This window comes from Nonomuraea sp. NPDC049695 (assembly GCF_040674955.1).
In the GTDB taxonomy this organism is placed as follows: domain Bacteria; phylum Actinomycetota; class Actinomycetes; order Streptosporangiales; family Streptosporangiaceae; genus Nonomuraea; species Nonomuraea helvata.
Genome location: NZ_JBFANV010000055.1, coordinates 1 through 56265, shown reverse-complemented (window position 1 = coordinate 56265; position 56265 = coordinate 1). Strand labels below are relative to the sequence as shown.

General features: G+C 68.3%; 53 protein-coding genes and 5 pseudogenes (1 of these 58 only partly in view). 26 read left to right on the top strand and 32 right to left on the bottom strand.

The window, feature by feature from the left end:
- A protein-coding gene (locus tag AB0J64_RS36330) for an acyl-CoA carboxylase subunit beta (protein WP_364037529.1) crosses the window boundary here: on the bottom strand, nucleotides 1-1612 show its 5' portion. Its footprint begins 23 nt before the window's first position; the window shows 1612 of its 1635 coding nt (coding positions 1-1612); it begins with the start codon at nucleotides 1610-1612; the stop codon falls past the left edge of the window.
- 513 nt (nucleotides 1613-2125) lie between these two features.
- Here AB0J64_RS36330 and AB0J64_RS36325 point away from each other — a divergent pair.
- The 4 genes and pseudogenes from AB0J64_RS36325 to AB0J64_RS36310 all read left to right on the top strand — a co-directional run.
- A complete protein-coding gene (locus tag AB0J64_RS36325) occupies nucleotides 2126-2284 on the top strand; it encodes a hypothetical protein (RefSeq protein WP_364037526.1) in 159 nt (52 codons plus the stop codon).
- Complete coding sequence (locus AB0J64_RS36320) at nucleotides 2284-3138, top strand: metallophosphoesterase (RefSeq protein ID WP_364037523.1); 855 nt, start codon at nucleotides 2284-2286, stop codon at nucleotides 3136-3138. The genes AB0J64_RS36325 and AB0J64_RS36320 overlap by 1 nt, the downstream gene beginning before the upstream one ends.
- A complete protein-coding gene (locus AB0J64_RS36315; protein WP_364037520.1) occupies nucleotides 3135-3782 on the top strand; it encodes a 4'-phosphopantetheinyl transferase superfamily protein in 648 nt (215 codons plus the stop codon). The genes AB0J64_RS36320 and AB0J64_RS36315 overlap by 4 nt, the downstream gene beginning before the upstream one ends.
- Before the next feature lie 319 nt (nucleotides 3783-4101).
- Nucleotides 4102-4576: pseudogene (locus AB0J64_RS36310) on the top strand (transposase family protein); the annotation flags it as partial.
- Nucleotides 4577-4864: 288 nt separating this feature from the next.
- Here AB0J64_RS36310 and AB0J64_RS36305 read toward each other — a convergent pair.
- From AB0J64_RS36305 to AB0J64_RS36265, 9 genes and pseudogenes are all read right to left on the bottom strand, one after another.
- Nucleotides 4865-5053, bottom strand: coding sequence for a group II intron maturase-specific domain-containing protein (locus AB0J64_RS36305; protein ID WP_364037580.1), 189 nt, complete (start codon nucleotides 5051-5053; stop codon nucleotides 4865-4867).
- A gap of 138 nt (nucleotides 5054-5191) precedes the next feature.
- Nucleotides 5192-5431 (bottom strand): annotated as a pseudogene (locus AB0J64_RS36300) (reverse transcriptase domain-containing protein); the annotation flags it as partial.
- A 50-nt stretch (nucleotides 5432-5481) separates the two neighbouring features.
- Nucleotides 5482-5781 carry a reverse transcriptase domain-containing protein gene (locus AB0J64_RS36295; protein ID WP_364037517.1) on the bottom strand — a complete coding sequence of 100 codons (300 nt, stop codon included), beginning with the start codon at nucleotides 5779-5781 and terminating at the stop codon, nucleotides 5482-5484.
- 34 nt (nucleotides 5782-5815) lie between these two features.
- Nucleotides 5816-6253: a hypothetical protein gene (locus tag AB0J64_RS36290; protein ID WP_364037514.1), complete on the bottom strand. Its 438-nt coding sequence runs from the start codon at nucleotides 6251-6253 to the stop codon at nucleotides 5816-5818.
- An 84-nt stretch (nucleotides 6254-6337) separates the two neighbouring features.
- A complete protein-coding gene (locus tag AB0J64_RS36285) occupies nucleotides 6338-10213 on the bottom strand; it encodes an SGNH/GDSL hydrolase family protein (RefSeq protein WP_364037511.1) in 3876 nt (1291 codons plus the stop codon).
- Nucleotides 10214-10690: 477 nt separating this feature from the next.
- Nucleotides 10691-11632 carry a hypothetical protein gene (locus AB0J64_RS36280; protein WP_364037508.1) on the bottom strand — a complete coding sequence of 314 codons (942 nt, stop codon included), beginning with the start codon at nucleotides 11630-11632 and terminating at the stop codon, nucleotides 10691-10693.
- Between the two features lie 51 nt (nucleotides 11633-11683).
- On the bottom strand, nucleotides 11684-12076 hold the full coding sequence (locus tag AB0J64_RS36275) for a hypothetical protein (RefSeq protein ID WP_364037505.1): 393 nt from the start codon (nucleotides 12074-12076) through the stop codon (nucleotides 11684-11686).
- Nucleotides 12077-12148: 72 nt separating this feature from the next.
- Nucleotides 12149-12592, bottom strand: a complete 444-nt coding sequence (locus AB0J64_RS36270; protein WP_364037502.1) for a peptidase inhibitor family I36 protein — start codon at nucleotides 12590-12592, stop codon at nucleotides 12149-12151.
- Between the two features lie 377 nt (nucleotides 12593-12969).
- Nucleotides 12970-13656, bottom strand: a complete 687-nt coding sequence (locus tag AB0J64_RS36265; RefSeq protein WP_364037499.1) for an LmbU family transcriptional regulator — start codon at nucleotides 13654-13656, stop codon at nucleotides 12970-12972.
- Between the two features lie 163 nt (nucleotides 13657-13819).
- Between AB0J64_RS36265 and AB0J64_RS36260 the strand changes: the two genes are divergently transcribed.
- Together AB0J64_RS36260 and AB0J64_RS36255 are read left to right on the top strand one after the other, a co-directional pair.
- Entirely contained in the window at nucleotides 13820-14239 is a 420-nt protein-coding gene (locus AB0J64_RS36260; RefSeq protein ID WP_364037496.1) for a helix-turn-helix domain-containing protein, read from the top strand.
- Nucleotides 14240-14640: 401 nt separating this feature from the next.
- Complete coding sequence (locus AB0J64_RS36255; RefSeq protein ID WP_364037493.1) at nucleotides 14641-15900, top strand: hypothetical protein; 1260 nt, start codon at nucleotides 14641-14643, stop codon at nucleotides 15898-15900.
- A 491-nt stretch (nucleotides 15901-16391) separates the two neighbouring features.
- Here the strand turns inward: AB0J64_RS36255 and AB0J64_RS36250 are convergent, their stop codons facing one another.
- The 3 genes and pseudogenes from AB0J64_RS36250 to AB0J64_RS36240 all read right to left on the bottom strand — a co-directional run.
- On the bottom strand, nucleotides 16392-16829 hold the full coding sequence (locus AB0J64_RS36250) for a VOC family protein (protein WP_364037490.1): 438 nt from the start codon (nucleotides 16827-16829) through the stop codon (nucleotides 16392-16394).
- Nucleotides 16830-16908: 79 nt separating this feature from the next.
- Entirely contained in the window at nucleotides 16909-18087 is a 1179-nt protein-coding gene (locus AB0J64_RS36245) for a DUF4158 domain-containing protein (RefSeq protein WP_364037488.1), read from the bottom strand.
- Between the two features lie 189 nt (nucleotides 18088-18276).
- Nucleotides 18277-18687 (bottom strand): annotated as a pseudogene (locus AB0J64_RS36240) (transposase); the annotation flags it as partial.
- 146 nt (nucleotides 18688-18833) lie between these two features.
- On the opposite strand from AB0J64_RS36240, the gene AB0J64_RS36235 reads away from it, so the two are divergent.
- A complete protein-coding gene (locus tag AB0J64_RS36235; protein ID WP_364037485.1) occupies nucleotides 18834-19112 on the top strand; it encodes a hypothetical protein in 279 nt (92 codons plus the stop codon).
- A gap of 921 nt (nucleotides 19113-20033) precedes the next feature.
- On the opposite strand, the gene AB0J64_RS36230 is transcribed toward AB0J64_RS36235, so the two are convergent.
- Nucleotides 20034-20327: an aldehyde dehydrogenase family protein gene (locus AB0J64_RS36230; RefSeq protein WP_364037482.1), complete on the bottom strand. Its 294-nt coding sequence runs from the start codon at nucleotides 20325-20327 to the stop codon at nucleotides 20034-20036.
- A 168-nt stretch (nucleotides 20328-20495) separates the two neighbouring features.
- Nucleotides 20496-20657: pseudogene (locus tag AB0J64_RS36225) on the bottom strand (transposase); the annotation flags it as partial.
- 341 nt (nucleotides 20658-20998) lie between these two features.
- Here AB0J64_RS36225 and AB0J64_RS36220 point away from each other — a divergent pair.
- On the top strand, nucleotides 20999-21142 hold the full coding sequence (locus tag AB0J64_RS36220; RefSeq protein ID WP_364037479.1) for a hypothetical protein: 144 nt from the start codon (nucleotides 20999-21001) through the stop codon (nucleotides 21140-21142).
- Between the two features lie 74 nt (nucleotides 21143-21216).
- On the opposite strand, the gene rph is transcribed toward AB0J64_RS36220, so the two are convergent.
- Nucleotides 21217-23799 (bottom strand): rifamycin-inactivating phosphotransferase, encoded by a 2583-nt coding sequence (gene rph / locus AB0J64_RS36215; RefSeq protein WP_364037577.1) that lies wholly within the window; start codon nucleotides 23797-23799, stop codon nucleotides 21217-21219.
- A gap of 394 nt (nucleotides 23800-24193) precedes the next feature.
- On the opposite strand from rph, the pseudogene AB0J64_RS36210 reads away from it, so the two are divergent.
- Nucleotides 24194-24382 (top strand): annotated as a pseudogene (locus AB0J64_RS36210) (helix-turn-helix domain-containing protein); the annotation flags it as partial.
- A 515-nt stretch (nucleotides 24383-24897) separates the two neighbouring features.
- Here the strand turns inward: AB0J64_RS36210 and AB0J64_RS36205 are convergent.
- The 5 genes from AB0J64_RS36205 to AB0J64_RS36185 all read right to left on the bottom strand — a co-directional run bounded on the left by AB0J64_RS36205 (nucleotide 24898) and on the right by AB0J64_RS36185 (nucleotide 29028).
- Nucleotides 24898-25578 (bottom strand): HIT family protein, encoded by a 681-nt coding sequence (locus tag AB0J64_RS36205; RefSeq protein WP_364037476.1) that lies wholly within the window; start codon nucleotides 25576-25578, stop codon nucleotides 24898-24900.
- Between the two features lie 591 nt (nucleotides 25579-26169).
- Nucleotides 26170-26724 (bottom strand): peptide-methionine (S)-S-oxide reductase MsrA, encoded by a 555-nt coding sequence (gene msrA / locus AB0J64_RS36200; protein WP_364037473.1) that lies wholly within the window; start codon nucleotides 26722-26724, stop codon nucleotides 26170-26172.
- The gene (gene msrB, locus AB0J64_RS36195) at nucleotides 26721-27200 is read right to left on the bottom strand and encodes a peptide-methionine (R)-S-oxide reductase MsrB (protein ID WP_364037470.1); all 480 of its coding nucleotides are present in this window, start codon (nucleotides 27198-27200) and stop codon (nucleotides 26721-26723) included. The genes msrA and msrB overlap by 4 nt, the downstream gene beginning before the upstream one ends.
- An 831-nt stretch (nucleotides 27201-28031) precedes the next feature.
- Nucleotides 28032-28685 (bottom strand): sigma-70 family RNA polymerase sigma factor, encoded by a 654-nt coding sequence (locus tag AB0J64_RS36190; RefSeq protein WP_364037467.1) that lies wholly within the window; start codon nucleotides 28683-28685, stop codon nucleotides 28032-28034.
- Between the two features lie 163 nt (nucleotides 28686-28848).
- Nucleotides 28849-29028 (bottom strand): SDR family NAD(P)-dependent oxidoreductase, encoded by a 180-nt coding sequence (locus AB0J64_RS36185; RefSeq protein WP_364037464.1) that lies wholly within the window; start codon nucleotides 29026-29028, stop codon nucleotides 28849-28851.
- 246 nt (nucleotides 29029-29274) lie between these two features.
- Here AB0J64_RS36185 and AB0J64_RS36180 point away from each other — a divergent pair, with 246 nt between their 5' ends.
- The gene (locus AB0J64_RS36180) at nucleotides 29275-30192 is read left to right on the top strand and encodes an NADP-dependent oxidoreductase (protein ID WP_364037461.1); all 918 of its coding nucleotides are present in this window, start codon (nucleotides 29275-29277) and stop codon (nucleotides 30190-30192) included.
- Nucleotides 30193-30346: 154 nt separating this feature from the next.
- Here the strand turns inward: AB0J64_RS36180 and AB0J64_RS36175 are convergent, their stop codons facing one another.
- A complete protein-coding gene (locus AB0J64_RS36175; protein ID WP_364037458.1) occupies nucleotides 30347-31465 on the bottom strand; it encodes an IS630 family transposase in 1119 nt (372 codons plus the stop codon).
- A 1039-nt stretch (nucleotides 31466-32504) separates the two neighbouring features.
- Between AB0J64_RS36175 and AB0J64_RS36170 the strand changes: the two genes are divergently transcribed.
- The 14 genes from AB0J64_RS36170 to AB0J64_RS36105 all read left to right on the top strand — a co-directional run bounded on the left by AB0J64_RS36170 (nucleotide 32505) and on the right by AB0J64_RS36105 (nucleotide 49151).
- Complete coding sequence (locus tag AB0J64_RS36170) at nucleotides 32505-33491, top strand: helix-turn-helix domain-containing protein (protein ID WP_364037455.1); 987 nt, start codon at nucleotides 32505-32507, stop codon at nucleotides 33489-33491.
- Nucleotides 33488-35479, top strand: a complete 1992-nt coding sequence (locus tag AB0J64_RS36165; RefSeq protein WP_364037452.1) for an aldehyde dehydrogenase family protein — start codon at nucleotides 33488-33490, stop codon at nucleotides 35477-35479. Before AB0J64_RS36170 ends, AB0J64_RS36165 begins: the two co-directional genes overlap by 4 nt.
- A 9-nt stretch (nucleotides 35480-35488) precedes the next feature.
- Nucleotides 35489-36538, top strand: a complete 1050-nt coding sequence (locus AB0J64_RS36160) for a zinc-binding dehydrogenase (protein ID WP_364037449.1) — start codon at nucleotides 35489-35491, stop codon at nucleotides 36536-36538.
- 214 nt (nucleotides 36539-36752) lie between these two features.
- The gene (locus AB0J64_RS36155) at nucleotides 36753-38777 is read left to right on the top strand and encodes an AMP-binding protein (RefSeq protein ID WP_364037446.1); all 2025 of its coding nucleotides are present in this window, start codon (nucleotides 36753-36755) and stop codon (nucleotides 38775-38777) included.
- Nucleotides 38777-40264 carry an AMP-binding protein gene (locus AB0J64_RS36150; protein ID WP_364037443.1) on the top strand — a complete coding sequence of 496 codons (1488 nt, stop codon included), beginning with the start codon at nucleotides 38777-38779 and terminating at the stop codon, nucleotides 40262-40264. Before AB0J64_RS36155 ends, AB0J64_RS36150 begins: the two co-directional genes overlap by 1 nt.
- Nucleotides 40261-41397, top strand: a complete 1137-nt coding sequence (locus AB0J64_RS36145; protein ID WP_364037440.1) for a beta-ketoacyl synthase N-terminal-like domain-containing protein — start codon at nucleotides 40261-40263, stop codon at nucleotides 41395-41397. Before AB0J64_RS36150 ends, AB0J64_RS36145 begins: the two co-directional genes overlap by 4 nt.
- Complete coding sequence (locus tag AB0J64_RS36140) at nucleotides 41394-42461, top strand: beta-ketoacyl synthase N-terminal-like domain-containing protein (protein ID WP_364037437.1); 1068 nt, start codon at nucleotides 41394-41396, stop codon at nucleotides 42459-42461. Before AB0J64_RS36145 ends, AB0J64_RS36140 begins: the two co-directional genes overlap by 4 nt.
- The gene (locus AB0J64_RS36135) at nucleotides 42448-43647 is read left to right on the top strand and encodes a beta-ketoacyl synthase N-terminal-like domain-containing protein (protein WP_364037434.1); all 1200 of its coding nucleotides are present in this window, start codon (nucleotides 42448-42450) and stop codon (nucleotides 43645-43647) included. Before AB0J64_RS36140 ends, AB0J64_RS36135 begins: the two co-directional genes overlap by 14 nt.
- Entirely contained in the window at nucleotides 43644-44627 is a 984-nt protein-coding gene (locus AB0J64_RS36130) for a beta-ketoacyl synthase N-terminal-like domain-containing protein (RefSeq protein WP_364037431.1), read from the top strand. Before AB0J64_RS36135 ends, AB0J64_RS36130 begins: the two co-directional genes overlap by 4 nt.
- Before the next feature lie 71 nt (nucleotides 44628-44698).
- On the top strand, nucleotides 44699-44950 hold the full coding sequence (locus AB0J64_RS36125; protein ID WP_192787167.1) for an acyl carrier protein: 252 nt from the start codon (nucleotides 44699-44701) through the stop codon (nucleotides 44948-44950).
- A gap of 2 nt (nucleotides 44951-44952) precedes the next feature.
- Nucleotides 44953-45699 (top strand): 3-oxoacyl-ACP reductase FabG, encoded by a 747-nt coding sequence (gene fabG, locus AB0J64_RS36120; RefSeq protein WP_364037427.1) that lies wholly within the window; start codon nucleotides 44953-44955, stop codon nucleotides 45697-45699.
- On the top strand, nucleotides 45696-46955 hold the full coding sequence (locus AB0J64_RS36115) for an FAD-dependent monooxygenase (protein ID WP_364037424.1): 1260 nt from the start codon (nucleotides 45696-45698) through the stop codon (nucleotides 46953-46955). The genes fabG and AB0J64_RS36115 overlap by 4 nt, the downstream gene beginning before the upstream one ends.
- Entirely contained in the window at nucleotides 46952-47854 is a 903-nt protein-coding gene (locus tag AB0J64_RS36110) for an ACP S-malonyltransferase (RefSeq protein ID WP_364037421.1), read from the top strand. Before AB0J64_RS36115 ends, AB0J64_RS36110 begins: the two co-directional genes overlap by 4 nt.
- 82 nt (nucleotides 47855-47936) lie before the next feature.
- Nucleotides 47937-49151, top strand: coding sequence for a thioester reductase domain-containing protein (locus AB0J64_RS36105; protein ID WP_364037418.1), 1215 nt, complete (start codon nucleotides 47937-47939; stop codon nucleotides 49149-49151).
- Between the two features lie 616 nt (nucleotides 49152-49767).
- Here the strand turns inward: AB0J64_RS36105 and AB0J64_RS36100 are convergent.
- From AB0J64_RS36100 to AB0J64_RS36075, 6 genes are all read right to left on the bottom strand, one after another.
- Entirely contained in the window at nucleotides 49768-49932 is a 165-nt protein-coding gene (locus tag AB0J64_RS36100; RefSeq protein ID WP_364037415.1) for a hypothetical protein, read from the bottom strand.
- A 232-nt stretch (nucleotides 49933-50164) separates the two neighbouring features.
- A complete protein-coding gene (locus AB0J64_RS36095; protein ID WP_364037412.1) occupies nucleotides 50165-50431 on the bottom strand; it encodes a hypothetical protein in 267 nt (88 codons plus the stop codon).
- Complete coding sequence (locus tag AB0J64_RS36090; RefSeq protein WP_364037409.1) at nucleotides 50415-50546, bottom strand: hypothetical protein; 132 nt, start codon at nucleotides 50544-50546, stop codon at nucleotides 50415-50417. Before AB0J64_RS36090 ends, AB0J64_RS36095 begins: the two co-directional genes overlap by 17 nt.
- Nucleotides 50547-50840: 294 nt before the next feature.
- On the bottom strand, nucleotides 50841-51164 hold the full coding sequence (locus AB0J64_RS36085) for a hypothetical protein (protein WP_364037406.1): 324 nt from the start codon (nucleotides 51162-51164) through the stop codon (nucleotides 50841-50843).
- A 284-nt stretch (nucleotides 51165-51448) separates the two neighbouring features.
- Nucleotides 51449-51637, bottom strand: a complete 189-nt coding sequence (locus AB0J64_RS36080; RefSeq protein WP_364037403.1) for a hypothetical protein — start codon at nucleotides 51635-51637, stop codon at nucleotides 51449-51451.
- A 380-nt stretch (nucleotides 51638-52017) separates the two neighbouring features.
- Entirely contained in the window at nucleotides 52018-52563 is a 546-nt protein-coding gene (locus tag AB0J64_RS36075; RefSeq protein ID WP_364037401.1) for a DUF5994 family protein, read from the bottom strand.
- A 70-nt stretch (nucleotides 52564-52633) separates the two neighbouring features.
- Here AB0J64_RS36075 and AB0J64_RS36070 point away from each other — a divergent pair, with 70 nt between their 5' ends.
- Nucleotides 52634-53080: a hypothetical protein gene (locus AB0J64_RS36070; protein ID WP_364037398.1), complete on the top strand. Its 447-nt coding sequence runs from the start codon at nucleotides 52634-52636 to the stop codon at nucleotides 53078-53080.
- Between the two features lie 115 nt (nucleotides 53081-53195).
- Entirely contained in the window at nucleotides 53196-54047 is an 852-nt protein-coding gene (locus AB0J64_RS36065) for a universal stress protein (protein ID WP_364037395.1), read from the top strand.
- Nucleotides 54048-54107: 60 nt separating this feature from the next.
- Here the strand turns inward: AB0J64_RS36065 and AB0J64_RS36060 are convergent, their stop codons facing one another.
- From AB0J64_RS36060 to AB0J64_RS36045, 4 genes are all read right to left on the bottom strand, one after another.
- Nucleotides 54108-54368 carry a hypothetical protein gene (locus AB0J64_RS36060; protein WP_364037392.1) on the bottom strand — a complete coding sequence of 87 codons (261 nt, stop codon included), beginning with the start codon at nucleotides 54366-54368 and terminating at the stop codon, nucleotides 54108-54110.
- Nucleotides 54365-54985 (bottom strand): hypothetical protein, encoded by a 621-nt coding sequence (locus tag AB0J64_RS36055; RefSeq protein WP_364037389.1) that lies wholly within the window; start codon nucleotides 54983-54985, stop codon nucleotides 54365-54367. The genes AB0J64_RS36060 and AB0J64_RS36055 overlap by 4 nt, the downstream gene beginning before the upstream one ends.
- 218 nt (nucleotides 54986-55203) lie before the next feature.
- Nucleotides 55204-55542 carry a hypothetical protein gene (locus tag AB0J64_RS36050; protein ID WP_364037386.1) on the bottom strand — a complete coding sequence of 113 codons (339 nt, stop codon included), beginning with the start codon at nucleotides 55540-55542 and terminating at the stop codon, nucleotides 55204-55206.
- Nucleotides 55543-55603: 61 nt separating this feature from the next.
- Nucleotides 55604-55888 (bottom strand): GlsB/YeaQ/YmgE family stress response membrane protein, encoded by a 285-nt coding sequence (locus AB0J64_RS36045; protein WP_364037383.1) that lies wholly within the window; start codon nucleotides 55886-55888, stop codon nucleotides 55604-55606.
- Nucleotides 55889-56265 lie beyond the last annotated feature (377 nt).

Here is a 56265-nt window from a genome sequence, read left to right as displayed (position 1 = left end):
TGCGGCTGGGCAGGGAAGCGTTCTTGGCACTGAGCATGGACAGGGCCCCGATGAGCCGGGCCCGGGTCTCGCCCGGCTCGATGACGTCGTCCACGAGGCCCCGTTCGGCGGCGTAGTAGGGGTGCATGAGCTGCTCCCGGTACTCGGCGATCCGCTGCCGACGCGTCCGCTCCGGGTCCTCCGCGGCCGCGATCTCCCGCCGGAAGATGACGTTGGCGGCGCTCTCCGCGCCCATCACCGCGATCTCGTTGGTCGGCCAGGCGAAGGACAGGTCCGCCCCGACCGACCGGGAGTCCATGACGATGTACGCGCCGCCGTACGCCTTGCGCAGGATCACCTGGATCCGGGGCACGGTCGCGTTGCAGTAGGCGTACAGCAGCTTCGCGCCGTGCCGGATGATCCCGCCGTGTTCCTGGTCCACCCCGGGCAGGAACCCTGGCACGTCGACGAGCGTCACCAGCGGGATGTTGAACGCGTCGCACATCGTTACGAACCGCGCGCCCTTCTCGCTGGCCTCGATATCGAGGACTCCGGCGAGCCTGGCCGGCTGGTTGGCGACGATCCCGGTCACCTGGCCACCGAGCCGGGCCAGGCCGCAGATGAGGTTCTCCGCCCACCGCTCGTGCACCTCGGTGAAGTCGCCGTCGTCCACGATCTCCTCGATCACGTGGCGCATGTCGTAGGAGCGGCGGGGATCAGCGGGGACGAGGTCGAGGAGCCGGTCGGTGGGGCGGTCCGCCGGATCGCCGGGCGGCAGCGCAGGGGGCTGCTCGCGGTTGTTCGACGGCAGCAGCGAGAGGAGGTAGCGAACCTCCTCCAGGCACTCGGCCTCGTCGTCGTGGACGAAGGCCGCGACGCCCGAGGTTGTGGCGTGCACGTCGGCGCCGCCGAGGTCGTCGTGGCTGATGGTCTCGCCGGTGACAGACTGGATCACGTCGGGCCCGGTGATGAACATCTGCGAGGTGTTGCGGATCATGAAGACGAAGTCGGTCAGCGCGGGAGAATAGGCGGCGCCGCCGGCGCAGGGGCCGAGCATGACGCTGATCTGCGGGATGACCCCGGAGTTGCGGACGTTGCGCTGGAAGATCCCGCCATACCCGGCGAGCGCGGAGACACCCTCCTGGATGCGGGCCCCCGCACCGTCACACAGCCCGACGATCGGGGCGCCTGCGGCCTCGGCCAGATCCATCAGCTTGTGGATCTTCGCCGCGTGCGCCTCGCCCAGCGCACCGCCGAAGATCCTGAAGTCGTGCGCGTAGACGAAAACCGTGCGCCCGTGCACCGGCCCCCATCCTGTCACGACCCCGTCCGTATAGGGACGGCGATCTTCGAGGCCGAAGCCGCTGGCCCGGTGCCGTCGCAGCCCGTCGATCTCGGTGAACTCGCCTTCGTCGAAGAGCAGAGCGATGCGCTCACGGACGGTCAGCTTGCCCCGCGCGCGCTGCTGTTCGGTAGCCCGGTCGCTCGGGCCGCGCCGGGCCTGCTCACGCCGTTCCCGGAGGGCGCGGACGGCGGCTCGCGCGTCCGGTTCCGGCTCGCTCTCGGCCACGTCCCACTCTTCGGGCGCATCCAGCTCGGGAGGGAATGAAGCGTTTATCTGGACAGCTGTCATCTCATCACCTTCGAAAGGTCCCGGAGTAGCTCAGAACGCCGGAGATACCGCTGTGTTTCGAGTCGTGATCGAACGCCATTCGGTGAACTCGTCCCAGTGGTGGAGTGCGCCGTGCCTGCCGCCTGCTGCCGCCTGCTGCCGTCGCCGGAGGCGCCGGGGGCGCCGATCTCCTCCCGGAAGGCCTCCCAGAGCCCTTTCCTCCATTGTTCTCACCCGGCCCACGATCACGGGCAGATAGGCGCCCACCGAATGCACACAGAGCTTAATCAATCCTTGTAGCACGGAATTATGCGCTCTTCACAGAACACCCCCGTCCCTTCGAAAAGGAAGCAGGGGCCGCGAACAGCAGGGTCCCCAGAAATAGGGGTCGACATCGGGGTGACCGCTCCAGTCAAGGGGTCGCCGGATTACCGATCAGGGGTTCTGTGTGCGCGTCATGTCCAGTACGGTGCCCTAGGTAAGACTTTCGAGATTGGGGTCAGGATTGACGGGCTCCACAGGCTCTTTCAATCAATGGTGCAAATCGTTCCACCACGACGGCGCCGACGTCCGCCCTCCGCGCACGACCGAATACTCTCCTCCGCCCCGGACGACCTGACCATGGCCGAGGCGATCGGCTCCCTGACCGAGCGGAGCGGCGCCTTCAAGGAGCCGGACAGGGACACCGCCTGATGACCAGAGCACACGGTCGCCTCCTCGCGGCCAGCGACCTCCACGCCGGCATGGCCGACAACCGGCGCATCGTCGAATCCCTGCGGCCAGAGACCGCGGCGGACTGGCTCATCGTCGCGGGCGATGTGGCCGAGCGGAGCGACGACGTGGCGTGGGCGCTCCGGCTGCTCGCGGAACGGTTCGAGCGGGTGATCTGGACACCTGGCAATCACGAGCTCTGGACTCCACGCGAGGACCCGGTCCAACTGCGCGGCGAGGCCCGCTACCGCTTCCTGGTGGAGCTCTGCCGGGACCTGGGGGTCGTCACACCGGAGGACCCGTTCCTGACGTGGCAGGGGCCCGGAGGGCCTGTCGCGGTCGCGCCCATCTTCACGCTGTACGACTACACGTTCCGGCAGCCGCGGTCGATGAGCAAGAAGCAGTCGTTGCACCTGGCCTATGAGGCCGGGGTCGTCTGCACGGACGAATTCCTGCTGCACCCCGACCCCTATCCGTCGATCGAGGAATGGTGCTCTGCGAGGGTCGCCGAGACCGAGCGGCGGCTCGCCGAGCACGACCCGGCGGTACCCCTGGTGGTCGCCGGGCACTGGCCCCTGCTGCCCGACCCCACGAAAGCCCTGTGGCGGCCGCAGTTCGCCCAGTGGTGCGGCACCGAGCTGACCGCCCGCTGGCATGTCCGCTTCCGACCGGAGGCCGTCGTCTACGGCCACCTCCACATTCCTCGGACGACCTGGCACGACGGCGTACGGTTCGAAGAGGTCTCGATCGGCTACCCGCGTGAATGGCGGCGACGCGGACATCCCTTCGGCCTGCTGCGGCAGATCCTGCCATCCGCCGGAGCGGGGGCCGCATGATCGAGGGCATCCTGCCGGACCTGGTGTCCTGCGTGAGCACGCAGAGCGACGAAGTCCCCCCGGATGTGCTGTTCCCGGAAGAGGCGGAGATCGTGCGGAACGCGGTGCCGAAGCGGCGCCGGGAATTCTCCGCCGTACGCCGGTGCGCCCGCCAGGCCATGGCGCGCCTGGGCCTGGGACCCGTCGCCCTGCTCCCCGGGCCGCGCGGCGAGCCGCTGTGGCCGGGCGGCATCGTCGGAAGCATGACCCACTGCGCGGGCTACTACGCCGCGGCCGTCGCCCGGACCCGGGACTTTCGCACGTTGGGGATCGACGCGGAACCGCACGCCCCGCTGCCCGGCGGAGTTCTTGAAGCGATCGCGCTACCCGCCGAGGAGCGGCGCCTCGCCGGCCTCGGAACGCGGGACGGCATTCACTGGGACCGCTTGCTGTTCAGCGCGAAGGAAAGCATATTCAAGGCGTGGTATCCGGTGAGCCACGTCAAACTGCTCTTCAGCGACGCTGATATCACCTTTCACCGGGACTCGACCTTCACGGTACGGTTGCTCCGGCAGGTCCCCACCGCACCCGCGGAGTTCGAAGGCCGATGGTCGGTGCGGAACGGTTTCGTGCTGACCGCCATCGCCATCTCGAATTCTCCATAGAAGTCGAAGCCCTCAGAATCCCTGTCATGGTCACTCGACTTCGGCCATCTCTACGATCTTGAAAGTGGGCGGCTGGCTCCGATCGACGACGGCTCGACGGGCGGGTGGGGCTCAAGGACTCGAATCACTTCCAGCGCGGAACCTCCCTCCGGAGCTCGCAAGGGCTGAGGGGCGCCGAGCGGCCGGTCCGGGTCGCCTGGGATCATATTTCGTGATCATGTCCACCGTATACGCCATAATCCGGCGCCTTGTACCGCGTCAAATTCAGCCACGATGGCTCGGCCAGGCGCTGCGCAAGGCCCAGCGCGATGGGCTGCACTACCTGGTGCTGGACGGCACGCTGATCCGCACCGACCGGATCGCCGCCGACCGGCCGTACTTCTCCGGCAAGCACCGGGTGCACGGGATGAACGTCCAGGTCATCGCCTCACCGGACGGGACGATCCTGTGGACCTCGGGCGCGCTGCCGGGCAAGACCCACGACCTCAGCGCCGCCCGCATCTGGGGCATCCTGGGCGCACTGGACAAGGCCGGGATCATCACCCTGGCCGACAAGGCCTATCAAGGAGCCGAAGGCACAGTCGCCACCCCGTACAAGGGCAAGAACATGCCTGAGTCCCAGAAACGAGCCAACCGCTCTCACGCCAAGCTCCGCGGACTCGGGCGAACGTGCAAACGCCCAGCTGAAGAGCCGGAAGATCCTGCGCAAGCTATGCTGCAGCCCCGGCAAGGCCGGCCACCTCTGCAAGGCCATCGCCGTTCTTCAAAATCACCGCATTGGCCAGGCTGCCTGACGATGTAGGGTCGGGAGCTGGCGCGGTGGCGTCTCCTGGCGGTAGGGCTCGGGGCCTGTCTTCCGCCGGTTTCCCGGTCGGCTGTGCTCTCCCCGATGACCATGGTCAGGCTGATCGCTCCGTTTCCAGCTCCCGCCCGTCGAACCGTGCATGCGGTTCTCCCGCACACGGCTCACCGACGTCGTTCACCGGCGGCATTCGGCTTGTCCCGCCAGGGCTTGCCCGCCCTGCGCGCAACCGTGATTCCGTACAAGCTGATCAGCCCGAGATCGACCGGGCGGGCGCGGGTCAGCACCCACCAGCCGAACGCCATGCTGCGGCGATGGCGTCTTCGAATGAAGTGCGCCAACCGCCACTGCGCGTATCGTCTGATCTTGCTGAGGCGCTGAGCCCCGAATGCCCGTAACGAAAGTATCCGGCCCAGCCACGCAGGAAGCTGTTAAGGTCCTGCACGATCGCCTCCGGCGACAACAGCATCCAGCGCCGGGCGGTAATCTCCCAGATCCGGTCGCGCGCATGCCGCATCGCCCTGTCCGCGGGCCAGCGCGCCAGGAACACCACCCGAGGTTTGCTCCGATCACCCCGCGAGCGCACCAGCCGATGGTGAAAGCCCAAAAAATAGAAGCCGTCACCACCAAGCTCCAGGTGCACGATACGGGTCTTGGCCGCCTTCGGCTCCAGGCCGAGTTCGGCCAACAACTCCACCGAACGAGCCAGCGCTCGTTCGGCTTGGCTACGCGACCAGCACATCGCCACCAAGTCGTCGGCGAAGCGCACCAGCACCCCATCCGCCTGATCCCAGGCTCGGTCGAGCCGGTGCAAGTAGATGTTGCACAGCAACGGCGAGATCACGCCGCCCTGCGGTGTTCAGGTGACCTCACGCCGGACCTGCCCGTCCTCGACCATCACCCCGCTGCGCAGGACCTGCCGCAGCAGGGACAGCACGGACTGGTCGCAGACCCGTTCCTGGATCGCTGCATCAACTTCTCCTGCGGAATCGCCGAAAAGCAGTCGGCGATGTCCGTCTCGACCACCCAGCGGCGTCCCCGCTGCTGCTCATCGATGAGCACCTGCAACGCGTCATGAGCCGAACGCTTGGGCCGGAACCCGAAAGAACACTCAGCCATGTCAGCCTCGAAGACCGGCTCGAGCACGATCTTCAACGCCGCTTGCACAGCACGTGAGCGACCATTCATGGTGGGCATCCGTGAAGACGGGGCGGCGGACAGCGGCGGCAGGTCACGGCGGGCTCGTCATGGCCGGGCCGCGTCGTTCCGGCTCGCATCCGGAGATCTTGTCCAGATCGTATCGCTGGTGAGGGGTTCCGATGTCGGTGAAGGTGATGTCGTAGCATCGCACCACCAAGCTATTGCCGAAGAAGAGGTCTGCCACTACGGTGACGTCTGTCGAAATGACAAGGGTACTCGTATCCGGTCGGCGGGCTTTGAGAACGCCAGCTCCTGTAACGCTACGCCAGGAATCTCCTGCCGGATTTTCACGAAGCCGTTGTCCGACCTGCTCGGCATACCTCTTAAGTGCGGACTCAGATTTCCCCTCTATATGCGACTCCAAGACCGCACCATACAATAATTTGGGACCGAATATTACTCCGAGGACGACGGCAAGGAACACGAACAGCGTAATCGCGTAACGCCGGTTCGGCTTTTTCTCGGTCATGTCGTCATCCTAGGTCGACTCCGCAGCCTATTGGGTGTACCGCACGCTTCTCGTACGGTACACCCAATATTTCAGCCGACTGGCCTACCAACCGGTATAGTTGATTCCCGTGCCGGGGGCAAGGTGCTCCTGGAGAGCCTGCGTGTAGGCTGCTATCCCCTTTGCGTTCGGATGCATGGACGTACGGCTCGCACACCTACGGCCGTCGGCGATGCAGCCGTCGAACACGTCGTCGAAGTCGCCTTCCCCAGTCTTGTCGAAATTGATCGGGATGATCCATGGATCGTCGTCACAGGCGCCGTGAATGCCGAACTTCGATATCGGGTTGGCGAACGACACCTCCTTGCCGGCCGTCTTCAAGCTCGCCGCCATGGACGACTCCTGGGTGGCCATGAAATCAGACAAGCGGTTGAGCATCTCCATTTCTGCGGCACTGAAGTTGATCGTGGAACTGCAGGGCTGCAGGGGGTCGCTTGTGGCATGTCCGTCGAAGATTCTCGGATATCCCATCAGGACGATCTTGGCTTTCTTGCCGCGTGTGGAGGAGTCGTTCTGGACGGAGTCACTGATTCGTTCGAGGGTGTCTTTCACGTTGTAGGGCACCTGGACGCCGCTGTGGTCGAGGTCGTATACCCAGTTGTTGACGGCACCGGTGATGTTGTCTTTCAGTTCTTGCTCGTAGTCGTCGCCTTGGCAGGCCAATATGTAGCATTTCAGCACCACGTCGGGGAATCCCGCGTCGTTCCCGCCGATCGAGACCGTCACCAGTGAGGTGTTCTCGTCAAGGTATCCGGCGGCGAGCTGGCTGATCTCGCGGAATCTGCCCTCGGCTTCGCCGCGATATTCGCTCCATCCCAGTTTGTTCGCCTGATGGGGCGGAGCCACTCGTTTCATGTCGATCGTCATGGCGCCGGAGCAGGCCACGAAGTGGAAGTCGAGGTTCGGGTCGAAGCTGTCGGCCAGCTCCCCGATGGTCTTGGTCTGGCCGGGCAGGATGGTCTTCCTGATCCAGGAGTCATTGCTGCGGCGGCAGGCGTTCCACGCTGCCGTCTTGTAGCTCAGGTCGGTTTCATGGGCGTAGTTCCCGACGCCTTCTCCGGAGGAGTATGAGTCGCCCAGGGCCACGACGAAATGCTTGGGCTTGGCCGACAGGGGCTGAATTGCGATGGCATCCCAGGTGATGGCGGCGGTGCCGTCGCCTTCCTCGTTCAGAGTGGTGAGGCTGACCGAGGGTGTGCCGTCGAATTTGAAGACGCCGAGGCTTCGCCATTGGTTGCTCTGCGTCAGTTGTGACAGGTATCGCGTCTCGGACTTTCCACTTCCCAGGTTCACGGTGTAGGGCGCCTGTTGTGTCTGGGCGCGGCGCTCAGGGTTGTGGACGATCACGCGGGCCCAGCCATGTATCTCGCGATCGAGCGCCCAGGTGCCGGTCACCTGCATGACCGCCCCGTTCTGGTTGGGGCGGCGGGTGAAGGCGAACCACTGGTGCCCGCCGTACCCGTTGCCGAGTTGCTGGAAGTCGGCCCTGGCGGGCACGCGCCCGGCTGAGTCGCGGCCGAACTGGAACGTGAGCGTCCCCGCGGTAGTCACCGTTGTGGACTTGCACGATCCGATCTGCGGTGGGACAGAGGCAGAGGCGGGCACGTCGTCGATGACCAGGGCGCCTGAGGGCAGGCCTGGGGTCAGGCAGGTCCGCCAGTAGTCCTGTGGCTCCTCGCGTTCGTGACTGGCGTAGTACGGGTCGTCATACCGGAACGTCCCCTCCACTCCGCACGCGGATGGGCAGGTCTTCCACGCCTTGGGCAGATTCCACCAGCAATGGAAGTCGGCCCGCTGGCAGGTGCCGGCCCCGGAGGAGGAGGTGCCAGGAGTACAACCGTTGTCGGAGGTGCAGAACGCATTGACGTCCACCGTGATCAGGGTGCCGTTCCTGACGATCGGGACGATCGCTGAACGGTAGTCGTCGGTGGCCCATCCGGCCTGGTTGTAGCCCGCCTGCTCCTTCCACGTCTTGGATGCGGCGTCCCAGTAAGTCTTGACGATCGGCCAGGCCGCCCAGCCCAGCACCTTCTCCTGGTAGGGCCAGTACTGTGGGGTGGCCGCGTCAGCGTAGGTGTTGTGGTCCAGGAACGGATGGCGGCCCGGCTTCCACAGGCCGCTGGAGGGGTTGTTGGTCCACCCGAGCCCCCAGGTGTCGGCGCCATTGGGGCCACCCACGTCGGCCTTCGGGTGATAGCCACTGTTGTAAGCCCAGACCGCGAAATACCAGCTCTCGATCTTGGACGGGTCGCCGCCGCTGGCCAGCACCGTGCCGCCGGAGTCGCCCCAGATCTGGTTCCACTTCTGGGTCAAGGTGCGAAGCCCGGCTGCGATGTTGGTGAGGTAGTCCATGGCCACGGCCTTCTGCGTGTTCGCCGGCCAGGCCGTCTCGCCCGGCCGCTCGTGACCCGCCAGGCGCATTCCGTCGGTCTGTTGGGAGACGCCATAACCGCAGTCGGCCTTGGAGAAGTCGATGGCCCAGTCGTTGCTGGGGTCCTTATCGTAGACGTCCACCCCGTAGTAGTTGCCGACCATCGGGTTGCCCGTCTCCCCCTCCATCACATTGCGCTGTGCCTGCCACAGGTTCGACTCCTGGGCCAGGATGCCCAGCATGATGTTGGTCGGTACTCGGCCGCCGCCTCGCAGGTCCTCGGCTGGGAACATCGCCTGCGGTGACCATGTCGGAAGCCCTGAGCCCTTCCAGTTGTCCGGCCGGGTCAGCGTCAGACGCTTGAGCACCAACTGGTCAACTGCCCATTCCACCTGCCGCCAGTGCGGCTGGTACACCTGGATCTTGGGATCGTTGCGCGGCACCGCGCAGGTGTAGCCGGTGTCCACCGTGCTGTCCGCAGCCGCTGCCAGGCCGGAGGCACCCTTTTGCGCGGCGAACGCCTTCATTAGCCGCCGGTTCGGGGTGCCGCCCGTGTGCCCCCGGGGGGCGAGCCGTTCACGCGGGGGCACCTCGAACGACAGGCTCGCTCCGGTGGCCGGGACGCGTGCGGAGATGTCCACATCCTCCGGCCCGGCAACGTCGCCGCTGACGCCGCGGATCCCGGTGTCATGCGGGTCGCTCTCCTCCCCCCGCCGCAGTCCGTGTCGGCTGGCACTGCGCACCACGATCTCGCCGCGTGCCGAGATCTGGCCATCGGGACGGGCGTTGACACGGGTCATCCCGGCCGGCAACCCCGCCACGCTGACGCTCTCATCGCCCATGAGGAACAGCCGCCCGCCGGCGCCCGACTGCACTCCCAGGCCGCCGAGCGGCCCCTTGGCCACCGTACGCGGCTTGCCGTGCAGGCCGTCGAGGTAACTGACCGTAACCTGCCCTCCGCTCTGCTCGGCGTAGGCGATGCCGCCGGAGGCGTCCACACGGACGTCGAAAGGCAGGGAACCTGTACGAGCCAGAACGCGCCGCTTACCGCTGCCCGAGACGGCGACCAGGGCGTTTCCGGACGCCGCCACGATCTCCTCTCCGTAAGGCACCGCCGAGGTGAACTGGCCGGCCAGCACTGTGGCCCGAGCGACCTTCCTGTCCTCAGCATCAATCATCAGTAGGCGGCTGGAGGTATGACCCTCCATGGCCGCCTGTGTCAGTACCGCCTTCCCGTCCGCGCCGCAGCCCGGGTTGAAGTAGGCCAGGCTCACCTGGTCGTCGAGCTTCGTCACTTGGCCGGTCTTCACATCGACGACCGCCGCGAAGGCGCCGCGGGCGAATAGCTCGGCCCGGTTGGTGAAGTGCCGGGGCGCGTAGACCACTATGGCGCTACCGCCGTCGCCGGTCAGGCACGAGTTGCCAACCCACTGATCGGTGTCCATCCCGGGCTCGGACAACGTGGTGAGCGTTCGCCACTGGTAGCCGGTCCGCGCCTCCGCGATCAGCAGGTGGAAGCCAGTGGAGTCACCGGTCGCAGCATATGCCACGTCCTTTGACGACTCCCATCCGCTAGGTAACACCTGCTGACGGCGGGCTTCCGGTACATCAGAAATACGGGCTCCCTCGGATCTTGCGGCGGGTGGTGAAGGAGGCTGTCGATCGGATGTAGGGAGCGGGGTGGCGGCCTCGATGGCGGTGTTGGAGACATCGAGCGCAGTCGCTGATGCGCCGCCGCCAGGAAGACTGGCAGATGTCAGGAGAACCGCGACCGCCGCTCTCGCCAAAAACGTGCGTAACCATGCGGATCTGGACACACATACTCCAAGCAGAGGAAACATTCAGCGCTCGCCTGGACCGCTGAATTCAAACAGCTCAATGAGCGATGACAGAGATGGCCACTGGCGCGCCGGCTGTCCGCCAAGGATGCCCTGCGCGCCGCCTGACCTCGAACAACCGCAACGTGCCGCGTGGCCGCCCACCGGCAGCCGCGCGGCACGCGGGCGTTCCTTGACCCGATTCCCGCGCTATTCGCCCAAGATCTTCTGTGCGTTCTTGAGCTTGATGCCGTTGTCGGTCTTGAACTTGTTGAGCCGGCCCACATTGGCGGCGATCAAGGTGTTCTGCGCGTCCTTGTCGGCGACGTACCGGGCACCCAGGTAGTTGGTTTCCAGCTTGCAGTTCATGTCCGCCGTGGCGACCGCCTTCTCCTCACTGGTGAGCGGCCCGCCATTACGCCGATCGCTCCAGCGCGGGTCCTCCCAAGCGGCACCCGGGTCCTTGTAGGAGTAGCCGGAGCGAGCCATGCAAGCGCTCCATCGCTGTGTCGCACCGACGACGCGCGCATCCTTCTCCGCCTGCTCCGACGCCTGGCCGCGTAACTGGGTCACGACCCACTCGTCCTCGGTCCCGGCACCGTTCAGCACGGCCCTGCGCGCCTCGCCGAGACAGCCGCCCTCGGGCACCTGCGCGCCCCGGTACACCTGCTGTCCCTTGCCCAGGTAAACCGACACCTCTTCCGGCGAGGGCTTGGCGGCGGCCTTGGCGGAGGACTCGGAGTTGAGCGCCTTGTCGGAAATTTCGGCCATCGGGCCGCCCGCGTAGCCGTACTCGGCCACCTTCGCCGGGTCGATGAACAGGTATTGGCGGTCCTTCGGGAAAGGCCGCGTCTGGGCCTTCAGCTTCTCCTTCGGGTAATCCGTGAATCCGAAGCGTCCCATACAGTCCGACAGGGAGGAGCGCATGGCGTTGGTGAGCCGGGCCATGTCGGTGGGACTCACCTCGTAGGCGTCCAGCGGGAATGCGACGTCTTGGATCGACTTGAGCTGGGGAATGTCCGCGGATTTCGCGGGGCCGGCCGCGGCGGTCGTGCTCGCATAGGCGTAGGTACCGCCGGCGGCGATCGCGCATATCGAAAGAGCCGCTACTGCCGTGATACTTCTGTTACGTCGGCGAACGTTCTGGGTCATGTCCTCACCTTATTGTCGGTACGGTTTTTCCTGGCCGCCTGTTCGATCCCGTCAGGGACACTGCCAGCTAACGGAGCTCGCCTTGTTGTCGAAGGCCTGCTGCCGGAGGTCCGGATAACTGACTTGCGGATACATGATCTGGTAGCTGCCGCCCCAGTCGGTGTACTGCCAGAGCACGGCCGTGCATGAGGTGTCCAGGTTCCTGGCGGAGCTCGTGCGATTGTCGACGATCTCGGCCGCCATAATCATCTCGTCGCCGTCCCAGTACCAGAAATGGTCGTCGGTGAAATCGCCGTCGGTTCCGATGTAATCGGCCTGCTCGTCGGTGTAGTTGTACAGCCGGTAGACGCACAGCTCGTGCGGCGGCGTGCAATATCCGTCCGCGGCGGAGGCGGGCGACGTCGACACGATCTGGCCGGCCAGCGCCATGCCGACGACCGACACGGCGGCGGCGATTCTGTTGAATGGCACTCTCATCTTGTTTCTCTCCGTCTGTTCGCTGATTCAGCCGAAGGGTCAGCCGGTCGAGCCGTTCGTGCACTCCGTCCAGCCGGTCCACTTGTAATGCGAACTGAGCCTGTCGTTGTAAGCGCCGAGCGAGTCGAAGGTCGGGTCGATGTTGTACATCACGAAACCGGACCCGCCGAACTCGGCGTTCTCATAGAACCACCACTCGCAGTAGCCCTCCTGATTGATGATCGAACTGGCCTGGTCGTTGATGTTGACGGTAGTGGGAGTCAGATGACCCGCGTAGAAGACGTCGGCGGCTGATGTGTAGTTCTTGTCGGTCCGGGTGAAGTCGAGCATCCCGCCCTGGAAACCGCTGTCTCGATACAGGCAGACATCTCCGTCCTCCATCGCGTAACCGCACGAGCCGTCATGTCCGGCCATCGCGGGCGTCGCGCCGACGGAAAGGGCCAGCACCCCTATCGAGCAGGCGACCGCCAGTTTTCGAGTCATGGATCCTAAGTGCACTGATCCTCCATGCAGGCGTGGGTGAGCATCGGCACCATTCGTGCCGACTGAAACAAGGGGAGCGGCTCCCGAAGAAACCAGAAGCGGTTTCCGGGCCAAGCGGGGGACTCGGTGCCGCTGGCGGCGATCCTGTACGACCGGCGGTGCCTTTTGCAAGAGGGCCGAGAAAGCTTTTTCCGCCCCTTGATTTCGTCAGGCCGGCGTGTTCGCATTACCCGGGCCGCGTTCGCGCTTTCTTCATTCCCGGAATACGCGCGCCCACCTTCCGGCGCGCCACGTACGTCCTCCCCCGGCCGCGCCGGTCGTGGTTTTCCTGTCGGCCCGCCCGGTCCACACTGCGGGCCGACAGGGGCAGGGCCGGACTACATCACGATGCCGCCGTGAACCGCGGCGCGGTCGAGCGTGAGAGCGATCCACTCAAGCAAGGGAACGGAGGCGACCTCGGCCGCCGCCTTCCAGCGTTCCTCCCGCTCGGAAGAGACCTGCACGGTGACGGTCACGGAGACCGGTTGAGGCCTGAGCGCCCCGGCGCGGCCGGCCTGGATCTCCTTGCGCAGCCTACTCAGCGGCCAGTTCTCGCGAGCCGCGCGCGTGAGCCACATTTCCTGCTCGCCTTCGGGGAGAGCGGCCACCTCGGCGTGGTGCTGCATGCTCAGCGTGTCCCGTCGACGGGACATCGGGATCTTCCTGGCGACCCACGCGTAGTTGCGCAGCGTCTTGTAGGAGAGCGAGGTCCTGGCGAGGGCCGCCCGATACCGGTCGGGGAAGGACTCCTCGCCGAAGACCAGCCAGTCGGCCAGCCACCACGTCGAGGAGTCCGCGATCACGTTCAGTTGGTCGCCGACCTTCTCCCACGACTCGAATGACAAGTCATCGGGCAGACGCAGACCGAGCCTTCTGGCGCGCACGGAGGCGTCCAGCCCCAGTCTCTCCCCTGGGGGAGCACTTCGGGAGACTGACCGGGCCCTCCTCGTGACGCCGTCGTCCAAGGTGCCGGGGCGGCGACTGTGCCCTTCGGGAGGGGCGGGGTCGAGGAGTGACTCAGTCATTGAGCATCATTCTCCGGTTGGTAACCCACAGAAGAGCATTCCATGTAATTGGGGGTACTTCTGGAAGGCGGAGCTAACGGAAGTTAGCACATCATCGATGTATGCTTGCCGCCTCTATTCCGAATTGTCAACTCGTGTCAGCAAAAGAGCAAGTGGAGCGACGATGCCGCTGGCAGCCCGGCTGAAGCGACTACGCGAGATCATGGTGAACCCGCGCACCGGTACGCCGTATTCGCTGCGTGAGGCCGCCGCCGCGATCTCCGCCGCCGGAACCCCGATCACGGACGCCTATCTGTCACTCCTCGAAACCGGCGACCGTAGAGCGGTGTCGTTGGAGAAGGCCATCGGCATCGCCAGGTTCTATGGCGTTCCGGTCGAATACCTGCAGGAAGAGCCGCACACCGAGATACGCGACGACGTCGAGTCGCGGCTGGCACTGTTCGAGGCGATTCTGCGCGCGGGAGCCGCGCAAACCTGGCTCCGACGTGCGATGGAGCTGTCCCCGGAGGGTCGACGGCGCATCGCCCGGCTCATTGAGCAGGAACGCCGCGACGAGGGGCTGCTCTTCGACTCCGACGGCTGACCGGCTTTCGCGGTCACCGAATGTAGGCCGAATATAGACGGCCCAGGAGCTCTTAATGTAGGCAGAATGTAGACGGCCCCGGCGCCACCGCCGAATACACGCCGGTTTGTCGAGTGACCGTCCACGACTTGACATTCTCATTGACGGCCGACGATGCCTGACGTACACATTGATCGTCGAGATCGAAAAGGTGGAAGAAGCTCATCGTCCGGGCTCGCCCAGTCTTCTCCTCTGACGTCCCGTCGCATTCTCGAGTATGGAGTGGTGTGCACAGCCGCCGATTCGCTGGGATCGTCACACTCATCCTGGCAACCCCGTCTCTGCTGACCGGACACACCCTGTTACATACCGGCGAGCCGGCCGCCGCAAAAAGCGTCGTCCAGACGGCCGATGCCGCGCACGTGCCGCGAGCCCGCGCGGTGGACGACAGCCGCTCCTCCGTCAAGGCCGACGCGCGGGACTCCTCGTTGCTCGCGGGTTGGCGTACGTCGGACGACGTCGCACTGGCGACGGCAGGTGACTCGACCGGGCTCCATCTGCTGCTCGCCGAGGCCAGGAACGGCTACCAGTGGCGGACGCTGGCGACGCTCAGCGAGCCCGGCATGGACACCGACCAGTGGATCGGCAACGCGTGTTTGACCGGAACGGCCGACCGCGTGGTGGCCGTCTACGCGCCGCGGCACTTCACGAATCGGCCCGCGTTGTTCGCCCGTGGCGGCTTCGCGGCGGTGATCGACGTACGCGACGGGACAGTGACCAAGCTGAAGGAACAGGTCGCCCTGGCGTACTTCAACCCGGGATGCGGTGCGGGAGACGCGGTCGCCCTGACCCAGGGGGCCGACGACGAGCACCGCACCAGCCGACTGCTCCGGGTGGACACGCCACGGGGCAAGGTCACCGCCGCCACAGTGCTGCCCGGGGACGTCGGCTCGGCCGTCCCGTACCGGAACGGGCTGGTGGCGGCCAAGGGCGGCGCACTGGTGTCGATCTCCCCCACCGGCAGCGTGAAAACGCTGGCGAAGACCGCCGGTGTGCCCTTCGACCTGCGCGTGGACGGCCAGAACGGCATCACGTTCGCCGAGCTCGCCGGACAGCGGATGACCGTCAGGTACTACCACGACGGTGACACCAGGACCTTGGCTACCGCGGATCTGGGCGGGCTGTCCGTCCAGGCGGGACGCGGAGGCAAGGTGTTCCTCGTCGGCGAGCCGGACGAGGTGCGCGCTCTTCCCGGCGACGTGAAGGTCGTGAACGGGCCGACCGGTGGCACGATCTCCAATCGGGGCGAGCTCGTCGTCAAGAGCGCGGCTCGCCGGGGCCTGCGTTCCGGGCCCCGTACAGATCCCCGCGACACCGGCATCTCGGGCGTCAGCACCGGCGCGGCGACCGAGCCGATCGACGTAGCCGCGCAGGTACCGGCGACCAAGGCCGAGCTGAGCTTCGAGGTGGCCGTCGAGGCCCGGACAGCGGCGGAGATCGACACGGGGGCCACCATGAATCCGCGCCTGGCCAAGGTCACCCGTCAGGGGTTGAGCACGACGGCCGCGGACTCCCCCGTGTACCCCGGGCACACCTGCTCAGTCCGCTCAACGACGCGACCGTACAGACCTGCCAGCCGCACTGGCGGCAGGTGGAGTGGGCAGTGGATCAACTCGTCATGAAACGTCTGACGTTGACGCGCGGCGCCGACTGGAAGAAGTCGGGCCTGCCCGCCTGGTCTCGGCCCTCCGCTCCCGAAGCTGGCCCCAGCCCCAAGCTAGCTATATGAGTGATCACGATTGCGGTTCGTGATCGCGCCGTGGATTCTGAGCCCCTCACGCGCCGGATCGCCGCGGCTTGCGGTTGATCGCGGCTCGCGGGTAGGTCAGGCCGAGGTGGGCCGCCGGCGGGTTGTTGAGGTAGTCGCCCCAAGCACAGCCCGTGAAGCGGGGGCAGGTCTCCAGCCATGTGTTGCAGTGCCGGCAGAGCAGGCCGCGGACCTGAGGAGGCCGGCGGGGTCGTGGTCGACGAACACGCCGATCGTGCTGTGGCGCGCGTGGCAGGCCGGGCCCAAGGCCGCGATCAGCGCTTTGATGATCGGGCCGAGGATCGGCCCCTGGAACGGAGGCCACCGCGCGCTGTCTTGTTCGACGTTCAACGAGGTAGACGTTCGTCAGCCCAGGCAGAACTCGTTGCCCTCGATGTCCTGCATCACGAGGCACGACTCGTTCTCTTCATCGGCAGGCAGGAGCCGCACGCGCACCGCGCCGAGCGGGATCAGCCGCGCGCATTCGGCCTCAAGGGCTGCCAGGCGTTCCTCACCCACTAGACCGGTGCCGACCCGCACGTCAAGGTGCAGCCGGTTCTTGACGACCTTGCCTTCGGGAACGCGCTGGAAGTACAGCCGCGGACCCGCGCCCGAGGGATCGCTGCATGCGAACCATGAATCCCGCTGCTCAGGCGGCAGCGTGCGATTGAAGTCGTCCCAACTGGCAAACCCCTCTGGTGGCGGCGGCGCGACGTACCCCAGCACCTCGCACCAGAAACGAGCAACGCGCTCAGGTGATGCGCAGTCGAAGGTGACTTGAATCTGCCTAACTGATGCTCCCATGGATCAATTCTCCCCTTGGTTGCCATATGGCCGATCAGAGCAACTGTCCGTGATCCACGGTTGCGACGTCATCCTCAGGCTAGTAGTTCGAGTACGAGCTGGTCAGCACAGTGCGGACCCGGGCCTTGTAGGCCCTGGCGTCCGCCTTCGCCTCGGCCACCAGCGCCTGTAATGTCGCTTCCCCGCCCGGCACCGCTGGGAACACCACCTGCCGGACCGTGCCCTCCGGCGCCCGCAGCGACGCCTCGGCGATCGAGAACAGCGTCTCGGTCTTGCGGTGCACCTTCTTGGCCTCGGCCTCGATCGCCCGCTCGACCTTCCGCTCCGCCCGAGTGTTGATCTTTGACACCAGGCCGATGAACAGATCGACCAGCGCGTCGGTGATCTCCGTCGTCCGCGACCAGGCCAGCGCGGCCATCAAGGTCAGGCGGACCGGCGGCTGGTTCGCCGCCAGATCGGAGGGATGCGAGGCCATCGCCCGCGCCCGCCAGGAGGCCACCAGCCGATCCGAGAACCCGCTGAACAGGTCGGCTGTGAGCCCCAACGCCTTCGCGCGCCGAAGCTTCACGATCTCCTCCAGCAGCGTCTCCAGCGCCAGCCGCCCGGGGTCGGACTTCAACTCCAGCAGGAACCCGTCCTCACCCGTGGCCGGCTCCCACAGCGCTCGGGCCGAATCCGCCGACAGCCCGTTCAGCACATGCAGGCAGAACTCCCGCTCGAACCGTGCCCTGCCCGCACCCACGATCCGCTCCACACGGCCCGGCGGCTCGATCTTCAACGTCCGGCAGCGTGCCAGCATCGCCGCCCGCAGCCCCTCGTCGGTGAACACCATCGGGCAGATCTTGTCCGCCAGCCACTCGGCCAGCACATCCTCATCCGCCCGGGTCGACTCCCGGAACCCCAGCGCCTCCCGGACCTGCGCCCGGTGATACTCGATCGTCGACCCTGACCATCGGTACTCCCCGAACAGCTCCGGTTCGACCTTCACCTGCCCGGCCAGGCAGTCCACCGCAGCCTTGGGCACCTCACCTGCGTGACGGGGGAACCGGCCCTCCAGCTCGAAGAACTTCAGCAACAGGCTGAAGCCCAGACGGTCGCTCCCGTCTTGTTCCCTACCAGCTCCCAGTCGCCGTCCAACAGCGTCCACGCTGCGGTCAGCTCTTCCGGCTCCCACTCCCGCCGCACCCGAACCTGCCCTCCGCTCGACCGTGTCCGACACGAACACGATCAAGCAGAAACCCCAATCAACCAGCACCATTCACTTCTCCGTGACGATCACGAACCGCAAGCGTGATCACTCACACAGCTACTAATCACTCTTAACGAGTCCAGCCGCTCCGGCAGACTCGGGGCCTGTACGACCAGCAGGCCCAGTAGCGCAGAACGAGGGTCTGTCTAATTAGATAACGGTGTATCTCGATCTTGATTAGCTATCGGGCGGTCGGGGTCAGGCGGCCTCGAAGGTGATGGCGAAGGCGTTCAAAGCAGCTTTCCGGCGAGCCACCCAGCGTTTGCGGCCCTTGCCGGTCGGATCCAGGCTCATGATCGCCATGTGGACGCACTTCAGCGCGGCCTGCTCGTTCGGGAAGTGGCCGCAGGCCTTGACCGCCCGCCGGATCCGGGCGTTGACCGATTCGATGGCGTTGGTCGCGCAGATCACCCGGCGAATCTCGGTGTCGAAGTTGAGGAAGGGCACGAACTCGGCCCAGGCGTCCTCCCACAACTTCATGATTGCCGGGTACTTGCCGCCCCAGGTCTCAGCGAACTCGTAGAACCGCTCGAGCGCGGCGGCCTCGGTCGGAGCGGTGTAGACCGGCTTGAGAGCCTTGGCGATGGCATCCCAGTGCTGGCGGGCGGCGCGCCCAGCCCGACCAGCCGGCCACCCCCGCCGCCCTGCAGGCACTCCTGGACCGCTTCGTCGCACCCTACAACCACCAGCGCCCGCACCGCTCGCTCCTGCACCGGGCTACCCCCGCAGCCATCTACACCGCCCTGCCCAAAGCCTTGCCTGTCGGCACCCGCGAAGGAGACACCCATACCCGCGTCCGACACGACCGCGTCGACCGATCCGGCATCGTCACCCTGCGCCTGGGCGGCCGCCTCCACCACATCGGCGTCGGCCGAACCTACGCACGAACCTACGTGCTCCTGCTCGTCGACGACCTGCACATACGCGTCGTCAACGCCGTCACGGGGGAACTCCTGCGCGAGCTGACCCTCGGCCCCACCCGCGACTACCAACCCCAGGCAAACACCAACAAGACGAAACCCCCGAACCCGTAGGTTCGAGGGTTTCCGATGTCCTGAGACATCACATGGCGCGCCCTGCAGGATTCGAACCTGCGACCGTCGGAGTCGCATCGCGACTTCCCGGAATGGATCCCACGCTCCGGCCGCACCGGCACCATCCATGGACGACGGTCGTAGTGCTCGGCACGTGCTCCAACCCGTACACAACTCCATGATCTCCGCAGAGCGAACTGCCCGCTCGGACCGAGGTCGCTGGTTCCAGCTGCCACCCTGCGCCGTCCGTGTGGGACGGACCACGCGGACAGTGCACGGGATAACACCGCTTTCAGGACACCGGGGCGCTCCTGCGGCGGCTGGACCGTTGCCGCCGTGTATTGGCCGATCCGCGGCCCGGCCACATCCCGATCAACGCCATTGGCGCCCAGTAGGGTTTCGCGAACGACTCACCATTCAACCGGCCCTTCGGCGTCACCCCTGAGTCGGGAATGGCGAAAGTCTTATTGTCTTGCCCAGTCCTCCCGGATCTCACCTCACGACCCGGCCGGATCTTCCCCACCACCGGCGGGCCCGTCACCTCCCGTGTCGAACAATCTATGAGCATGGATTCCGCAAGACGCGCTGTCACCACGGAAGTCTCGACCATGCCGATCTACGCTTCCCGCATGGCTTTTGTTATCCCAGAGATCAAGGTCGGCCTGGCCGAACTCGGTGGCGGGCCTGACGCCTGGTGCTCAAGATGCGGCAAGCGTGCGACTCTGTACTACGTTGATCCGGCGACCGGACGACCCACGTACGTCTGCACGGCCGATGCCGGTCCCGAGGTAGAGGCAATGCTCTTGCGCTCCGCCGACTAAGGGAATCACCACCGCGGTATCAGCCCTTCGAGCCTCCGCGCTGAAGAGACTCCGGAACGAGGTATTCCTCGACGCCGTAGAACCGCGCTCGCGCCCGTACCTATGAGTGTTTGACCCCGCAGAACGGGGCGTCCCACGCCGTCGGAGTGTCGCTCTGGATCACACCGCCGACGCTAAGCCGTCGCGCGACGCTCCCGAAGCGCGCATCGTCATCGGTCCACACGCGCGCGATGAGGACCGACCGCGTGCTTTCCGCGAGCTCGATCGCATGCGCCTCATCATCGGCAGGCTGAATCGCGAGCACGGGCCGGCGTGCTGGGGGTGTGTTCAGCCAGTGACTCCGAGGACGCGACCGTGCCACACACGCTTTCCTCCCTTGACGGCCAGAGCTCATGCACACCACGCAACGCCCCCGGTCCGGGTTGGTTGGAGGCCGTGAAGCCAGCATGGGTCACGTCCCGCGGAGTGGTGTAGTCCGGTTCTCGCGTGAGGCTTTGCTGGGTTGACTATGCCGTCATCAGTTCGGTGTGCGCCACCTCCTACTGGTCAGTGTCGGGTGGGATGGAAAGGCGGTGAAGGCCAGGATGTCGTCGGCGGCCCCGTGCAGCATGGCCTCGACCTTGGGGAACTGGCGACCGAGCATGCCGGCGATCACCGCAAGCTGATCGCGGACCATGTCCGGGGTGGGCTGGGCGAACCTTTGGACACTCCGAAGCCGCGACGCGCGGCGTGAGCGCGCCATCATCGAGGGCCGTGGACATGCAATGACATCCCACCCACGGGCGATGTCCGTGAGCGTCCAACGTGACGAATTTCGCCCCGGCGATGACACGCGAGTGAAGCCGAACGCCGGCGCCGATGTTCGCCCGGGACATGGGGTCCGGCGCCGCGGTGCGAGGCGCCGGACCTGGTCCATGTCTCCAAGTTCAAGCGGTGGCGGTGTCAGCGCTCCGCTGCGCAGAGTGATCAGCCGGGCCTGGTCAGGCCGCGGCAGCGGCCTCGCAGCCGGTAGCGCTACCGTAGCCCAGGCTGCTGTGCAACCGATGCGGGTTGTGCCAGCCCTCGATGAACTCGAAGATCGCGCTGTGGGCGGCGGCGCGGGCGGGCGGGCGACGGCTGATCAGCGAGGAGTTCGCCCTTGAGCATGGCGAAGAACAACTCGGCCAGAGCGTTGTCCCAGCATCGATGACCGGCTCGCCCGACCGGTAGCCACACTCCGAGCCGCTCCCCCAGCCGGGCGGCGGCGGTGCTGGTGTACTGCTCGGGTAGGTCGTCTCGGTGAGTCAAGGCAGGATCTCGACGTACCCGTCGGTTCCGTGCACGCGGATCCGCTGCCCGTCCCGGATCAGCCGGGTGGCCTGCTCCACGCCCACGACGGCAGGCAAGCCGTACTCCCGGGCGATCACCGCGCCATGGGTCATCAGGCCGCCCACCTCCGTCACCAGGCCCGTGATCGCCACGAACAGGGGCGACCAGCTGGGGTCCGTGTATGGCGTGACCAGGATGTCTCCCGCCTCGAGGTCGGCCTGCGCCATGTCCAGGATGACGCGGGCCCGCCCTTCGACGGTCCCGGCGGAGACCGGCAGGCCGATCAGGGCGCCGGCCGGCACGTCGTCGCGCCGGTACGCGCCGGTGAAGACCTCGCCGTCCGATGTGAGCACCCGGGGCGTCGTGAGCGCGTGATACGACCGGAACGCGTCCTTGCGCTGCTGGATGAGCTGGTCATCCACCTGGTTGGTGCGCACAACGTCGTGGAGCTCCTGGAACGTGAGGTAGTAAATGTCCTCCTTCTCGGTCAGCACGTTGGCCTGCACGAGGCGCTCGGCCTCCTCCAGCACGGCCTGCTTGTAGACGAAGTAGCGGCTGATGATGCCGTACTTCGGGTACTCGCGGTAGCCGATGAAGGTCCGGACCCGGTCGATCATCCGCTTGGCCTCGTCGGCTTTCTGCTCCCCGTCCGGAAGGGCCCGCAGGCGTGACAGCACGTCCTGTTCCTTCTTCTTCGCCTCTTGCCGCCCGTGCTCGAAGCGCCGCTCGGCGGCACCCGGCTCGAAGAGCTTGATGTTGTCGAGGATCAGGGGCACGAGCGTGGTGGGACGCTCGCTCCAACGCGGCCTCGTGATGTCGATCTCGCCGACGCAGCGCATGCCGTACCGGTCGAGGTAGGCCTCGATGGCGTCGCGCGCTTCGGTCCCGCCCGCGAGCTTCGGCAGCTCGTCCAGGAAGCCCTCGTTCTCGACGTCCTGCAGGAACGCCACCACCTCCGGATACGGGCGGATCACGTCCGCGACGTCGAGCAGCGCCAGCCCCATCTCCGACGTGACGTTGTCGGGGGCGGACAGCGTGAGCGTGTCGGCCGCGTTCTTCTCGCCCAGCCACTCCTGCAGCTTGTCGTTGAGCCACCACGTGGCCTCCATCCCCGCCATGATCGCCTGCATGCTCAGCGGATCCCTGAGGGCCCGCTTGTGCTCCTGGAAGGCCTCCAGCAGGAAGTCGAACAGCGCCGTCCCGGTCTTCGTCCGGATGTCGCGCCGCAGGGCGGCGATGGACGCCTGGCTGCGCTCGATCAGCCCGGTGACGATAGCCGGATCGGTCTCGATCGGAGCGGACGCGCCGCCGACCGACGGCCCGCCGGGACCACCGTCCGGGAGCGTCGGGACGAAGTCGCCGCGATCGAGGACGGTTTCCAGCGCGTCCCTGGTCAGCGGATCGGACCTCCCCGCCATCTCCAGGAGGCCGGCGCGGCTCGCGGGCGAGGCCAGTTGCCGGGTGGCGTCGACGAACAGCCTCCCACCGGCGTCGTGCATCGGCGCCATGGCCGTCAGCTGCCAGAAGGAGAGCCCCAGGGGCTTCATGGAGTCGGTCATCATCTGCTGATGACCAACGGACAGGTAGACGTGGTTCTCCCGGTCGTGGGCCGCGGGGATGGGGAACAGCGTGGTGATCGGCCGGCTCTGCACGATCTGGAAGTCATCGTCGGCCAGGCACCATTCGATGTCCTGCGGGCGGCCGAAGTGCGCCTCGATCCGCCGGCAGAGCCGCACGAGCCGCACCACCTGCGCATCCGTCAGCGCCGGCTGCTCCTGCCGCTGCGGGTCGATCGGCAGTACCTGCGTCCCGCCGGCCGGCGAAGCATGGATGGCACGCCTCTTGACGGCAACCGCCTTGGTGACGACCTCGCCGTCTCGCACCTTGTAGACGTCCGGGTTCACCAGGCCGGAGACCAGGGCCTCGCCGAGGCCGAAGCCGGCGTCCACGGTGGCGACCTTCCGGTTGCCCGTGACGGGGTCGGCCGTGAACACGATGCCGGCCGCATGCGGGAAGACCATCTGCTGTACGACCACGGCCATGCGGACCTTCCGGTGGTCGAAGCCGTTGCGCAGGCGGTAGGTCACGGCCCGCTCGGTGAACAGCGACGCCCAGCACCGGCCGACGTGCTGGAGGATCGCCGCCGGACCCACGACGTTCAGGTAGGTGTCCTGCTGGCCTGCGAAGGAAGCCGTCGGCAGGTCCTCTGCCGTCGCGCTGGATCGCACGGCGTAGGCGGCCTGCTCGCCGAGCTGCGCGAGCGCGCGGGTGATCGCCGTCGCTATGTCGTCAGGGATGGCAATCCCTTCGATGATTTGGCGGACCTCCGCGCTGAGCGTGCGGATCGCCTCCCGGTCATCCGGGTTCAGGCGCGAGAGCTGATCGAGCCGATCGTCGATCGACGGCGTTGCCGCCATGATCCGCCGGAAGGCGTCCGTCGTCACGCAAAAGCCGGCCGGCACCCGGATGCCTTCGATCCGCGACAACTCCCCCAGGTGCGCGCCCTTGCCGCCAACGACCGCGACATGCATCTCGTCAACCTCTTGGAGACCCAACACGTACTGCTCGCTCACTGCGATACCTCCGAGGCAGCCGTGCTCCGTTGCACCACGCTGGCCGATCGAATCGGCGGCGCCTTGAGCTCCGTCGAGATACTTGTCGGGCATGTCCTCATCCCTCGTTGCCTTTCGTCTGACGAGTCGGCCGGCCGCTCCGGCCAGTCGGGCGGTGCACACACCCGCACCGGCTGTCCCATCACTGGTTCGACGTCACCGCGTCACACACGTCGACGACCACACATGCACGTCCTGCCCCCATTCCGCAGGTTGTGGCCTCGGCCGACGATTCTGGGGTACGACCCGGGTCTTGCCGCAAGCCCCCCTGTGCGCTATACGTTAGGAGAGGTAAGGAGAGGATCTTTCTGCCTCTGCCCCTTACCCCCGCTGGGACCGACAGAAGGCCTCGATCCGGGTCATCGCAGCTGAGTTGGGTCGCAGCCCCTCGACGGTCAGCCGGGAGGTCGCTCGTAACCGCACCGATGGCACCCGAGTCACGAGAACCAGGTCCTCCGCCGTCAGCTCGGCAGCTGGCCTCGGTGGGGTGGCGCCGACCGTCTCTGGCTTGCGGCGTTGTCGCGACTGATACACCGCCGCCGGTGGGCGGAGGTGTTCCCGGTCACCCCGGCGACGATCCTGCGTTGGCATCGCAGTCTCCCTGGCGCGTAAGTGGACTTTCACAGACAGGCGGCGTCCGGGACGGCCCTGCACCCGCCGACCGGTCAAGGCACTGATTGTGCGGATGGCGCGGGAGAACCCGAGCTGGGGGCATAGAAGAATCCAAGGCGAGTTGGCCGGGCTGGGCTACAACATCGCGGTCTCCAGAGGGTTTCCGATGTCCTGAGACATCACAGTTGCGCGCCCTGCAGGATTCGAACCTGCGACCGTCGGATTAGAAGCAAGATCCTTTAATGTCGCACTGCGCCGTTGAGTGATGGTTCATGCCACCTCAGCGCGTTCTGTGTGTCCGGCAGTACCGGGTCCTGACGACGCGTGGCGGGGCGCACGAGCACATCGGAGTCGTCGCTGGTTCCAACTGTCACCCCCTGCGCCGTCCGCATGGGGCAAACTAGGCGGACGGCGCCGGGAGTGACGCCGCTTTCAGAACGCCGCGGCGGTTCTGATGTGATCGGCCAGTGGCGACAGCGACGACAGCGGCAGTTCCCGATGCGTCCATGCCTGCCTGAGATCCTCGGAGGTGTAGCGGGGAAGCAGGTGAAGGTGGAAGTGGAACACGGTCTGCCAGGCCGTAGGGCCGGTGGCGTGCCAGATGTTCATCCCGCCCGGTTCCAGCGCGCGCCGCAGCAGGGCGGCGGTGTGCACAGCACCCTGCATCAGCAGGCCCGCGCGCTCCGGTCCAATGTCGGTCAGGTCGCGACAGTGCTCGCGGGGGACGACCAGGGTGTGACCGCGAGTCGCCTGCGAGATGTCAAGGAAGGCGACCACGTGCTCGTCTGAGTAGACGATCTCCGCGGGGATCTGCCCAGCAACGATGCCGCAGAATGTACAGGTCCCGGTCATGGCCGCCTTTCCTCCGCTTGATCGAACCAGAGCGTAGCGACGCCGGATCAGGTTGGGGAGAGCGGGGCGCGTCCAGAGCCTCACTGCGACCAGTGCCGTCGAGCTGTGGTCGAAGCCGGCCTCAGTCCTCGTCCGCGGGCAGGGTGAAGAAACGGACGTAGACGAGGCGGGCGTCGGGCGGGCCTCTTCGGCCTTACGGCTGTTGCGCAGGAACAGGGCGATGTACTCGTCGTAGAAGGCGCCGAGGTCTTTCTTGGTCATGCGGGCCAACCTGCGTGAGCCTTTCGCCCAGCCGGGGTCGGTCGGCGTCCTGCGCGCACAATATGGCGCCTACTACTTCTTCCCATCTGGTCGGCGTCGTCCTGGTTTGATGGAAGAGACCTGCCCTTTGTCTCCGTCCGCGTGGTCAACTTCGCGCTTTCTGTTGAGGCGTTGCAAGCTCTTCTTCACATCGCGGACAGCCTGACGCCAACGGTCCTGCTCGCGGTAGAGCCGCTGTGCGGGATCAGGCCGCCAACCAGCCAGGCGGGTGAGCTCTTCGTCGAATTCCGTGAGATCCCATGCCAGGCCCGACGGCGCCAGGCACGTCGGCGTCGCTCTGCATCCCAAACGGTGTTGTGCGGTCCACGCGGAGCGGTTGCCGGACGGCTTCCGTCTCGACCTGATACTTCCGGCGGGCAACCGCTGAACGCGGAAAGGACTGACCGTCATTCTTCCCGGACCGAGGGCAGGGACCGTGGCCAGCCTCGGAGACGACACCACCATCGGGCACACGATCGGCGCCGTTCGTGACGGAACCGGTGAGGGCGCGCTCACCGCCTCAGTGGTGAACGCGCCCTCACAATAAAGCCCTCAGACTGAGGTCGCAGGGCGCCTGGGCAGTATCCAGTCCGGACGCGGGAAGTGGCATGTGTAGCCGTTCGGGTACGCGATCAGGTAGTCCTGGTGCTCGGGTTCGGCCTCCCAGAACGGCCCTGCGGGCTCGATCGTCGTCACGGCCTTACCCGGCCACAGGCCCGACGCGTCGACATCGGCGATCGTGTCACGTGCGACCTTCTCCTGTTCGGGGGTGAGCGGGAAGATCGCCGAGCGGTAGCTCGTGCCGATGTCGTTGCCCTGACGGTTCAACGTCGACGGGTCGTGGATCTGAAAGAAGAACGCCAGGATGTCACGGTAGGTCGTCTGCGCCGGATCGAAGACGATCTCGACCGCCTCGGCGTGGCCGGGGTGGTTGCGATACGTGGCGTGATCGTTGTCTCCACCGGTGTATCCGACGCGCGTGTCCAGCACGCCTGGCTGCCGGCGAATGAGGTCCTCCATGCCCCAGAAGCACCCGCCGGCCAGGATGGCCGTCTCGGTGCCCGGTTCGCGGGTGATCTGTCCGGTGTCATGAATTCCGCTGGTCATGATGCGTGCTCCTCTGTGCTGGTGGTGTCGGCCGTCTCGAACAGCGAGCGGTACTCGCCGTAGCCCTGCGTCTCGAGCTCGGAGACCGGGACGAAGCGCAGCGCCGCCGAATTCATGCAGTACCTCTGGCCGCCGGCGTCGGCAGGACCGTCATCGAACACGTGCCCGAGGTGACTGTCAGCTCCGGTGGACCGCACCTCCGTGCGAGTCATCCCGAACAACCTGTCCGTCTCCGAGCGAACAGCGTCCGCCACGATCGGCTTGGTAAAGCTCGGCCATCCGGTGCCGCTGTCGTACTTGTCGGTCGACGAGAACAGAGGCTGTCCGGAGACCACATCCACGTAGATCCCCGGCTCATGGTTGTTCCAGTACTCGTTGCGGAACGCCGGCTCCGTTCCGTCCTTTTGAGTGACGCGGAACTGGCTGTCGGTGAGGCGGCTCAGCGCCTCCGGAGTCTTGCTGTAGTCGTGCGACACGATGTCTCCTCTTCTGACGTCGCTGGCTGCGGCGTCACTGGAAACAACATCGCAGAGAATCGTTTTGGTCCCGGGTTCCTGAGAACTCGCTGTGACTGCGATCTCAGGTTCGGGTGGAAGGGTCAGGTCCGAAAGCCCGCGTCGACGAGTCTGCCGATGAACTCGAGCATGTCAGCGATGTGGCCAGTAGCTCGCGGCTCTTACGTTGGAGTGCGGACGCTCGAATGCGACCGCTGACCTCAGATGTCCCGACATGCGGCACATCCTGAACCGTTGGCCCGCACAAGTACACGCCGGCACCGCCAGCCTTCACAGGCACGAAGTCGCGCAACGGCAACGTCCCGCTATTGAACAACTGCAATGACACCGCTGCGATCTTTCCCGGGAACGCGCTCTGCGAACGCCCAAAGTGCCGACGCCTCCGGACACGCCGGGTTGGCTCAGCCGGTGCAGCCGACTCATTCTTGGAAGCTGAGCCTGGACACCGGCACCACCTTCAGGAGTCTCCATACGGACGGCCCCGATACATGCGAGGCATTGACGATGATCCGTTCGTCAAGCCGATTCAGCGAACGGGCCACGGCCAAGTCTGATCATCCGGGCCTCCGACGTGCAGATCATGGTCCTGCACAGCGGCTAACAGGCCCCGCGCGTCCTCCGCACACGGTCCGCACGCAGCCAAGTGCGACGCCGATCCCGGATAGCGCGCGGCCGCATCGACTCCGGCCGCGAGTAGCTCGACATAGACGTGCAGCACTGCCATCGCCCCATCACACCCGATGTCACGTGGGTCGGTGGCCAGGAATCGCTCGAAGCCGTCCCACCACCCGGTCATGACCTTTTCACCTTTACCTGTTGGTCAGTAGGCTGGGCAGCCGCCGGCTCCCCTTCCAGATAGCCATTAGCGGTCAGGAAACTGCGGATCTTACGGCGTGCATCGAAAACGGTCTTGTAGATCGCTCCCCGATTCGATCCGGACCGAGACACCATCGCATCCAGCGGTACACCGTTGACCACGATTGCGACGAACAGGCGACGCTGATGATCGGTCAACGTCTCGTCCACGGCCCGCCGCACGGCCGTGATCAGCTCCCGCTGCTGTGCCTGCGCGAGCGGGTCGACAGCGAACCGTGCAGGGAGTCGTTCCCAATCCTCGGCGTCTGAGAAGACAGATGGCCGACGCCAAAAGTGGCGGCCGAGCTTGCTGGAAACCTCCAGCACCACAAAGCGATACGCCCAGGTCGTGAATCGGCTCTCCCCGCGAAAGGTATCGAGCTTCCCCAGTAGGGAAACCATCGCATCGTCAGCGGCCTGCTGTGCAAGGTCATCGAGTTCGGGCCCACCGATGCGGGCGGCGGGCCCGCGCCGATGCGCCTCACGGGTCGCCACCCTGAGCAACATCACGTGCAGGCGGGCCAGCGCCCTGTCCCGTTTGGTTCCAGAGCTGTGGAGCGCGGTCAGCCACGACGAGGAGTCCATGTCCATCCCGGTAAGCTCCAATCCGGTGAGTGTGCCGCCTGTCGTGGGCGTTCCAGCATCGCCGCAGTCTGCTCCGCGGCCGATGGCTCCTACGTACCCCCGGTTCTCAAGTTGCAGCGGGTGGCTGGCCAGATGAGGTCGGCCAATCTGTTGATCATGAAAAACAGAACTATTTAGTACCCGACGTACTCGCCCTAATCGTGTTGGCCGCTTCGTCCAGTTGGTCGGCAGTACGGCCGAGAAGGATGACATCGGCTCCGGCCCGGGCAAGTCCAGTCGCGATCGCTGCGCCGATACCCCGGTCAGAGCCGATGATCAGGGCGGTCTTGCCAACAAGTTCAGCCGGCATGCGTGAGGATTCTTCAGCGCGATCTGCGCGAGTGCGAAGGCACGACAGATGACACCTGCGCCTACCTCATGAGCGTCGATCCGTCGCGCCGTCTTGCCGACAACTTCGCGATCGCGCTCGTTCCTCGACGCCCTCGCGCCACAACCCTTACCGATCAGCGTGGTAAGAGGCCGAGAGTTGGTGCCGCTAACGCTGGTGAACCGAAAACGCCGTGTTGGCGAGGACTGGATGCAATGGAGGTGCCGGATGAAGGCGATTGTGGTGACGGACCAGGCCGCGGGAACGGCCGGGATGACGCTGATGGAGCGGCCCGAGCCGGAACCGGCGATAAACGACGTCGTCGTTCAGGTTCATGCGTCGGGATTCGTCCCGACTGAGATGGCGTGGCCCTCGACCTGGACCGATCGCCGCGGCCGTGACCGAGCACCGTCGATCCCTGGACACGAGCTGGCCGGAGTGGTCACCGCCCTCGGCTATGGCACGACGGGGCTGTCGGCGGGACAGCGGGTGTTCGGTATCACGGACTGGCATCGCGACGGCACCCTGGCGGAGTATGTGGCCGTCGAGGCACGCAACCTCGCGCCGCTGCCGGGCGACGTCGACTTCACGGTAGGCGCGAGCCTGCCGATCTCGGGCCTGACCGCGTGGCAGGGACTGTTCGAGCACGGCCGCCTTCAGACGGGGCAGAGCGTCCTCGCGCACGGCGCGGCCGGCGCGGTCGGGTCGATGGTGACGCAACTCGCACGAGAGGCCGGCGCCTACGTCATCGGCACCGGACGCGCCACCGACCGTCAGACGGTGCTCGACTTCGGCGCGCAGGAGTTCGTCGACCTTGAGAACGACGCGCTGGAGGACGTCGGCAAAGTCGATCTAGCGTTCGATGTCATCGGCGGCGACATCGGGAAGCGGTCCGCACGCCTGATTCGAGCCGGAGGAACACTGGTGTCCGTCGTCGGGCCGCCCGAGGCGCGGCCCGCCGACGGCCTGGCGGTCGACTTCGTTGTCGAGTCCGATCGCGCCCAACTGCGTGAGATCGTCCAGCGGGTACGGGACGGTCGACTGCGGACGAACATCGGCAACATCGCGACCCTCGACGACGCCGTCGCCGCACTCAATCCGACCGAGCGGATCAACGGGAAGACGATCATCCGCGTTCGTCCGTGAGGACTCGAGGACCGAGGACTCAAGCACGCGATCGTCGGGCAGGCGGCAGGTCGGCACAACCAGGCTGGCATTCCCTGGGCAACTGGTGGAGATCAAGCTCGCCGCCAAGATATCGCCAGCTAGTGGGGTGACCACGAACGTTCACCGGGTTTGATCACGCGGCTTTGGGGTGTGGCCGGACCCAGCGGTGCTGACGTTCGCTGCGGATGCGAGCGCGTTCGCGACGTTGGGCTGTAAGCACGTCAGGATGGCGGGCGTTGGCATTGCGCCAGCGCAAGTACGCCTGCAACGCGCGAGCCAGGACGACGTGGTTGGGATGGTCTGAGCCGGCGATGACGAAGGTGCGCAGCGGCCCGAACTGCGGCTCGATGGGGTTGGCCCAGGAATCGTAGGTCGGAGTGAAGCACAGTTCGACCTTGTGGTTGGCCGCCCAGGCGCGGATCGCCGGTGTCTTGTTGGCCGACAGGTTGTCCAGGATGACGTAGATCGGGGCGCCGTCGGGGCGGGCGGCGCGGATCGATTTCAAGGCGGCCAGGGTGTTGGCGCCGCTCTTGCCGCGTCGGGTGATGCCCCACAGCATGTCATCGCCGAGTGAGTAGCAGCCGTGGAAGTAGCGCACGCCGTGGGTGCGGGTGTAGGTCGCCGGCAGCCGGTCTGGCTTGCCGCGCTCGGCCCAGCCAGCGCCCTGGATAGGGCGGATGGATAACGGGCCGAACTGGTCGAAGGCGAAGCACCGGTTGGGGAAGCGGCTGGTGACCTCCTCGATCCGGTCCAGCTTGGCGTCGAAGTCCGGATCAGTGGAGGTCTTCCATGTGCGAGTGCGCTGGAAGGAGATGCCGTGCCGGCGCAGCAGTGAGCGCAGGTGCTCGCGCCCGATGACGACCCTGCGGTCGCTGTGACGCGCCAGGTGGTCGGCGAGCTTGCGCACGCTCCAACGTGTGAACGGACGCCTCAAGCGGGCCGGGCGCGTGGTGGCCGTCTGGATGATGAACGCGATGTCCTCATCACTGATCAGGCGGGGACGGCCTCCCGCCCACTGAGGGTCCAGCGCGGCCAGCCCCCGCTCGTTGAAGGCATGGATCACATCGCGCACGGTGTCCTCATGCGCCGCCACCAGCCGCGCGATCGCTGGAGCGGGCGTCCCGGACGCCGACGCCATGATGATCAACGCACGACGAACCCGGATCGAGTCGTGCCTGCCACGACGCACAATCTGCTGCAACCGGCGTCCCTCATCCTCGCTCAACCGCCGTGCCCTGACCGGCTCCGCCATCTACGCACCTCATCCTCAACGACAACCTGCTTGCCATCGAGAGTGACTGATCAACCGGATGCCTCGCATCCGGAGCGGCCCGTCACCCGACCCGGTGAACGTTCGTGGTCACCCCACTAGTGACCACTCCCGTGGACGCAACCCATGGGCAGCCCGCGTTGCGGTGTCTGGGGGTGTCCCGCTCGGCAACACAGTTTCGTACTGTGAGCTGGAGTTTTCTGTTCGACCATCGCAAGGTGTTGTTATCGCTTGACTACCGGTTGGTAAGGGGGCTTTTTCGGCCTGCTGACGGTGCTGGTGCGCGCTGATCTGTCCAACGATGCTGAGCTGCTGGTGCTCCGTCACGAAAAACAGGTACTCCGACGCCAGCTCGGCGGTCGGCCGCGGTGGACACGCCGACCGACTTTGGCTTGCAGCGTTATCGCGGCTGGTTCACCACCGTGGTGGGCGGAAGTATTCCCGGTCACCCCGGCGACAATCATGCGCTGGCATCGCAACCTCGTGAGGCGCAAGTGGACCTTCACCAACAGGAGGCGCCCGACGACCCTGCACCCTCCAGCCGGTCAAGGCCCTGGTTGTGCGGATGGCGCGAGAGAACGCGACCTGGGGGCACCGGAGAATCCAAGGCGAGTTGGCTCGCCTGGAGTACACGATCGCGGTCTCCACAGTGTGGGAGATCCTTCACGCCACCGGTATCGATCCCGCGCCCTGCCGGGAATTTCTGCGAGGCCGCATACGAGACCCTGCACTGGAAGCTGCACTGAAAGGATCACCGTTTCCGGTGGCGCAAACGCCGAGGAAACCCCCTGCCGTATTGACTGCCCCTCAACGTCCCTGACGCGACGGGGGCGACCGTGACGCAACCATGACCTGACACGGATGAGCCGCGAACACGTCGAGTCGATAGTGGACGGGTCATGGAGCGTTCCGCATCGGAAGGCGGTGTGCCTTATGCCCAGCTGAATCAGGTCCCAATAGCTTGAGGACCAGGTTCTGCGCGATCCAGGTTGCGCAAAACACGAATTCCGGAGGTCACCACATGACTTTGCCGCCTTCGCACAGCGCCCCGCCCACCGTCCTCGTCGTCAGTGACGTTCCCGCGGAATTACCCGGACTCGCCCCCGTGCTCCCGGCCTTGCGCGACGTGATCGGCAAGGCGACCGGGCGGCCCGCGTGCTGGCTCTGGGTCGGACGGCCCCGCCGTGGCGCGGCGGCCGATGACACGCTGAGGACCTGGGCGCGCCGCGCCCACGGGCTGGTTCTCCTGGCCGGTGTCCGCAACGAATCCTGCTCAGTAGAGGTCCAGCTCGCCCTGGACCGGCTCGCGGGCGGCGCCCTGCGCCGGAAGCCGGTCGGCATCGTGTCGGTCGGCGTCGGGCAGAGCAGCCACGCGGTGGACCACCTCCGCGTCGTGCTGGCCGCGCTGGGGGCGGTGGCCATTCCGAAGGCCCTGCACCTGCCGGTTCATGAGCAGCCGCCGCCCGGCCTGGGACAGCCGCGCGACGGTGCCCGGGCGTTCGTCGACGAACTGCTGTGGTTCGCCGCCCGGCTGCGGGAGGACGTCCCGCTCACGACCGCCCACCCGCCGAAACGCCCCGACCACGCCGCCGCCGTGCACGTGGCGGCCGCCATCTCGTACATCACCGAGAACTTCGCCGACAACGACCTGACCCTCGAGTCCGCGGCCCACGTCGCGCACATGAGCAGGTACCACTTCTCGCGGACCTTCAAGAAGCACACCGGACGCCGGTTCATCGACTTCGTCACCGAACTGCGCATGCAGCGCGCCCAAACGCTTCTGCTGAAAACGGATCTGCCATTGTCCGACATCTGCGTCCAGGTCGGCTACCGCGATCTCAGCCATTTCCAGCGGACCTTCAAGGCGGCCTTCGCTGTGACACCGTCCGTCTACCGGTCGGCGGCCCTCGCTGGGCTCACCTCCGCGGGCACCGCCCAGGCCGGCGGGCCCGACGCCTCGTCGTCCGAGCCCGTACTGGTCTCCTCGTATGCCGGGAACCGGCTGTGACCGGGCTCGTGCCGCACTACCTGTGCGGCCGATGGCGTACGCCCACGGACCTCGGGACACCGCGGCGGCACGCGGTGTCAGGGGAGGAGGTCTACCGGGTCACCGCGGTCGGCGTCGACGCGGGCCCAGCCGTGGCGCACGCCCGTACGGTCGGCATCCCCGCCCTGCGCGGCCTCGGCTTCGCGGAGCGCGCCCGGGTCGCCAGACTGCTGGCGCGTCATCTGGCCCGGTACCAGGCGGAGTTCGTCGCTCTGGCCGGGCACCTGGGCGGCTCGCCCGCCGATGCCGAACAGGACGTCCGGGCGGGGCTGGACGCGTTGCTCGGTCACGCCGACGCCGTGACCCGCCACTTCGCGGGCGAGACGACCAGCGACGGGAACCTGCTCGTCGAGCCCGTCACCCATCTGCCGCCCATGGCCCACCTGTCCGCCGCCCCGCCCGGAATCGCCGTTCACGTCAGCGGCTTCGCCGACCCCGTGAGCACGATGCTCGACGGCTTCGCGGGCGCGTTCGTGCTCGGGGCGCCGAGCATCGTCCGGCCGTCGCGCCGTACCGCGGAGCTGACGGCCCACCTGGTACGGCGCGTCATCGAATGCGACGCCGTCCCGCCGGGCTGCCTGCAACTGGTGACCGGTCCCGCCGACCTGACCGGCCATCTCGGCCCGCACGACCAGTTCCGGTTCAGCGGCACCGCCGCCACGGCCGGGCGGTTCCGCACCCTGCTCGCGCGGCGGCCAATGCCGCCCCGCGCGGAGTTCACCGCCGGGATTCTCGACTGCGCCGTCCTAGGCATGGAGGCGGCGGACCACGGCCGGGCGCTCGACCTGTACGTGGAACGTCTCGTGGCCGGCATGTCCGCGCACAACGGCCAGACCCGCCGGGCGGTACGCCGTGCCTTCGTTCCCGAGGCCCTGATGGACGCCGTCAGCCAGGCCACGTCGTCGGCCCTGGGCGGACTCCGGTTCACGGACCGGGAGTGCGGAGACCCGGCCCTGGGCCCGCTGGTGGACGCCGCGCACCGGCGCCGCCTGTTGTCCGCGCTCGCACGGTTGCGCCGAGCGGCCCGTACGGTATGCGGCACGCCCGAGGACGTGGCGTTCGCGGCGAAGGAGTACGGGCCCGGGGCGTACCTGCCGCCGGTCCTCCTCGCCGCCGGCGACGCACAGGCCCAGGACCTGCACCGGGTCGAGGCGTTCGGTCCCGTCGTGGCACTCGTCCCGTACCGCGACGCCGACGAGATCGCCCGCGCGCTGGCCCTCGGCGCCGGCGGCCTCCGAAGCTGGATCGTCACAGCGGACCCCGGCCAGGCCCGCGACCTCGCCCGCGCCCTGGCTCCGACCCACGAACGCCTGCACCTCATCGACCCCGGGACCTCACCCGCCACGGACGCGGCACTCGCGCCCGGCAAGGGGCAGCACCCCGGCCGCCTGCGTACCCGCCTCACCGCGACCACCGTCGGCGGCACCCCGGCCCACCTGACCGCCGCCACCGACCGCTGGACGCCAGGAAGCCCGCCGAACACACCCGGTACGAGCCCGCTACGCCTGCACCTGCGCGACCTGCGCATCGGCGACACCGTCACAGCCGGGCCCCGCGTCGTCACCCGTGAGGACATCGCCGCCTTCGCCGAACTGACCGGCGACCACTACTACCTGCACACCGACGAGGCCGCCGCCGCCGATCACCCGATCTTCCGCGGCATCATCGCCCACGGCCACCTGGTCGCCGCGCTCGCGACCGGGATGCTCGTCCCGCCCGAACACGGGCCTGTGCTCGCCAACCTCGGTCTCGACAACCTCCGCTTCCTCGCCCCCGTCCGCCCCGGAACCCCGCTCACCGTCGCCATGACAGCCGTCCGCATCACCCCGCGCCCCGGCACCGGGCGCGGCGAGGTCCGCTGGCACGCGGTCGTCACCGGCGCCGGAGACCGGCCCGTCGCCCGCTTCGACCTCACCACCCTGACCGCCGACCGGCCCACCACCGACTAAGGACCCACCATGCGCGCCGCGATCATTCACGGTCCCTACGACGTCCGCGTCGAGAACGTCCCCGATACCCGCCTCAGCGAACCCGGCGACGCCGTCGTCCAGGTCCTGCGCTCCTGCGTGTGCGGCACCGACCTGTGGGCCTACCGCGGCGAATCGCCGCGCCGGCCCGGCCAGCGCCTCGGCCACGAGTTCCTCGGCACCGTGACCGACACCGGGCCCGACGTGACCGCGATCCGCCCCGGCGACCTCGTCCTCGCCCCGTTCGCCTGGTCCGACGGCCGCTGCGCCCCGTGCGCCGACGGCTTGCCCACCTCATGCGTGAACGGCGGCCTGTGGGGGGCGGTAGGCGCCGACGGCGCCCAGGGCGAGGCCGTCCGGGTTCCCTACGCGGACGCCACCCTGGTCCGCCTCCCGTCTCACGCCGCCTCCGACGACCGGCTCCTCAACGCCCTGCTCGCGCTCTCCGACGTCATGGGCACCGGCTACCACGGCGCGGTGTCCGCCGACGTCCGCCCCGGCGCGGCCGTCGCCGTCATCGGTGACGGCGCCGTCGGCCTGTGCGCCGTCCTCGCCGCCCGCATGCTCGGCGCCGAGCAGATCATCGCACTCGGCCATCATCCCGCCCGCCTCGACCTGGCCCGCTCCTTCGGCGCCACCGCCGTCGTCACCCGGCGCGGCGAGGCCGCCGTCGCCGCCATCCGCGAACTCACCGACGGCCACGGTACGCACGCGACGATCGAAGCCGTCGGTACCCGCGAGTCCATGCGTGCCGCCCTGGGCGTCACCCGCCCCGGCGGCGCCATCGGCTGGGTCGGCGCCCCCCACGGCAACACCGACGCCCTCGATCCGATGACGCTCTTCCTCCACAACATCAGCCTCCGCGGCGGCCTGGCCCCCACCCGCCGCTACATCGACGACCTCCTCCCTCATGTGCTCGACGGCACCCTCGATCCCTCGCCCGTCTTCGACACCAGCCTCTCGCTGGAGTCGGTCCCCGCCGCCTACCAGGCGATGGACGCCAGGACGGCGCTCAAGCCGTTGATCACACCCGGCGGCTGACCAGTCGCGGGTTCCCCTGCGGCAGAAATTGCGTGGGTACTCTTCGCGCTCGGACGAGATCTGGTGGATGTTGCTCGACACGCCGGGCGGGGCGCGCAATCCGTTGCCCGGAAGCGAAATCGCAGGTGAACTTGACTCGTTTCCGCAACGACCGCGGCACCGGAGAGAGGGTGCGCGCGGCGGCGCGTTCCCTCCCGTGAAAGCCGGTGGTCCCATGCTGTCCGCGTTCACCGATCTGTCCGTGGCATCCGCGCGCCGTACCCTGCTGCCCAGGGCGAGGCGCGTCGCCGTGGCCCAGGACCCCGGCCTCGGCGGCGGGAACCTGTGGCGGACGGCGCTGGCGCACAGCCGCGATCCGGATGCCACGTTGGTCGTGGCGGATCCGCCGATACCCGGCGTCGACGGAGCAACTCGCGCCGAGTTCGGAATCGCCGCGCTGTGCGCGCTCGCGGACGCGTGGTCGTCCTGGTATCTCGCACAGGGCGTGCGGCCACGCGACCGGGTCGCGCTGTATCTGGAGGACTCGTTCGAGGAGCACGCGCACCTCGCCGCGCTCGCGCAGATCGGCGCGATCGCCGTCGTCGTCAACGGTCGGCTTCCCGGCGAGGTCGCGCTCGGGCTCATGCGGCGCGCCGGCACAGTGGGCCTCTACACCGACGCCGCGCACCTGGCGCGACTCGGCGGGGGCGAGAAAGAGCTCCCATCGCTGCGATGGGCGTTCACCCGATCTGAGGCCGGCGACCTGAGCGGCGCCGTCCTGCCGGACCGGGCCCGGTACCGGCACAGCGACTCCGACCCGATCTTCCTGTGCCACTCCTCCGGCACCACCGGCGACCCGAAGCTCGTCATCTGGACGCACGGGCAGGGCACGGCGGGGCCCGCCTTCCGGCTGTCCACCCAGCCCGAGCCGGACGACTCGCTGCTGTTGTGCGCGGCGCCGCTGTCGCACGGAGCGGCCATCGCCGTCACGTACTTCGCGTTGCTGGCCGGTCTGCCGATGATCGCGCTGGCCGACCGCAGCGCGGCGGGCCTGTCCCGGGCGGCCGCCCGGTACCGTCCCACGACCGTGTTCGCGTTCAACCATGTCCTCGCCGAACTGGCGCTGTCCGACGCCGATCCGGAGGATTTCGACTCGGTACGCGACTGGGTGAACGTGGGTGACTCCGCGCACGAGGTCCACATGCGGCGGCTGGTGCGGCTCGGCCACCGCGACGTCGGGGGCGAGCGGGTGCCCGGCTCGATGTTCCACGACATCCTCGGCTCGTCCGAACTCGGCTGGGCGGCGTTGCGCCGTACCACCACCGCCGACATGCTGTCCGCCCCGCGCCACCTCGGCAGACCGGTGCCCGCGATGAAGGTCGCGGTCCTGCGCGAGGACGGCAGCCTCGCCGGCCCCGATGAGGTGGGCATGCTCGGCGTACGCGGTGACTCGGTCACCACCGGCTACTGGAACGACTCCGACACCACTCACCGCAGCCGGCTCGCCGGGTACTTCCTCTCCGGCGACCTGGTACGCCGCACCGCCCGGAACGAGTACTTCCACGTTGACCGCATCGTGGACGCGATCCACACGGCGGGGGGGACGGGCCACTCCGTCCTGATGGAGGACACGGTGCTGCTCGCGCTGCCCGAGGTCGCCGACTGCGCGGTGGTGGCCGGAAATGACGCCGGGGCGATCGTTCCGGTGGCAGTGGTCAGGCTGCGCGACGACGATCCGGCGTCCGGCCCGGACAGCGACTTGGACACCGGCCCGGACGCCAGCCCGGCCGCCGGGCTTCTTGGCCGGGCCAACTCCGCGCTCGTGGCGATCGGCCAGCCGCCCCTCGCCGCGCTGGAGATCGCGGTCACCGACGACGACCTGCCGGTCGGTGCGACCGGCAAGGTGCTCAAGCGCCGGCTCCGCGAGAAGTACCGGGATCTGGCCGCTCATCTGGCCACCGCGCCGCACGCCGCCGCGGCAGGGCACGTACGGCCCTGGGGGCAGGTGGTCGAGACCCTGCGCCACCTCGCCGAGGACGTACTCGACGCCGAACCCGGGCAGGTCTCCATGGCCGACGGCTTCCACACCGACCTGCAGATGGACTCCCTGCAGAAGATCGAGCTCGTCACTCGCGTCGAACGCGCCTTCGCCGTACGGCTGGAGGCCGAGGAGGCCGCCGGGACCGAGGCGCTCGCCGACATCCTCGATCTCCTGACCCGCCGCGGCCTGGTCGCCGCCGCACCGGCCGGCGGCGCGTGATGGACCCCGTCGAGATGCTGCTGCTGCGCCACGTCGCGGCCGGGCAGGGCGGCCGGACCGCTCTCGCCGACCACCTACGTACCCTGACCTACGCCGAACTGACCCAGGCTGCCTGCGACCACGCCGGAGCGCTCGCCGCCGCCGGAGTACGCCGCGGCTGCCGTGCGCTGGTCGTCGGCGACGACAGCGCGGACACCGTCGTCGCGGTGCTGGGCCTGTGGTGGTATGGCTGTGTTCCCGTCGTCCTCAGCCCGATGTTGCGCGATACGGAGATCGCCTTTGTCGCCCGCGACTGCGCCGCCGAGTACGCCTGGATAGCGCTGCCCAAGGGGCGGCGCGACAGCCTGCGTGAGGCGCTCGGCCCGCTGCCCGTGCACGAACCGCGCGCCACCCGCGCCGCCGACGTCGGGCCGCCCGCCCCGTTCGTGCCGGAAGCGGAGGTCCTGGTCCAGTACACCTCCGGCAGCACCGGGCAACCGCGCGGCGTGCGCCACAGCATGGCCGGGCTCCGCGCCGTCCTCGACGGCTTCGGCGGTGTCCTCGCCCTCACACCCGACGACACGGTGCTGTCGACCGCGAAACTGTCCTTCGGCTACGGCTTCGGGAACTCCGTGCTGTTCCCGCTGGCGGCCGGCGCCCGGTCGGTGCTGCTCGCGGGCCCCGTCGATCCGTACACCGTGATCACCGCCGTCCACCGGCACCGGCCGACCGTGCTGTGCGCGGTGCCCAGGCTGTACGCGGCCCTGCTCGACATCGTCGCGCGCGGCACGGTGCTGGACCCGTCGTCCCTCCGCCTCGCGCTCGCCGCGGGCGAGCATCTGCCCGCCGAGCTGTCCGCCCGCGCGGCGCGGTTGCTCGGCGTCCCGGTGGTGAACGGGCTGGGGGCGACAGAGGTGCTGCACATCGTCCTGGCGACCGACCCGCAGGACATCCTGCACGGCTCCACCGGCAACCCGGTGCCCGGCGTCACCGCGACCGTACGGGACGACGACGGCCGCCCGCTGCCCGCCGGCTCGCACGGCCGCCTGCACATCCGGACCGCCTCGGCCGCGCTCGGCTACATCGACCGGCCCGGGGACTCCGCGCGCACGTTCGCCGACGGCGGTGTCTACACCGGCGACATCGCCTACCGTACCGAGGACGGCGACTTCCGCCACGTCTGCCGGGCCGACGACCTGCTCAACCTCGGCGGTTTCAAGGTCGCGCCCGCCGAGATCGAGGCGGAACTGCGTACCACTGACGGCATCGCCGACCTGGTCGTCGTCGGCGGGCGCGACGACACGGGGCTGGAGCAGGTCGTGGTTCACGCCATTCCCGCCGACGGCGTCACACCCGATCAGGCCCGCCGCGCCCTCAGGCGTGCCATCCGGGAGAACCTGCCGCCGTACAAGCGGCCTTCGCGCGTCGAGGTGCTCGCCGCGCTGCCCACCACCTCCACCGGGAAGCTCGCCCGTTACCAGTTGCGCGCCCCGCGGGAGCCGCGATGAGCGGGGACATCGTCGGCATGGGCGTCGTCACCTGCCTCGGCGACGAACCCGAAGCGGTGCACCGGGCGCTGTGCGACGGACGTACCGGTGTCGCGCCGCTGCGGGCCTTCGACAGCGCACTCTTCCGGGTCAAGCACGCGTACGAGATCGACGACCGGACCGTCCTCGGCCAGGACGAACCGGGGCGCGCCTCCCGCTGGCTGCGTGCCGCCGTCGCCGCGGCGCTCGCCGACGCGGGGCTGCCCGCCACTGTCCCCGACGTGCCGGTCATCGTCGGAACCACACTGCGCGAACTGCGCTCCGCCGAGCTGTGGTGGCGCGACGGGCACTCGCTCACCCCCGCCGAACTGCACTTCGGCCAGGTGATGCGCGACGCGTTCGGCACCAGGGAGACGCACACCGTGGCCAGCGCGTGCGCCGCCGCTCTCTACGCCCTGGGCATGGCCACCGACCTGATCGCGCTCGGCCTCGCCGACACCGTCGTGGTCGCGGCCACCGACGCCATCACCGAGAGCTCCTTCGGGGGACTCGACCGCGTGCAGAACCCGCCGCCGCAGGCCATACAGCCGTTCGCGAGGCACCGTCGCGGCATGGTCATGGGGGAGGGCGCCGCCGCGGTCGTCGTACGAGCCTCTGGCGCCCATCCCCGCCCCGCACACGCCTGTGTCCGCGGGGTCGCGATGAACTGTGACGCGGCGCATGCCACCGTACCCGACGTCGCGGGCGTCGCCGGCGCCGTCCGCGACGCCCACCGCCGTGCCGGAGTCGACGCCGCCGACATCGACCTGGTCGTGGTGCACGGCAGCGGCACACGCCACAACGACGCGGTGGAGGCCGGCGTACTGCGCGACGTCTTCCGGGGCGTCCGGCCCGGCCCGCTGGTCACCTCGGTGAAGTCCGGCCTGGGCCACACCTGCGGGGGATCCGGTCTGATGAGCCTGATCATCGCCGTACTGGCCATGCGGACCGGGGAACTGCCGCCGATACCCGGGCTGAGCGACCCCGCCCCCGAGGCTGGGGACCTGCGCCTCGTCGCCGACCACCCGGCCCGTGGCCGCTTCGACACAGCGCAGATCAACGCCATCGGCCTCGGCGGCATCAACGCCGTCGCCGTCATCGGCGGGGCCGCATGACACGCGCCGTGATCACCGGCTGCGCGCTCGCCGTCACCGGCGTCGCCGACGAATACGACCTCCTCGGCCTCGGCACCGCCGCCGCACCCGAGGACGACGCCGCCCGCGCCGAAATCGGGCTGCGGCACAAGGACCGCGCGTCCCGGCTCGCCCTCCGTGCCGCACGACGGGCGCTGCGCGGCGTCACGCTGCCCGCGTCGGGCACCGCCGTCATCGTCAGCAGCAACCTCGGGAACCTCGACACCGTCTGCGAGTTCGTCGACACCATCGGCAAGGAGACCGTCATCGGTCTCAGCCCAATGCGCGTGCCGCACATGTCCAGCAACGTCACCGCGAGCTGGATCGCCCTCGACCACGGCCTGCGGGGACCCAATATCACCCTGTGCAGCGGCACCACCAGCGGCCTGGACGCGATCTTCTGGGCCACCGCCCTGCTCGCCGCGGGCCGCGCCGAAGTCGCCGTCGTCGTCGGCGTCGAACCGGACACCGCGCCGGTCGCCAGGCTGCACGGCGGCACAGCGCGACTGGACGGCGCCGTGTGCCTCATCCTCGAGGCACCCGCCCGGGCCCGCGCCCGCGGCGCCCGGCCGCGCGCCGAAATCCACGCCTACGGCAGAGCCGCCGACCGCGCCGAGGCCGTTCACCGCGCGACCGGCACGTGGCGGGGCCCCATCGGACTGCGGCTCGCCGGGGGGCCGGGTATCGGTATCGCGGCCGACGCGGTCGATCTCCCCGCGGGTCCGGGTACCGGCCACGCGGCCATCACAGTCGATCTCACCGCCCGGCTCGGCCGCTGCTCCGGCGCGCTCGGTGTCCTGCAGTGCGCCGCCGCCCTCGCCTGGCTCGACCGGCCCGGCCACGACGCCGTGCTCGCGGTCGCCGGCGACGACGGCACCGGCGACCAACCCGACGGGGAAGGCGATCCGAGCGCGGTGGCCGCCGTGCTGCTCACCCGGCCTGCCGAGAACGTGCCCACTCAGCCCGCTGACGGCCTGCTCGCCCGGCCCGCTGACGACGTCACGTACGGGAACGGCTTTGGAGGTGATCGGCATGATGATGCCTGATCGGCGTCGTGCGGTGCTGACCGGTCTTGGTGCCGTCTCCTGCCTGGGCGCGGGCGCTGAGGCTCACTGGGCCGGTCTGCTTGCGGGTGGAGCGGCGCCCCGCGAGGTCGATCTGCCGTACATGCACATGCGGGCCAGGCGTATGTACCTGACACCGCCTTCCGCGATCCCCGCCGACCCCGGCACCCACGCCGGAATCCCGCTCGGCCCGGCCCCGCGTATGGCGGTCGCGGCCGCACGTGAAGCACTCGCGGACGCCGGCATCGGCCGCGGCGACACCGTACGCATCCCCGTCGTGATGGGCGTCGAGATGGGCAACGCGAGCGTTCAGGAAGAGCAGCGCGGCGCGGGCGGCACCCCGCCGTGGACCCCGCTCGCGGTCACCGCCGCGGTCGTCGCCGAGGCGGTCGGCTCGCGGGCGGGCACCGCCGGCTTGGGCAACGCCTGCGCCGCGGGCGGCTACGCGCTCGGCGTCGCGCTGGACGTCATCCGTGCCGGCGAGGCCGACGTGGTGCTCGTCGGCGGCGCGGAGGGCATCACCCGGGTCGGCATGGCCGGGTTCGACCGGATCCGGGTGACCGATCCGTACGGCTGCCGGCCGTTCGCCCGCGACCGGGCGGGCACCGTGTTCGCTGACGGCGCCGCGTTCGCGGTCCTCGAATCCGCCGCCCACGCCGCATCGCGGGGAGCCCGGCCGTATGCAGAGCTCGGCGCCGCCGCCTGGAGCTGCGACGCCTACCACCACCCCACCGCCCCGGAGCCCGACGCGGTGCAACTGGTCCGGGCCATGCGGAACGCGCTCGCCGACGCCGGAGTCCGGCCGGAGCAGGTGGGCTGTGTGCTGCCGCACGCGACCGGCACCCCCGTCAACGACGCGGTGGAAAGCCGGGCACTACGGCGCGTTTTCGGCGATTCCTCCGGCCGTCCACCGGTGTTCGCGCTCAAGGCGCTCATCGGCCACACCTCGGGGGCCGCAGGCATGTTCGCGTGCCTGACCGCCGCGCTCATCGCCTCCCGGGCCCGGATCCCGGCCAACGCGCCCCTGGACCAGGACCCGGAGTGCGACGTGTGGCTGCCGCAGGACGGGCCCGTACCGCTGAACCGGCCGGCCGTGCTCGTCAATTCGTGCGCGACCGGCGGAGTCAACGCCTCGTTCGTGCTCTCGCGTGTGGGAGACCCGACATGAACGCCCCGGTCCGCGTACGCGTCCTCGGCCTCGGGATGATCGCCCCCGGCGCCCTCCGGCCGGCCCGCGCCCTCGAACCTCCCGTGGAACCGTTTCCCGACTGGTTCGACGCCGAGGCGCTGCTCCCCGGCCGCGGCTACCGGAAACTGCCACCGGCCTGCCGGTACTTGCTCGCTGCGGCCCGCTCGGCACTCGACGACGCCGGTACGTGGTTCGCCGGCCTCTCACCACGGGACCGGGCGGCCGTGATCGGCGGCAACAACGCGGGAGCCGCGCTCCAGGACGACTTCGACCGTACCGTCATCGCCACGGGGGCGGCAGACCTGTCCCCGGCCCGCGTACCGTACATGGCGCTGAGCATGTTCGGCGGCCGGCTGGCCCCGGAACACGGGCTGCAGGCATTAGTCCTGACCACCAACTCCCCGGCGGTCGCCGGACTGGAGGCCGTACAGACGGCGGCGCGCGCACTGGCCGCCGGGCGTGCCACGGCTGTGCTCGCGGGCGCCGTCGAAGACCGGCCCACGCCCGTCCAAGGCGGTGGGTCCGCGCACGACCTCGGCGCCGCCGTGCTCGTGTGCGTACAGGAAGGTGTTTCGGTCGCCGGAGAACGGGCGTACGGCCACTGCTCCGTACGCGGCGCGTTCGTCGGCGCGGCGGGCGGGGTGCCCGAGACCTCCGACGTACTCGACCCGCTGTGGAAGGAACTCCTCGCCGACGGCCGGCCGGTCGCGCGCATCGACGCCGTGCTCGACGACTCGCCCGCGGGAGCGGCGGTCGCCGGGTGGCTGACCGCACGCGCGGGCGACCGCGCCGTCACCATCCTCACCCGGCCGCCGGGCAGCGGATCCCTCGCACCGCTGCGCCGCGTGGTCGGCCGGATGGCGGCCGGTACGGCCGAGCGAGCCGTGGTGCTCGCCGTGTCCACGCACGGCCACGTCTCGATCGCCGACGTGCTCCCCGGCACGGCGGGCGTTCCGTGACGGTACGCCCGCCGGCCGAACCCTTACACCCCAACCGAACAGGCATCACCGACCCCGAAAGGCAGGAGCCCATGGCCACCCTGATCCCCACCCGCGACGAACTGCGCGACTTCTTCGCCGAAGAGCTCGAACTCCCGGCCGACGTCGTCGGCTACGAGAGCGACTTCGAGGCCGACCTCGGCGTCGACTCGCTTGCCACCATGGAGATCCTCGTGCAGTTGGAGAAGAAGTACGGCATCCGTCTGGAGGAGTCCGAGTTCGCCGGTCTCACCTCCGTGAACGCCGTCCACGCCTTCCTCGCCGACCGGCTCGAAGCGGCGTGAGCATGAAGGGCGCCCACCGCCCGGTCGCCATCGTGACCGGGGGATCACGTGGCATCGGCCGCGCTGTCGTGACCCGCCTGGCCGCCGACGGGTTCGACGTTGCGTTCTGCTACCGCACCCGTAAGGACGCCGCGGAGGAGGTGGCGGCGGAGGCCGGGGCGACGGGTGCCCGCGTGCTCGCGTACGAGGCCGACGTCGCGTCCGCCGACCAGGCCCGGGCGCTGGTCACGGCCGCCGAAGAGCACCTCGGGCCGCTGTCGGTGCTCGTCACCTGCGCTGGCATCGTCCGGGACCGGCCGCTGGCACGCATGACCGACGCCGAATGGGACGATGTGATCCAGACCAACCTGTACGGCACGTACCACGTCTGTCGTGCCGCCGCGCTCCCGCTCATGCGGCATGGCAGCGGCTCGATCGTCACGCTGTCCTCGGTCGCGGCCGCGCACGGCGGCCCGGCACAGAGCAACTACGCCGCGTCCAAGGCCGGCATCGTGGGCTTCACCGCGTCCTTGGCGCGCGAACTCGCCCGGTCCGGGGTGCGTGCGAACGTCGTCGCGCCCGGGCTGATCGCCACCGACATCACCAACGATCTGCCGCCCAAGGTGCAGGCGTCCATCATCGGGAAGATCCCGCTGCGCCGGCCCGGGACTCCCGGCGAGGTCGCCGATCTGGTCGCCTTCCTGGTCTCCGACCGCGCCCGCTACATCACCGGGCAGGTCATCGGCGTCGATGGAGGGCTGGTGCCGTGACCGCATCCGCCACCGGCCGTCCGGGCTCCAGTTCCGGTTCCGGCGTCGGCTATGACGTGATCGTCGTGGGTGCCCGCTGTGGCGGAGCACCCGCGGCGATGTTGCTGGCCCGCGCGGGCTACCGCGTCCTCATCCTGGACCGCGCTCGCTTCCCCCGCGACACCCTGTCCACCCTGTACATCCACCAGCCCGGCACCGCCCTGCTCGACCGCTGGGGCCTGCTCGACCGGGTCGCCGCCACCGGCTGCCCGCCGATCACCTCGGCCATGCACCGCATGGGCCAAGTCGCCGTCGAAGGCGCTCCCACTCCGGTTCACGGCATCCACGCGGCCTACGCGCCACGGCGTTACCTCCTCGACGCCCTCCTCGCCAAGGCCGCGACCGACGCCGGAGCGGAGTTCCGCGAGGACTGCCGGGTCACTGACGTGGTCGTCGAGGACGGGCGGGCCGTCGGGGTGCGATGGCGTACCGCCTCCGGCAGCGGCACCGACCGCGCCGCGCTGGTCGTCGGCGCGGACGGTATGCGCTCGGTCGTGGCGGGCGCCGTACGTGCCGAGACGGTCCGCGAACACCCGCCGCTGACCTGCGTCTACTACGGCTACTGGGAAGGCATGCCGGTCACCCGGTTCGAGGCCCACGCGGTACGCGGCCGCTGGGTCGGCTGCCTCCCCACCAACGATGGCCGTACCCTGCTCGCGGTCTACTTCCCCCAGGCCGAGTTCGAGGCCGTCCGTCGCGACCTGCCCGCCGCCTACCTGGGCGGACTCGCGGCCGCGGCCCCGGAACTGTACGAACGTGCCCTCGCCGGCACCCGGGTCGGCCCACTCCGCGGCAGCGGCACACAGCGGAACTTCTTCCGCCGCGCGGCCGGCCCCGGATGGGCGCTGGTCGGCGACGCGGGACACCACAAGGACTCCATCACCGCCGACGGCATCACCGCGGCGTTCCAGCAGGCGGCGCTCCTGGCCGCCCGCCTGGGCGCCGACCTGCCCGACCCGGCGCGCCGGCAGGCCGCGTTGGAGCGCTATGCCCTCGACCGCGACCGCATGCTCGCCGCCCGCTACTCCGACACCCTCGCGCTCGCCCGGCTCCGCGCCGACCGTGTGGAGGCCCGGATCGCCGGACTCGCGCACGACCCGGCGTGGGTGCAGGCGTTCTTCGACCGCGCGGCGGGCACCGGTCCCGACCTCGTGCCCGTGCCCGACCCCGTGCCCGACCTCGTGCCTGGTAACCGGTCTGAGGAGGTACCGGCGTGATCGCCGAACAGTACGGAATCGCCTTTCCCGGACAGGGCATCAAGGCGCAGACGCTGCTCTGCGCCCTGTGGGCCCACGTCCGGCACCCGCTGGTCGCCCGGCTGCTGACAACGTTCGGCGCGGCGGATCCCGAGGCGCTGGACCTCGGTGACACCTCGGTCGTCCAGCCCGCCACCTTCGCCGCCGGCCTCGCGGCGGCCGACACGGCCTTCGGGCCGGGCCACTGCCCACCGGTGGCGCTCGGCCACAGCCTGGGCGAGCTGACCGCCGCGGCGTACGCCGGATTCCTCCGTACCGACGAGGGCTTCGAACTGGCCGTGGACCGCGGCCGGTTGTGCCACGACCAGAGCCGGCGCAGGCCCGGGGCAATGGTCGCGATCGTCGGCGCCGACGCGGGCGAACTCGAATGGCTGCGCCGGAGCGTGGTCGCCGAGCACGGCGAGGTCCTCGACGTCGCCGGGCTCAACAGCGCCCGGCAGACCGTACTGTCGGGCGCTCCCGAGGCGGTGGCCGCGGCCGTACGCATCGCCGAGGAACAGTGCCTGCGCGCCGAAGTGCTGCCGATACCCGGCGGTTTCCACAGCCCGCTGATGATGGACGCCGTCCCGGCGTGGCGGCGCCGTCTGGAGTCCGCGGACTTCCGCCCGAGTACGACCCGATTCGTCTCCGCGATCGACGTACGACCGCACACCGACCCGGTCCAGGTCCGAGAACAACTCGCGCGCGGCCTGGTGCTCCCGGTGCGCTGGCACGAGGCCGTGCGTACGGTACGAGACCTCGGCGTGCCCGGCCTCATCGACGCCGGACCGGGTACGACCCTGCTCAAACTCGGACGCCGCGCCCGCATCCTCGAGTTCACCTGCCTCGGCGCGCTGCCCGAACCGGTTCCACCCGGGTGAAGGCGGCCCGCTGAGCACCGCCGTTCGACCACGTGACCCACAAGCGGACCAGCCCCGCCTGCCGCGCGACCGAAAGGCGCCCATGCACCACCACGATCCCACCACGGATGCCGTGCTCGACCCCGGCATCGTCCCCTACGGCACCGCATCCGCCGCCGGACCGGCCCGCCACGTGCTGCTCACCGGCGCCACCGGCTTCCTCGGCGCGTTCCTGCTCCGCGAACTCCTCGACCGCGCCGACGCCGACGTGTGGTGCCTGGTGCGCGCCGCCAGCGACCACCACGCGGCGTCCCGCTTGCGCGAGGCCATGCGGCGCTATCTGATCTGGGACGACCGGTCGGCCGGGCGCGTCATCCCGGTCGCCGGAGACCTGACCGCCCCCGACCTCGGCCTGACACCCGCCCGCTGGGCGGAACTCGCCGAGCGGATTGACGCCGTGCAGCACGCCGGCGCCCAGGTCGGCCACGCCGCACCGTACGCCGCGCTGCGGGCGGCCAACGTGTATGGCACCCAGGAGATCATCCGGTTGGCCTGCGAGCGCCGCGGCAAGCCGCTCAGCTTCATCTCCACCGCCGCCGTGCCGGGTGATCCGGCGGACCGTACCGCGGCACCTCCTCCGCCCGGGCGCCCGGGCGGAGGCTATGTCACCGGCAAATGGGTCGCCGAGCGCCTGGTCCGGCAGGCCGGCGACCGCGGGCTGCCGGTACGGATCCACCGCCCCGGCCGCATCAGCGGCCACTCCGTCACCGGAGCCTGCCAACTCGACGACGGAATATGGCACTTCGTACGAGCCATCGCCCTGCTCGGCCTGGCCCCCGTCGTCGCGGCGCCCGACGGCGGCGGCCCCGCGGTGTCGTTCTCGCCGGTCGACTACGTCGCCCGCGCCATCGTCCACATGTCCGCGCAGGACACTGGACCCGCCCCGCTGCGCTACCTGGTCAACCATTCCCGCATGCCGCTGAGCGCCCTGATCGGCCACGTGGCCAAGCGGTACGCCGTCTCCTACATCTCGCGCGACACATGGCTCGAACGCCTGTGGCAGGCACGGCACCGGTACGACGGCGCGCTGCTCAAGGCCGGCGTCCTGGTGAAGTACTACCGGGCGCTGCTCACCGGAACCGGCCGCCCGCCGACCGCCGACGACCGGAACACCGTACGGGACCTGGCCGGAACCGGCATCACCTGCCCACCCCTGGACGGCGCCCTCATCGGGGTGTACCTCGACTACTTCCAATCAGCGGGTTTCCTCCCGGTACCGCCGATACACCTGAACCGAGAATCGCCAGCCCGAGGCTGAGTGCAGGATTGGCGGCAGTGGCCTGCAGCGGCAGCCACTCGGTTGATCAGTGGGTACGGCGGAGGTGTGCTAGGACGTGTTCTGAGTTCGAATCTCTAGGCGCGCTGGAGGCCTCGGATTCACCCGATGGCACCTTGCAGATGGAGCGCGCTCCGACGCTTGTCGAAGGGAGGTCCGGCTCCCTCCAGCCGCATCAGCGCCAGGGGTTATTGTCGGTGAGCCTGACCATACTGATCGCGATCAACGATACGTTTGCCTATTACCAGGATCTCCTGGCCGGTGTCCTGGAGCACATCTCGGACGCCCTGACCTGGACCGTGATCCAGCCTATAACCGGCACTCCCACCCTTGCCGGACTTATGGAGCGCATGGGACTGCAGGAATCCGACCTGGAGCCGGCACGCCCGGTGGACCTGACGGGCGAGCTGGAAGATACATCTCGCACGCCGATATCAGCGGCTAGGCGGCTCATTTCGCCCACCCCGCTCGCGAGTTCGGCCTGGAGCACGTCGACCTCTCCAAGCGAGGGGCGCGTTTGTGATCCGAACCGGCCACCCCTTGGTTTGTGTCGGTGGCCGCCACTACGGGTGGGAGACCGGGCAAGACACGCATGCCGCTACAGGTACTGGCCCGCCTCGGCGCTGTCTGTCTTCGACACACGCGCCGACACCACGTTGGCGAGATTGATGATCACGCTGTTCACGTCGGTCTCACGGCCATATCTCGCCCGCATCAACACCAGGCTGCGCCGCTCGTCCGCAGCACGAGCGATCGCCGCCACCGCCTCCGGCTCCCCGTCGAATCACGGAGATGTCGTCACCGCCCACCAGGCGGAATCGAATGATCAGTGCGACATTCTCCGGCACGGCCGACTCCTTTCGCCAGACTCCGCACGGAATACCTGCCCAGCATGATCAACCTGGGATAAGGAAGTCGTCGCAATCACGCTACCCGCGGTCGAGTTCGATGATCCCGTGCTGGATCAGAGTGAACCGCGCCTTTTCCTACCGATGTCAGTCTGTGGGCCCCAGCCCGGCTATCCGTTGCTCGCGAACGTCCTGCAGAGCCCGCAGGTAGCCGACCTCCAAGGCACGACAGACCAGGTTGTTCATCTCGGGAGAGCCGTCGAGTCGACCCCAGCCGGAGAACTCGTTGGCCACCGCCTCATCGGCCAACCGCTCGTCACCGGCATCACCAGGGCGTGGACCGTCGTAACGGATCCGGCCGATGAACTCGCTCCATTCCTCCAGTTCGGCACGCGCGTCATCGTCGTCGCTCATACTGGCCATGGTGACCTATGATCACTTTCTGCGCGAGCTCATCCGGCATGCCCAGTGATGAAGCACTCTCTTCGGGCAGGCAGTAGCCGAGAAGATCAAACAGCGCCTCGCCCATCTCCTCCGTGCGAATCTCAATCTGGAGCCGTCGATTTCACCCCTGGCTTCCGGGTTCGAGCCACGGGGCGCCCTATCACTCCGGCCAGGCACGATGCTGTGCCGAGGAAGCGACCCGATAATCACGAGCTAGCCTGGGACACAAACGAGCCAAGCCGGCGACCCTGCCGCCGAAGCCACGCCTGCCCCATCGCGGGAGAAGCACCATCCGCCAAGTGGGATCATGGCCTGGCAAGACTCCTCGAGCAGTGCACTGATGCGTGAGGATGCGGGAATTCGCGCCCAGGGGTGGCGCTCAGTCACCCGCTCCCGCATCGAGCTGCCTACCACCCACGCCGGCGTCGAGGAGGTGCGCCCCGGCATCGTGCAGGGTGATGCCGTAGCCCCCCGGCGCGTCGATAGGAGGCGTCGACTCGCTCGTCACGGTGATCGCCTTGAAGCGGGTATCGCGGGTCGGGCCGTCGCCGACGAGGTGGCCGCGCAGGTGGCCGGCACGGTCGTATACCGCCCAGCGGCCGGCGCCCACCTGTGGCATGGCGGCCGGGTTGTCCTTGAGCCACTGCGCGTTGGCCGCATGATCGGGCCGTTTGTCGGTCTCATTCGGCTCGGCGGGCTCCATGACGTCATGGTCTTCGGTGCTGCGGGCGCTACTCATGGTGCGTCTCGCTCTCAGATTGTGGCTGACGCCCCCGAGCATCGGAGGAGCATTCTCAGCCTAGGAACACAAGGTCTGGCGCAGATCGCATTCACCTGACGCCGTTGGGGCAGCCGAGCCGGTGCGAACGGCGGGTCCTCTGCTCGGGGTGGCGGCGCCGGAGTCGTCTCCGCCGAGATCGAGGCGGAAGGGTGGGCATCGGTCGGTCATCAGGGCTGCGTAGCCGGCGACCCGCAGCCCCCAGCGGTTCAGGCCGAGGATGAGGTCGAACAGTGGCAGGGGTACTGGCCGGTGATCACGATCGCGACCAGTGCGACGAGGCTGAGCAGGCGGAAGGCGATCCACAACGGGATCAGTATCAGCGCGTGTGGCACGATCAGCAGCCATTTCACCAGCCACAGCCAGCGTGACAGGGAGCCGTCCTGCTGGGCGTGCACCCAAATCGGGTACAGCCACTCCTCGGTGGTGGGGCTCGCGTGGTCAGCGGAGTTGTCGAGCTCATGGTCGTTCCTCTCTTTGTCAGCGTCGGATCTTTGTCAGCGTCGGAAGGGGCGGAGGTCGCACGACCTCTGCCGTGGTGCGTCTCACACGCCGCCGACGCCTTTTCCTCGGCGTGGCCTGTATTGCGGATGGGATGACCGAGGGGATCTCACTCAGCGGGTAGCCCCGTCGATGACCCATGTCACCGTGCCGGACTGGACGAACGATCAGGTCCTGCTTGTTCTCCGCGCAGATGAAGGTACCCATCGTCGCGCTCGGACCATGTCCGCCTTCATCGAGAATCGGTGACTGCCGGGAACGCCGGCTTGGCGCAGGGTCAAGTGGCGGCGGGCACGAGATCGGCGACGCGGCCGCCCTCGTTCTCCCAGGAGGCTGAGCCATCCTGGCCGGGCAGGCCCTCGTCTGGAACGGCGGGGTGGAGGATGTCGCTGGGACGGATGCCGACCGTGTCTGCGGCGGCACGCGTGAGCGCGGCCATGGCCGGGCCGTTCGCCGTGTCGGGCGGGATGACCAGCAGAGTGATGGGCGCGGTGCCCGCGATACTCAAGGTGATCAGGTGCGGGTCGGCACTGCGGAACCAGCCCACTCTGACCTGACGGCCACGGGCCGGGATGCGGCGCGGTATGTGATCCCATGCGTCCAGATACAGCCCGACGCGCAGAACGGCTCTGTTGAGCCGTCGGTCGACGGCGGAGATGAGGGCGGGGAGTTCGGCGCCGGCGTCGCGGGTGTAAGGCCACCATGCCCCGTCGACGGTGCCTCTCCGATCCAGTACGGGATTCAGGCTGAGCCGGAGTGCGGACTGGTTCGCGGGAACAGCACCGGCACTTGGCGGTGTGAACGCAGACTGGAGTGTCATCATGTTGCCTGGCCTGTTCAGGCCCTCAAGAAGGGCCGAAAGCGGTCTATCGCCGCGGGCGACGCCAACCCGTATGCCAACGCACGAAATGTCCTCGGTATTGTTATTTTACCTCCTTCCACGAGGCAAGGAACGACATAAAGCCGCCATCGACAGAATCGGCTGGTTATCGATCGCAGTGATAACCAGGTCGGCGATTGCTTGTTTCCCGTTCTCGGCCAGAAGAGCACCCTTGGGTTCAGGCCGCGTTGCGGTCGTAAAACGCCGACCGGGCATCGTGCCCGGCGACGGCGGGGTCCATGGTTTCTTCGAGATGGACGCCCGAGAGCCACTGAAGGGAAGCATGGTGAGTCTGACAAGGAAGATCAAGACCAGGACGCGGCTCGTCAAGGGCTGGATCATGCTCTATTTCGGCCGCGCCACCGGAAACCAGCAACTGGAATCGAAAGGCCTGGCCAGCCGACCCGAAAATAATCTGAAGCAGCGCAATGGGAGGACCAAAGGTATTTTCAAGCGCTGACCACGGCCGTCGCCTACGGCATCGACTGCAGGCGCTCAATTACCGACCTCCGTGGGCCGACACATTTCCGGGATCGAGCACCGAGCAAATAGCTGGCAAAAAATCTGGAGGGGCCATGAATCGTGTCATTGTGGTGGGCACCGACGGCTCGGCCGCTGCGACCGCGGCCGTCGAGTGGGCGGCCGACGACGCCGCGCGCGCGATGGCCCGACTCCGCATCGTCCATGCCGTGGACCGCTCGCCGTACGAGATCGCGAAGTTCTCCAACCCGGGCCCGGATGATGCCGTCGCCCTCAGCGCGGAGAGGGTTCTGGCCGACGCCGAGGTGGTCGCGCGCAAACGACAGCCTGGCATCGATATCACCAGCGAGCTGTTTCAGGGCGCCGCAGCGACGGTGTTACGCGGCCAAGCCGGCAACGCCGGCGAGATCGTGATCGGCGGCAGAGGCCTGGGCGGCTTCCCTGGGGCCGTACTGGGCTCGGTGAGCACCCACGTAGCAGGGCACGCGCACGGCCCGGTGGTCGTCGTCCGCTCCGACCCCGACACCGCCTACGGGGAGATCGTCATCGGGCTCGACGACTATCACGCAGGCGAACCCGCCCTCGCCTACGCTTTCGAGCAGGCGCTGCTGCGCGCAAGCACGCTGCGCGTCGTCTACGCGTGGCAGCCGCCGGCGCATGCCCACATCCCCGAAAGCGCCCATGATCTGGACGAGATCCACGCCGCCCGGTGCCGGATCGCGGCCGGCATCCTCCTGGGATGGCGGCAGCAGTATCCGCAGGTTGAGGTGGTCGAGGACGTCCGGCGCGCCCACCCTGTCGGCGCCCTCGCCGGCGTTTCCGCTCAGGCGGATCTGGTCGTCGTTGGCTCCCAGGGCCGAGGGGCGATCGGCACCGTGATGCTTGGATCCGTAACCCTCGGCGTTCTGTACCACGCGCGCAGCTCAGTCGCGGTGGTGCGGCCATAAGGCGTTCTGCTCTCCATGGCCCGGAGATGTGAAACCCCGGCCGACGGCCATCTGGGTGGCTCAGTCGGCAGGATCGCTCTTGAGCAGAGGCTCAGACAGCACCGTCGGCGCGTCGGGCTGGACCGCAAGGCCGAAAACGAGCTTGTCGGACGGTGGTGGCCGCCTGCTCTTGCCGTCGTTGCAGCGCCTCAGCACGGACTCAGGCGGGAGCGGCGGCAGCGGGACCTTGCCGTCGTTGTCGTGCTTCAATGCGGGCTTGGGCGGGAGCGGCGGCAGGTCGGCGGTTTCGTCGGGGCGTTCATCGTCGTGGTGCATGTTCATGTCGCGTCACCTTTTCGCGAGCCGTTTCGGGAGTCGCCCTGGGATGTCGGTTGGTCGTCGCGGGTGCGGTCGGCGGGCTGGGGGCGGTGGTGTTCGTCAGCGCTGTCGAGGAGTTCCTGGAACAGAACGTGGTAGTGCACCATGGCCTGTCGCACGTCCTCGGTGGATGCCTTGCCTTGGGCGACACACCCGCTGATCTCGTGGGCCTGGCGGTAGCGGTGCAGCATGCGGTCGTGCACCGCCGCCGATTCTGATTGCTGCTGTTCGAAGTCTTCGGTGGGATATCCGCGCTCGGCCATGGCGGCCGTGACCAGCCGATCAGCCTCGATTACCGCAGGGCCTGGACCGTCGGCGAACTGCTTCTGGATCGCTGTCCAGCATTCGGCGTAGGTCCGCTGTGACTGGGGAGTGAGTGGCTTGACGTCGAGAGTGGCCGCCCGCCCCTGCCGGGCGCGCAGTTCCTGCTCGGCCCCGCCGCGGTTGTCGCTTTCGTTCATGGCGGGTTCGTGCTTGGGGCTGACGTACTGGCGAATGCGTTGCCAGCGCTGCTGCACCATGACGAAGCCGATGGCGGTGACCAGGATCGCCACCACAGCGATGGCGACGATTGTGGTCATAGTGGGCATGTCTGCCTCCAGGAGGAGATGGCCCTCGTCTCAGGCCGAGAGCGGGAAGGTGAGAGCAGCGGGTTGAGCTCGGGTCGGCCCTTCGCCGGCGAGGCCGGGAAGATGTCTACTCCCGCGTACAGACGACAGCGGCGCACCCGGACTTTCGAGGACCGGTGGGATGCTCGCTGCCTTTCAGTCCTTACGCCCGGCTAGCCGTCCGGCGCTGGTCAGGGTCGGCGGTTGCCGGGAGGCCTGTGGCTGCGGCGTTGTCCGGCGTCGTAGCCAGGAGGCTGGAGGCGGCGGCTGTGCCCGGCGTCATAGCCGGGCGGATCTGCCGGGCTGGGTGGCGGTCGGTCGTCGATGACGTCCTGAAGGCTGCGAGCGGTCGACTGGGGCCAGCGTGACCTCGTGCGGAGCAGCAGAAGCAGCAGGAGCCCGAGGGCACCGCCGAGCATCAGGATGACACCCGCGACGCGCAGGTCCAGGCCGCCCACCGAACCGTCCGCCAGGGCGAAGATGAGGAGGGCGCCGACCGTGATGACCGCGCCGGCTCCGGCGATGGCCATCACGCATCCCTTCTGCCGCGGCAGAAGGGATGCGTGAACTCCCCGGAGGTGCTGGGCGGGGTCATGGGCGGCCGGCCTGGCGATCCGAACGTCGGCCGATGATCAGGTGGTAGCCGCCTAGCAGGACTGCCGCGCCGACGATGGCGCAGAGCCAGGTGGACAGGTCGAAGAAGCCCTGGATGCCGGAGACGTGCAACACCTGGGTGGCCACGAGGCCACCCAGCAGTGCCCCGGCGATGCCGAGCACGAAAGTGATGATCAATCTTTGCGGGTCCTTGCCGGGGACCAGCATTCTGGCCACCGCCCCGGCGACCAGTCCGAGGATGATCCAAGCGATGATGCCCATGGCCGAACTCCTTTGGCGGTGCATCGATGTCTGCATGGGATCGGTTTTCCGGACCGGTCGAAGCAGGGGGGCCGGCCGCCGCGTGATCGCCGGCGGTCGAAGTCGTTCACCTTGAGTCGACACCCACGCGTGCCGCACGGAAACAGGCGATCCGGGAAGGATTCATCTCCAGAACCGATCACACTATGTGCGGAGCCGGTGGATCAGGCAGGCTCGTCGCCGTGGCTGGTGACTGTCGGGGCGTCTTCGCTGGGCGTTGGTCCGGTGGGCGGAGCGATGGGGTCCAGCCAGCCGAGCCGTTCGGCGAGTTGTCGGGCGCTGTTGATGACGGTGGCGATATGGGGAGAGGGGTTGGCGTCGTGCCACAACAGTGACCA

Bases quoted from the DNA above. Each gene is read 5' to 3' on its own strand.
- AB0J64_RS36145 (WP_364037440.1), top strand. From the start codon at position 40,261: ATGAGCGGGGACATCGTCGGCATGGGCGTCGTCACCTGCCTCGGCGAC.
- AB0J64_RS36125 (WP_192787167.1), top strand. From the start codon at position 44,699: ATGGCCACCCTGATCCCCACCCGCGACGAACTGCGCGACTTCTTCGCC.
- AB0J64_RS36050 (WP_364037386.1), bottom strand. From the start codon at position 55,542: ATGGCCATCGCCGGAGCCGGCGCGGTCATCACGGTCGGCGCCCTCCTC.
- AB0J64_RS36140 (WP_364037437.1), top strand. From the start codon at position 41,394: ATGACACGCGCCGTGATCACCGGCTGCGCGCTCGCCGTCACCGGCGTC.
- AB0J64_RS36045 (WP_364037383.1), bottom strand. From the start codon at position 55,888: ATGGGCATCATCGCTTGGATCATCCTCGGACTGGTCGCCGGGGCGGTG.
- AB0J64_RS36205 (WP_364037476.1), bottom strand. From the start codon at position 25,578: ATGACCAAGAAAGACCTCGGCGCCTTCTACGACGAGTACATCGCCCTG.
- AB0J64_RS36180 (WP_364037461.1), top strand. From the start codon at position 29,275: ATGAAGGCGATTGTGGTGACGGACCAGGCCGCGGGAACGGCCGGGATG.
- AB0J64_RS36260 (WP_364037496.1), top strand. From the start codon at position 13,820: ATGCCGCTGGCAGCCCGGCTGAAGCGACTACGCGAGATCATGGTGAAC.
- AB0J64_RS36190 (WP_364037467.1), bottom strand. From the start codon at position 28,685: ATGGACATGGACTCCTCGTCGTGGCTGACCGCGCTCCACAGCTCTGGA.
- AB0J64_RS36295 (WP_364037517.1), bottom strand. From the start codon at position 5,781: ATGCCCACCATGAATGGTCGCTCACGTGCTGTGCAAGCGGCGTTGAAG.
- msrA (WP_364037473.1), bottom strand. From the start codon at position 26,724: ATGACCAGCGGAATTCATGACACCGGACAGATCACCCGCGAACCGGGC.
- AB0J64_RS36305 (WP_364037580.1), bottom strand. From the start codon at position 5,053: ATGCTGTTGTCGCCGGAGGCGATCGTGCAGGACCTTAACAGCTTCCTG.
- AB0J64_RS36105 (WP_364037418.1), top strand. From the start codon at position 47,937: ATGCACCACCACGATCCCACCACGGATGCCGTGCTCGACCCCGGCATC.
- AB0J64_RS36090 (WP_364037409.1), bottom strand. From the start codon at position 50,546: ATGGGCGAGGCGCTGTTTGATCTTCTCGGCTACTGCCTGCCCGAAGAG.
- AB0J64_RS36315 (WP_364037520.1), top strand. From the start codon at position 3,135: ATGATCGAGGGCATCCTGCCGGACCTGGTGTCCTGCGTGAGCACGCAG.
- AB0J64_RS36135 (WP_364037434.1), top strand. From the start codon at position 42,448: ATGATGATGCCTGATCGGCGTCGTGCGGTGCTGACCGGTCTTGGTGCC.
- AB0J64_RS36155 (WP_364037446.1), top strand. From the start codon at position 36,753: ATGCTGTCCGCGTTCACCGATCTGTCCGTGGCATCCGCGCGCCGTACC.
- AB0J64_RS36065 (WP_364037395.1), top strand. From the start codon at position 53,196: ATGAATCGTGTCATTGTGGTGGGCACCGACGGCTCGGCCGCTGCGACC.
- AB0J64_RS36220 (WP_364037479.1), top strand. From the start codon at position 20,999: ATGAACTCGAAGATCGCGCTGTGGGCGGCGGCGCGGGCGGGCGGGCGA.
- AB0J64_RS36070 (WP_364037398.1), top strand. From the start codon at position 52,634: ATGCCAACGCACGAAATGTCCTCGGTATTGTTATTTTACCTCCTTCCA.
- AB0J64_RS36160 (WP_364037449.1), top strand. From the start codon at position 35,489: ATGCGCGCCGCGATCATTCACGGTCCCTACGACGTCCGCGTCGAGAAC.
- AB0J64_RS36185 (WP_364037464.1), bottom strand. From the start codon at position 29,028: ATGCCGGCTGAACTTGTTGGCAAGACCGCCCTGATCATCGGCTCTGAC.
- AB0J64_RS36075 (WP_364037401.1), bottom strand. From the start codon at position 52,563: ATGATGACACTCCAGTCTGCGTTCACACCGCCAAGTGCCGGTGCTGTT.
- AB0J64_RS36280 (WP_364037508.1), bottom strand. From the start codon at position 11,632: ATGACCCAGAACGTTCGCCGACGTAACAGAAGTATCACGGCAGTAGCG.
- AB0J64_RS36095 (WP_364037412.1), bottom strand. From the start codon at position 50,431: ATGAGCGACGACGATGACGCGCGTGCCGAACTGGAGGAATGGAGCGAG.
- AB0J64_RS36320 (WP_364037523.1), top strand. From the start codon at position 2,284: ATGACCAGAGCACACGGTCGCCTCCTCGCGGCCAGCGACCTCCACGCC.
- AB0J64_RS36150 (WP_364037443.1), top strand. From the start codon at position 38,777: ATGGACCCCGTCGAGATGCTGCTGCTGCGCCACGTCGCGGCCGGGCAG.
- AB0J64_RS36175 (WP_364037458.1), bottom strand. From the start codon at position 31,465: ATGGCGGAGCCGGTCAGGGCACGGCGGTTGAGCGAGGATGAGGGACGC.
- AB0J64_RS36250 (WP_364037490.1), bottom strand. From the start codon at position 16,829: ATGGGAGCATCAGTTAGGCAGATTCAAGTCACCTTCGACTGCGCATCA.
- AB0J64_RS36245 (WP_364037488.1), bottom strand. From the start codon at position 18,087: ATGGTGCTGGTTGATTGGGGTTTCTGCTTGATCGTGTTCGTGTCGGAC.
- fabG (WP_364037427.1), top strand. From the start codon at position 44,953: ATGAAGGGCGCCCACCGCCCGGTCGCCATCGTGACCGGGGGATCACGT.
- AB0J64_RS36060 (WP_364037392.1), bottom strand. From the start codon at position 54,368: ATGAACATGCACCACGACGATGAACGCCCCGACGAAACCGCCGACCTG.
- AB0J64_RS36265 (WP_364037499.1), bottom strand. From the start codon at position 13,656: ATGACTGAGTCACTCCTCGACCCCGCCCCTCCCGAAGGGCACAGTCGC.
- AB0J64_RS36290 (WP_364037514.1), bottom strand. From the start codon at position 6,253: ATGACCGAGAAAAAGCCGAACCGGCGTTACGCGATTACGCTGTTCGTG.
- AB0J64_RS36055 (WP_364037389.1), bottom strand. From the start codon at position 54,985: ATGACCACAATCGTCGCCATCGCTGTGGTGGCGATCCTGGTCACCGCC.
- AB0J64_RS36325 (WP_364037526.1), top strand. From the start codon at position 2,126: ATGGTGCAAATCGTTCCACCACGACGGCGCCGACGTCCGCCCTCCGCG.
- AB0J64_RS36130 (WP_364037431.1), top strand. From the start codon at position 43,644: ATGAACGCCCCGGTCCGCGTACGCGTCCTCGGCCTCGGGATGATCGCC.
- AB0J64_RS36170 (WP_364037455.1), top strand. From the start codon at position 32,505: ATGACTTTGCCGCCTTCGCACAGCGCCCCGCCCACCGTCCTCGTCGTC.
- AB0J64_RS36270 (WP_364037502.1), bottom strand. From the start codon at position 12,592: ATGACTCGAAAACTGGCGGTCGCCTGCTCGATAGGGGTGCTGGCCCTT.
- AB0J64_RS36230 (WP_364037482.1), bottom strand. From the start codon at position 20,327: ATGAGCTCTGGCCGTCAAGGGAGGAAAGCGTGTGTGGCACGGTCGCGT.
- AB0J64_RS36085 (WP_364037406.1), bottom strand. From the start codon at position 51,164: ATGGAGCCCGCCGAGCCGAATGAGACCGACAAACGGCCCGATCATGCG.